The organism is Pseudarthrobacter kochi, from assembly GCF_055412805.1.
In genome coordinates this window covers 173,015-221,884 of record NZ_JBVAYV010000002.1, presented here as the reverse complement: position 1 = coordinate 221,884, position 48,870 = coordinate 173,015, and the positions used below count along the sequence as shown (strand labels likewise).

Sequence of the window (48,870 nt, the reverse complement as noted above, 5' to 3'; positions counted from 1 at the left end):
CATTCCGAACCCGGAAGCTAAGACCCACAGCGCCGATGGTACTGCACCCGGGAGGGTGTGGGAGAGTAGGTCACCGCCGGAACATCATTAAACGGTCGAGGACCCCCAACACAGTTGGGGGTCCTCCCGCATTTAACCCCAAACCACAATGGGAACGTTGGTCCACCCGGCGTCGTTGTGGTTCGGTAGGCTCGATTCGACAGCCCGATAACCGCTTCCGCACAAAGGACTCCTTCATGACCGCACGGACCATTGTCATCACCGGAGCCAGCGACGGCATCGGCGCGTCGGCCGCCCGGTCCCTGAGCAAACAGGGGGAGCGGGTGGTCGTCGTCGGGCGTTCCCCAGAGAAGACCGAGCGGATCGCGACGGAGATCGGCGCGGACTGCTTCGTCAGCGACTTCGCCGAGCTGGCACAGGTGCGCCACCTCGCCGCACAGCTGAAGGAGAAGTACCCGCGGATCGACGTCCTGGTCAACAACGCCGGCGGCATCATGGGCCGGCGCCAGCTCACCGTGGACGGCCACGAGAAGACCTTCCAGATCAACCACCTGGCCCCGTTCCTGCTCACCACCGAGCTACTCGACGTGCTCACGGCCAGCAACGCCACCGTCATCAACACTTCCAGCGCCGCAAACTCGCTCTACGGCAAGCTGGACCTCAACGACCTTGAGGTAGCGAACAAGTACTCCGCCAACCTCGCGTACGGCAACGCCAAGCTGGAAAACATCCTCTTCACCGCGGAGCTGAACAACCGCTACCACGCAGCAGGGATCTCGACCGCAGCCTTCCACCCTGGCGTCGTGGCCACCAACTTCGCCGCCAACACCACCAGCCCGTTCCGCTTCGTGTACCGGAGCTTCCTCAACAGGTTCATGCTGAGCCCTGAACAGGGCGCGGACACTCTCGTGTGGCTCGCCACGGCCACGCCGGGTCAGGACTGGATCTCCGGCGCCTACTACGCGAAGCGCGCGCTGGCTAAGGCCAACAAGCTGGCGTACGACGCGGAAATCGCCAGGGAGCTGTGGGACCGCAGCGAGGCGATGGTGTCACAGGACGTCGACAAGCTGGACTCCCCGGCGTAACGACATCCTGCTCGTAAAGCGTCGCTGTTGGTCCTGCCGGTTCTGAGGGAGCGCCGCATGGGCTACCGTGCGGCGTCGACCTTGTCGATCGCCGTCAGCGCGCTTTCCATGGTCCCGGCCAGTTCACTGGCCGGGGCCGGCTTGGCGAACAGATAGCCCTGCAGGGAGTCGCAGCCGCGCTCCATCAGGTACCGGGCCTGGGCGGGAGTCTCGATGCCCTCGGCTGTGACCTTCAGTCCCAGGTCATGCGCGGCAATGATAATGGTGCCGAAGAACGGCAGGTGTTCCTGGCCTGTCTTGATCATGGCCACAAAGGAGCGGTCGATCTTGACCTTGTCCAGCGGCAGTTCCTTAAGCCGGCCCAGGGACGCGTAGCCCGTGCCGAAATCGTCCATCGCAATCCGCACGCCGGCCGCCCGCAGCTGGCGGAGCTGGCGCAGCACGTCCGAGTCCGACTCAAAGAACACACTCTCGGTCAGTTCCAGCATCAGCTGGCGCGGATCCACGCCGGTGGACGCCAGGATTGCCAGCACGTCCGTGGCGAAGTCGCGGTTCTGGAACTGCAGGCCGGAGACGTTCACCGCGACGCTGTACGCGGCGTCGCCGGCCAGCCAGGGCCGGATTTCGGCGCAGGCCCGGCGCATGACCTCGTCGCCGATCTCGCGGATCAGGCCGCTCTGTTCGGCCACGGGAAGGAATTGGTTGGGCGGGACCAGTCGGCCGTGCCGTTCCCAGCGCGCAAACGCCTCGAACTGCACCACCGCCCCGAGCCCGGGGTTCACCACAGGCTGGTAATGGACCGAGATCTGGCCCAGCTCCACCGCCTGCCGGAGCCCGGCCTGGCCTTCGGCCTTGCTCGCCACGGTGTTCAGCATCTCCGGCCGGAACCGCAGCCAGGCATTCTTGCCCCCGGTCTTCGCCGCCGTCATGGCCGCGTCGGCCTGCCGCAGCAGCTCCGCGCCGTCGAGCGTCCCGGCGGTCCGGGAGGCCAGGCCCATGCTGACGGCGGGCCGGATCGGCGAGCCGCCGGCGCGCACCGGCTCGTACAGGGACTCCCAAATCCGCTTGGCCACCGCGTCGGCGTTGAGGCATTCGGTCAGCAGCACCACGAATTCGTCGCCTCCGATCCGGGCCACCGTGTCGTGCGGCCGGACGCAGTTGCGCAGCCGGCTTGCGACCTCCACCAGGAGCTCGTCCGCGGAGGAACGGCCCAGCATGTCGTTGAGGTTCTTGAAGTCATCCAGGTTCAGCAGCAGCACGTCCACCGGGTCCGGCCGGCGCAGCGCCGCGGCGAGCCGCTCGTTGAAGAGGGTGCCGTTGGGCAGCGACGTCAGCGGATCACGGAGCACCCCGGCCCGCAACTGGTCATCGTGCGCGGCGAAGGCGGCGGGAACGGCCGCGGAGGCAGCAAGCGTCCGACGGCGGTGCGTTGCGGCTTCCTCGGCGGCTCCGGCGCTGCCCTGGCTGGCGGCAGTGCTGGTCCCGGCAGTGCCACTCCCGGCAGCACCACTCCCGGACGGCACATCCGGACGGTGACCGGCGCTGCGGACCGAGAGCGCGACGGACCGCGCGGGCGAGCCGCTACCGGCGTCGGGCGGCAGCAGGGAGCAGGTGATCTCGACCGGGACTTCGGTGCCGTCGGCGCGGCGGCCGGAGCCGGCGAACGGCTGGCCGGAGCGGGGCGCGGACGCGCCGAGGCCGGACAGCACGCCGTGGAAGGGTTCGCGGGAGGCCTCGGCCAGGAGCAGGGATGAATCGGCGCCCAGCAGCTGGGCCCGGGAGTAGCCGAAGAGGTTTTCGGCGGCGGCGTTCAGGAAGGAAATGGACCCGTCCGGAGCGAGCAGCAACAGCGGATCCGGGCTGTGCTCCAGCAGTAGTTGTGCGAGTCCTGGTTCCATGTTTTGCCTGCCCCCCAAGCGACGGATGTGAAGTGGCAGCCAGCGTTGCGGAGAGCAAAGCGGGCTGCGCTCACTGAATCATATGTGGTGCGGGCGCCGTCAGTGATACGCGTCATGCCGTGCCGATTAATGTGTCTTTTCCGGCGGCGGCCGCAGCGTCGCCGGGCGCGTGATGCTACGCGGGCAGCCGGACACCTTCCAGCGCGGCAATGGCGGCGGCCGCGCTGCGGATGCCGCTCTCCCGGCGGGGCCCGGGCTGCGGGCGGGAGAAGAGGAAGCCCTGCAGGGCATCGCAGCCGTGGTCCATCAGGTATCGCGCCTGCTCAGGGGTTTCGATGCCCTCCGCCGTGACCTTCAGGCCCAGGCTGCGGGCCATGTGGATCATGGAGGTCAGGATGGGCAGCTTTTCCGCCCCGGTGCGCAGCATGGAGACGAAGGACTTGTCGATCTTGACGACGTCCACCGGGAGTTCCTGCAGCCGGCCGAGGGAGGAATAGCCGGTGCCGAAATCGTCCAGCGCCACCCGGACCCCGGCCCCGCGCAGGGTCACGAGCTGGGTAATGACCTGGCAGTGGGCGTCGAAGAACACACTCTCCGTTACCTCCAGCACCAGCTGGTGCGGGTCCACACCGCTCCACGCCGCAATATCCAGGACGCGCTCGGCGAAGTCCGGGTGCTGCAGCTGCACGCCGGAGACGTTGACGGCCAGCGACCGGGACGGGTCTTCCGCAAGCCAGGGCTGCAGCTCGGTGCAGCTGCGCCGCAGCACGTCAGCACCGATGTCCCGGATCAGGCCGCTGCGCTCCGCGGTCAGGATGAACTCATCCGGCGGAACCAGCTGGCCTTCCCACTGCCAGCGGGCCAGGGCCTCGAACTGCACGACTTCCAGTTTCTCCGTGGACACGACCGGCTGGTAGTGCACGACGATCTGCCCGAGTTCCACGGCCCGCCGCAGGCCGGCGGTCAGCTGGGTGCGCTCCAGCAGCGCGGCGAGCATCTCCGGGCGGAAATGCACGTAACAGTTCTTGCCCGCCTCCTTGGCCGCGTACATGGCCAGATCGGCCTGCCGCAGCAGCTCGGAGGACGTCATGGTCCCGGAGCCGCGCGAGGCCACGCCCAGGCTCAGGCCCGGCCGCATGAGGGTGCCTTCGATGGAGACCGGGGCATTCAGGGTGGCCACGATCCGCTGGGCCACGGTGTCGGCATCGTTGCAGTCGACCAGCAGGACGACGAACTCGTCCCCGCCAAGGCGTGCCACGGTGCCGTGCGGCCCGACGCACTGCTGCAGCCGGCGGGAGATCTCCACGAGCATTTCATCCCCGGCGTGGTGGCCCAGGACGTCGTTGACTTCCTTGAAGTCGTCCAGGTCCAGCAGCAGCACGTGCACCGGGCCGGGGGTCAGCAGCGCGTCGGCGGCGCGTTCGTTGAAGAGCATCCGGTTGGCCAGCCCTGTCAGGGGATCCTGGAAGGCGAGTTCCTTGAGCTTGTCGGCCTGTTCGGCGAGCTCCTCCATGGCACGGCGGGCCTGGTCCTGGGCGCGCTGCCGCGTGCTGATGTCGCGGAAGTTCCAGATCCGGCCCACGATCACGTCCGCGACCTTCTGCGGACGGGAGTTCAGCTCCACGGTGCGGCCGTCGGTGAACTCCAGCACGTCGTGGCTCTGCCGGGCCCTGTCGGCGTGCAGTTCCGCGACCTTCCGCAGGAAGTATTCCGGATCCAGCAGTTGCTGGGAGATGAACCTGACCAACGCCGTCGGGTCCTCTGCCGCGATCAGCTCCGGCGGCATGCCCCACAATTTGAGGTACTGGTCATTGATACCGGTAATCATGCCTTCGGTGGAGACCACCACGATCCCGTCGGCGGTAGTTTCCAGCGTCGCGTCGAGCAGCGAGACCGCCAGGCGGCGGCCCGAATCGGTGTCCTCCCGGTGGCTGCCGTCCCGGACGGCAACCGCCATCGCCGGGCCGTCGCCGAGCGTTACCAGCGAGCAGGTGATTTCCAGCGGTAGTTCGCTGCCATCCCGACGCCGGCCTGCCGCCGCGAACGGCCGGCGGCCCGCCGCGCTGCCGCGGCCCAGCCGGCCAAACATCCGCAGGAAGCCGCCGCGCTCGTCCTCGGAGAGCAGGATGTTGTGCCCGGCGCCGAGCAGCTGTTCGCGCTGATAGTCAAAGAGCCGCTCCGCTGCAGTGTTCACATACACGATGTTTCCGACCGCGTTCAGCAGCAAGAAGGCATCGGGGCCCTGTTCGAGCAGGCTCTCTTCAATCCCAGTTCCCACGGCGATACCGGCCCCCAAGCGACGGATGGTGTGTTGATGGCTGTCCGGGCCGGGGCCCGGGACAATGCGCTTCCTGCATCATAGGGTCCGTTTCGCCGGTGTCCAGTACCCGGGCACTGGAACGTGCCGCGTCACGGGGCGTTACCCGAGCGTTTCCGCCGCGTCACCGGTGCCCGGCGACCCGATCCCCCCGCAAGGCGGCGAACGCGTTGGCGGACCGGTCGATGGCGGAGGCCAGGGCCGGCTGGGCAACGGCGGCGGAGAACAGGAAGCCCTGCAGCCAATCGCAGTCCAGATTGATCAGGTATTCGGCCTGCGCGGGCGTCTCCACACCCTCGGCCGTGACGGTCAGGCCGAGGCCGTGGGCCATGGCGATCATGCAGCTGAGGATCGGCAGATTCTCCTCGCCGGTGCGGATCATGGAGGTGAAGGACTGATCGATCTTCAGGGTGTCCACGGGCAGCCCCTGGAGCCTGCCCAGCGAGGAGTAGCCGGTACCGAAGTCGTCCAGGGCGACCCGGACGCCCGCCTTGCGCAGGGCTGTGAGCTGCTGGATGACGTGGTAGTCGTCGTCGAAGAAGACGCTTTCGGTGACTTCCAGGACCAGCTGGCGCGGATCCACGCCGGCGGACCGCGCGACGGCCTGCACCAGCTCCGCGAAGTCCCCATGCTGCAGCTGCACCCCGGAGACGTTGACGGCCAGTGCGCGGGAGGAGTCCTCCGCGAGCCAGGGTTTCAACTCGGTGCAGCCCTTCAGCAGCACCTCGGTGCCGATCTCGACGATAAGGCCGCTGCGCTCCGCCGCCGGGATGAACTGCTCGGGCGGGACGGTTTCGCCGTCGCGCACCCAGCGGGCCAGCGCCTCAACCTTGACGACGACGCCGAGCCGGGACGAGACGATCGGCTGGTAGTGCACGGCGATCTGGCCGGCGTCCACGGCCACCCGCAGCCCGGCCTCCAGCTCGGTGCGTTCCACGAGCGACTTCATCATCTCCGGCCGGAACCGCAGGTACCTGTTCTTCCCGGCAGTTTTCGCCGCGTACATCGCGACGTCGGCGCGGCGCAGCAGCTCGGAGGCGTCCACGACGTCCTCGTGGATGGACGCCAGTCCCAGGCTCAGGCTCGGGCGCAGCATGGTCCCCTCGAGCCAGAGCGGCACCCGCAGGGAGTCGACGATCCGCTCGGCCACTGCCTCGGGGTCCAGCGAGCCGACCAGCAGCACCACGAATTCGTCACCGCCCAGGCGTGCTACAACGTCGTTGGGGCGGACACACTCGCGCAGCCGCCGGCCGACCTCGATCAGCATCTGGTCGCCGGCGTGGTGGCCCAGGATGTCGTTGACCTCCTTGAAGTCGTCCAGATCCAGGAGGAGGACGTCGACGGCGGTCCCGTACGGCCCGCGCAACGCTGCCGCGAGGTGGTCGTTGAAGAGCTGGCGGTTGGACAGGCCGGTCAGCGGGTCCTGGAACGCGAGGGCCTTGAGCTGCGCGGCCTGCTCGGCGAGGTCGGCCATGGCTTGGGTGATCTTGTCCTGCGCGGTCCGGGCCGGCGTGACGTCCCGGAAACTCCAGACGCGCCCGACCACCCGGTCCGCGACTTTCTGCGGGCGGGAGTAGCGCTCGAACGTCCGGCCGTCGCGGAAGTCCAGGACATCGTGGCTTTCCGCGGTGGGATCGGCGTAGAGCGCGGTGACCTTCTCCATGAACTGCGCGGGATCCGCCAGCTGGTCCACGACGAAGCCAAGGACGGCGTCGTCGTTTTGGGTGGACAGGAGTTCCCGCGGGATGCCCCACATGGAGACGAACTGGTTGTTGACACTGGCGATCCGGCCGTCCCCGCCGACCACCAGAATGCCGTCGGCCGTGGATTCCAGCGTGGCGCTGAGCAGGGACATGGCTTCCCGGAGTCCCGCATCCGCGACAAGCCGGTGGGACGTGTCCCGGACGGCGACGGCCATGCTGATGGGCGCGTCGGCGTTGTCCTCCGCCAGCAGCGAGCAGGCTACTTCGCCCTGGAATTCGGTGCCGTCCCGGCGGACACCGTAGGCCTCGACCGGGGGGAAGGCGGGGGCGGCGGGGGCTGCCGTGGCGGCGGCGGTGGCCGGGCCGGCGTCAGCGTCCTTGCGGAGGGCGAAGAAGATGCGCTGCAGGCCGCTGCGGAAGCCTTCGGCGAGGAGCATCCGGTGGTCCTGGCCCAGGAGCTCGTCGCGGGAGTAGCCGAACATGCGCTCGGTGGCGGCGTTGACGAAGCGGATGGTTCCGTCCTCGGTGATCACCAGGATGGCGTCGGGGCTGGATTCCAGCACCGCCTCGACGGCTGGGGCAGGGTGCGGCGAAGCCCTCACGCGGCCCACTGCCGTGAAAATATGAGACCACCGGTATGCCATTGATCAAGCCCTCCCCTCAGGAAATCATAGGGGTCCCGCCGCCGGCCCGCGTCCAAGCCGGGGGTGCGGCGTTTTGGGGGCCCCGGTTTCGGATGCCGGGTTTTTGCGGCGATGGCGGGTCAGGCGGGCCGGTATCCCGCGGGGCTCAGGCGGGCCGGGCCGGGGTTCGTTGGGCCGGTGCTGGTGGTCTTGGGACCGGTGGCCGTCGCACGGGCTGCGCGGCCCAGGCCGCGGACCGTCCAGCCCTCCGCCTCCCAGACGGCCGCGTCGAGGACGTTCCGGGCATCCAGCAGCGTCCGTCGCCGGACCAGGGTCCCGGCGTCGGCGGGTGAAAGCGAGGCGTACTCGTCCCACTCGGTGAGCAGCAGCACGAGTTCCGCCCCTTCCAGCGACTGGGACGTGGACGGCTCGAAGCGCAGCTGCGGGTAGCGCAGCCAGGCGTTGTTGATCGCGGCAGGGTCGGTCACCGTGACATGGGCGCCGGCCGCCGCCAGCTGCAGGGCGACGTCCAGGGCAGGGGAGTCCCGGATGTCGTCCGTGTCCGGCTTGAAGGCCGCGCCGAGCACCGTGAGCCGGCGGCCGTCGAGCTGGCCGCCGCACAGTTCCCGGGCCAGCCCGACCGTGCGGGATCGCTGGTCCCGGTTGATGGAATCCACGACGTCCATCCACTGGTCCACGGAATCCACCCCCAGCCCCGCGGCCTGGACCCGGAGGGAGCGGATGTCCTTGGGCAGGCAGCCGCCGCCGAACCCCAGACCGGCATGGAGGTACCGGCTGCCGATCCGCGGATCGAGGCCCATGGCCGCGCCCAGCTGTTTCACGTCGGCGCCCGTGGCGTCGCATAGCTCGGCCATGGCGTTGATGAAACTGAGTTTCGTGGCAAGGTACGCGTTCGACGCCGACTTGATCAGTTCCGCTGTGGCGAAGTTGCAGACCAGCCGCGGAATCCCGGCGGCCAGCAGGGGCGCGTAGACGGCGTCGAGGGCTGCGGTGATCGCGGTGCCGTCCTCCGGGACGCCGTAGACCAGGCGGTCCGGGACCAGGGAGTCCTTGACCGCGGTGCCCTGGCGCAGGAATTCGGGGTTCCAGCCCAGGAGCACGTCCGGCCGGGGGGACAACACGCCGCTGAGCATGTCCACTGTTCCGACCGGGACGGTGGACTTGCCCACGACGGCGGCGCCGTCGGCCAGGTGCGGGAGCAGCGCCTCCGTGGCGGCGACGAGGTAACTGAGGTCGGCGCCGTCGGAGGTCTTCGACTGCGGTGTGCCCACGCAGAGGAAATGCAGCTGCGCGCAGGCGGCGTCGGAGAATTCCGTGGAGAAGCTGAGCCGGCCGGAGGCGATGCCGTCGCGCAGGAGCTCGTCCAGTCCCGGCTCGAAGAACGGCGCCGCACCGCGGCCCAGCTGGTCCACCTTGGCGGCGTCGACGTCGATCCCGACCACGCTGTGGCCCATCGAGGCGAGGGTGGCCGCGTGCACGGCTCCGAGGTAACCGCAGCCGATCACGGAAATTCTCACAGGGCGACTCCTTGGGGATTGGTACTGGCTGTAGGGCTTGTCGGGGGCATGTCGGCGGCGAGGACCGCCTGGTAGTGCTGGACCAGCTCGGCACCCAGGGCGGACCACGTCCGTCCCTGGACCGAAGCGTGGGCGGCTGCCGCGAACGCGCGGCGCTTGGCGTCGTCGCCCATCAGGTCCATGACGTGGGACCGCAGCGCGCCGAGGTCGCCCGGCTCATACAGCCAGCCGGTGCGGGAGTTCTCGACGAGGTCCAGCGGGCCGCCGCGGCCCGTGGCGACCACCGGCACGCCCGAGGCCATCGCCTCCTGGATGGTCTGGCAGAAGGTCTCGAACTCGCCGGGGTGCACAAAGAGATCGAAGGACGCCACCGCGCGGGCCAGCTCCTCGCCGCCGAGGAACCCGGTGAAGGCCGCGTCCGGCAGGGCGTCCTGGAGGGCATGCCGCTGCGGCCCGTCGCCCACAATCACCAGCCGGGTTCCGGGAACATCGGCCAGCACGGCGAGGTCCTGCACCTGCTTTTCGACCGCGAGCCGGCCCACGTAGCCGATGATGCGCTCGCCGGCCGGGGCGACGGCGGCCCGCCACCCGGCGTCGCGCTTCTCCGGGGAGAACCGCTGGGTGTCCACGCCGCGGCGCCACATCTCGACCCGCGGAATGCCGCGGCCGCGGAGCTGGTTCAGCGCGAAGCTGGAGGGGGCGAGGGTCCGGGATGCCAGCAGGTGGATGTTCTCCACCCGGTTCCAGGCCCAGTTCTCCAGGAAGGGCACGCCGTACCGCCCGGCGTAGGCGGGGACCTCGGTCTGGTAGATGGCTATGGTGGGGATCCCCAGCTGGTGGGCGGCCTGTGCCGCGCGCCAGCCGAGCACGAACGGCGACGCCAGGTGGACCACGTCCGGTGCATAGTCGGCAAGGATTCGCTTGACCCGATAGACACCGCCCATCGCCACTCGAACGTTCGCGTAGCCGGCCAGCGGAACCGAGGGCAGCCGGTGGACATGCGCCCCGGAGACCTCGGTGGGGGCCTCCGTGTCCTGCGTGGACGGCGCGATCACGAGCACCTCGTCTCCGCGCTCCTGCAGATGCTCCAGGACCCGCAGGATCGAGTGGGTTACCCCATTCATGAGCGGCAGGAATGACTCGGCGACAATTGCGATCCTCACCCCTCCACAGTGCGGGGGCAGGCTTTCTGCGCGGGGGTGGGCGTATGGCGGGGGAGGGAAGAGTGGGTTAACGGGGTGTGGTTGGGGCGGGGATGCGGGGCGGGACGGGGATGCGTGGCGCCCCTGGGGCACCCCGTCCGCTGGACATGCCCTCCTGCCGGGCCAGGGCCTGGACATAATGCCTATGTGCGCTCTCGTTGCCACGAAGAATGAGCATGTCCACCGGGCAGGTCCGCGGCGCAAGGCTGGTTTGGGCTCGGGCCACCCCGTCCGCTGGACATGCCCTCCTGCCGGGCCAGGGCCTGGACATAATGCCTATGTGCGCTCTCGTTGCCACGAAGAATGAGCATGTCCACCGGGGGCAGGTCCGGCTGCACGCCCGGGAGCCGCGCGATTTACCCGAGATGGCCGCCAAGTCGAGGCCTCGGAGCGTCCCTGGAAGGCGGACAACCCGCCGAGTGTGCCGTACTCCGTGTGGCGCTTCTATCCGCGGGTGTCCTTCCTCAGGACCTCCGGCAGCTCATCAACGTAAACGGTTTGTGGCGGCTCGTAGTAGATGACCAGCACTTCCTCACCCACCGCGAAGACGCTGGCCTTGTCGAACGGGTGGGCGTGGAAGGCGCTTGTTCCGCCACGGAACGGCAGCATCACTTCGCCGATGGTGCCCGGCGCGATGCGTCCGGTCACCCGTCCGATCCTGCCGGTGAGGCTGCGGTCAACGTCCCTGTGCATCATGCATCCGGAGCTTTCGCGGGCCCCTTTGAATCATCCCGGCCGTTCCTAAGAGCGGACCTGAGAGCGGGGAGGTAGTCGCCCACCTGGGCCAGGATTCCGCCGATCATGCGGTTGATGCCCTCGCCGCCGTTGAGGACGGTGAGTTGTCCGACGTGGGCGAACGGTTCCGCTGCTGCCGCGATGATGGCCGGCATGTTTTCCGCCAGCTGCTGCGAAATAACAGCCTCCTGGTTCGTGCCGAGGGCCTCGGCGCGTGCCTTGATGCCGTCCGCCTCGGCCAGCGCCTTGGCCTTGATCGCCGAGGCAGCAGCATCGCCGCGGGCCTTCGTGGCCGCCGCCTCCGCCTCACCGGTAACCCGGGTGGCCCCGGCCGCAGCTGCCGCCGCCGTGGCATTGGCGTTGGCCTGCAGTTCCGTGCGCCTGGCATTGACCTCAGCTTCGAGCTCCGTGCGCCGGGCCAGGGCCTCGGCGGCGCTGATATCGGCGGACTTCTGGCCCTCGGCATCGGTGCGCTTGGCATAGGCCTTGGCATCGGCGGGCTTGCGGACGGTGGTCTGCAATTTCTGTTCCTCCCGGTCCGCCTCAAGCTTGGCCACCTCAGTCTCCTGGACCACCACCTGCTGGCGGGCCGTCGCATCGGCGAGGGGGCCGGCCTGGGCGGCGTGAGCCTTGGCCCGTTCGGCGTTGGCCTGCGCTTCGGATTGCCGGATGGCTGAGATGCTCCGGGCGTCCGCGATCAGTGCCTCCGCTTCGGCTTCCTTTTCGGCCGCCTCACGGTTCCTGGTGGCCTCGGCGATGCGCGCCTCCATCTTGACCAGGGCGATGTGCGGTTTGGCGATGTTCTCGATGTAGCCGGTGGGATCCTGCAGGTCCTTGATCTGGAGCGAATCGACCACCAACCCGAGCTTTTCCATTTCAACACCGCTGGCGCTGCGGACCTGTGATCCGAGCTTGTCGCGCTCGCGGATGATTTCTTCCATGGTCATGCTGCCGATGATGGAACGCAGGTGCCCCTCGAAAACGTTGTAGACCTGGCTTTCCATTTTCGGCTGCTGGCCGAGGAAGCGCCGCGCGGCGTTGGCGATAAACGGAGGGGCGTCCCCGATCTTGTAGATGACGACACCTTCGACGATCACCTGGATGCCCTGCGACGTCACACAGGAGACTTTGAGCTCGGTTTCATTGAGGGTCAGGGACAGGGTCCTGACGGTCTGCAGCCCGGGAAACACAAGCGCGCCCTTGCCGGTGACAATCTTGAAGTCCATTCCCTCCCTGGTCTCCAGGGTTCCCCGCGTCAGCCCCGAGATGATGAGGGCCTCATTGGGCTCAGCCACCTTCCACATCAGTTTTGTGGTCAGCCAAATAACGGCGATGACAATGGCCGCGCCGATGAGAGTGGCAAATAGCGGGAAGAATACTGAAAAATCCGGCATACCAGGTCCTTTCACGATGCTGGAAAAGGTGTTGCGGCACGGCCCCAACCGCTCCGCCGAAAGAACCCGGCCGGACGTGAATGCGGAAGTGCGGGGCCGCCAACCCAGCTGATGTAGACAGTCTTAGGCGCTCCGCGACCTAAAGTCCAGCGATTGGATGATGCGGGGACGAAAGCCCCTGTAGCGGCACTCGCGGCCGTGAAATGGTGGGGAGGGGCCGTGGTGCTGCTCAGGGGAGGGATTCGCGATGCGCGGCGTATCCGGAACGATGATCGGCGTCGCCTGGGACATTTGGCGGGCTGAGCGCGGCGGCCCGGAAGGGATCGCCCGCCGGCAGCGGGCCCGGCTGGCGGACCTCGTGGAGTTTGCCCGGTCAGCTTCGCCCTACTACCGCCGCTTGTACCGGGACGTGCCGGACGACATCACGGATCCGCGTCAGCTTCCCCGGGCGGGCAAACGGGAACTGATGGAGAACTTCGACGACTGGGTGAAGGACCCACACATCACCCTGGCGAGGCTGGAGTCGGAATTGCTCTCTGACCTCTCCCAGCTTGGGAGGTCCTACCGCGGGAAATACCTGGTGGTGACCACGTCCGGCACCACCGGGGAGCCGGCCATCCTGGTTCACGACCGGTTCTCGTGGGTCGTGGTCAACCTGGTGGTGCGGGTTCGCGAGCGTAGGACTCTGGTCCGGGCTGCGGATCCGCCCAGTCCTGGCCATCAGCTCCGGCGAAAACCTGTCCGCCGCTGGTCGCGCCACCATCGAAGCGCAGCTCGGTTGCAGGGTGACCGAACGCTATCTTTCCTCGGAAGTCCCGGCCCTGACCAGCCAGTGCCGGAATGGTAGCTTCCACGTCAACACTGACTGGTACATCCTCGAGCCGGTGGACGCGGACTACCAGCCGGTCCCGGCCGGCGCCACCTCCCACACGGTGCTGGTCACCAACCTGGCCAACCGGGTGCAGCCCATCATCCGCTACGAGCTCGGCGACCGGGTCACGCTGGCAACATCTCCGTGCCGCTGCGGCAGTCCTTTTCCTGCAGTGAAAATCGAAGGCCGTTCCGGAGACGTGCTGGTCTTCGGGGCGCCCGGCGGCGGCACGGTCACCGTCCTGCCGCTGGCACTGGGCACGGTGATCGAGGAGACCGCCGGAGTACGCCGGTTCCAGGCGATCCGGACCGGCCCGGCGGGCTTGTGCCTGCGGCTGGAGGTCGCGCCGGACGCCGACAGGGCACATGTGCGGACAGCAGTCGAGGAGCGACTGGGCAGCTTCTTCGCCGCCCAAGGGACTGGAGCGGTTGCCATCGAACATGCCGATGAGCCTCCCCAGCCCGACCGCAGCGGCAAGTTCCGTCAGGTCTGGTCCGCTTGAGCGCGCACCGCTGCCGGGACGCCGCGGTGATGGAGGCCCAGGTTAAACGGCTATGCCGGTGCGGGCCAACTACGGTCCCAGGAGCTCCCGCGCTTGCCGCTGGGCTTCGAGCTGTTCTACGGTGACGATGGAGCCGCGGAGGAACCCGGCGTCGGCGATCATCCGGCGTAACTCGGCCACGGTCCGCGGAGTGCTCACCCCCTGGTGGGCCATGGCGTGGCAGTTGGCGCAGAGCGGGACGAGGTCCGTAATGGGGTCGAGTTCGTAGCTGCTGCCGAGCAGGGATACCGGGACGAGATGGTGCACCGGGATGAAGTCCGCGCCGATCCCGCCGTACTTCTGTTCGAAGGAGAACCCGCAGGCCGCGCAATTGGTGCCGTGGTGCGCGATGCAGGCCCGCCGCGCGTCGGAGTCCCGTTCGAAGCGGTTCACCTCGACCCGCGTTACCGCGTCCTGCGGGTAGGTGCCGGGAACGGGCTGGGTGGGGTCCGGGCCGGGCTGGGGTCCGAAATCGCGCCACAGGGCCCTGATCGTCGCTTCATCGGCCGGTTCCACGATCAGCTCGGAGACATCATCGGCACCCCACGCGATCCCGGGCAGGGTATCCTCGAGAACCTCGACGGCGATCTGCTCCCCGGGCGGCAGGAGGGCGTCGAACGCCACCTGCACCAGCATCCTGGCCGGGCCCGGGGTGCCGTCGCTGGCAACGGGCGAGTCGGATCCGGGCAGCGAGGCCACGTCCGAGGCCACGACGCCGTGGCCGACCAGTCCCCGGCCATGGTCGCCCTGCAGGAGCAGCCAGGCGTCGGTTCCCGCGGGGACAGCCGTGTGGCGGCCCACGCTCCACGGGTGAAGCGACAGCCCGGTCCCGGCGACGCGCCCGAAAGCGTCCGTGTAGGTCCAGTCATTCCAGTGGTCCGGGTTCCAGCCCAGGATGATGGCGGTCATCTGGCCATTCTCGCAGGAGTGGTACGCGCGAGTGGAAGCCTGCGGTTCGGCCATTGGACGCAAGTGGCCGCTAATCGGGGGTGAATAGCGGCCACTTGTGGTGACTGGCCGCTAATCGGGGGTGAATAGCGGCCACTTGTGGTGAATGGGCGCGGCGGGCGCGGCGATAGGCGACATCAGCGGCCGGCGGATGCCCCTGCGGTCAGTCGGCACAGCCGGCCGTAACGGTCCGCAAGTTCCTCGGGCGTGAGCTCGCCGTCGATCCGGTACCACTGGGCCACGCCGGTGCACATGGTGGTGATGGCCCGGCTGGTCTCGCGCGGGTGCGGGGCATCCAAGATCCCGGCGGCCACGCCGTCGTCAATGATTCCGCTCAGCAGGGCCTGCTGGCGGTCGCGGGCCGCAATGTGCTCGGCCCGTGCCGTTCCTTCGAGGCTGCGGATCTCGCTGAGCGCGATGAAGGCGAGTTCGCCCCGGTGCGCGTGGAACAGCGTGAGGCAGCGGATCAGCCGGTCGAACCGGTCGAGCACTGACTGCGGGCCGTCGGCGAGGGCTGCCGTGCTCCGGCTCCAGAGCTCGCGCATGGCTTCGGCATCGAGGGCCACCAGCAGTGCCTGCTTGGACGGGAAATGGTGGTAGAGGCCCGGGACTGACAAGCCTGCCCGGGTGGCAACCTGGCGGATCGTCGTCCCGTGGTAGCCGTTTTCCATGAAGCATGCCAGGGCTGCTGCCAGGGCCGGACGGAGCGCCGGGGGAGAGAAATCCTGCCACCCTCCGCCTGCGCCCGCCTGCCCCGGAAGACCTGTACCCGTTGCCCCGGCCGACGCCGTTGAATGCGTGAGACCCTGTCCGCCCATATCCCCGTGACCCCTTGCCGTAGTTGTGTATCTACACTATATTCGATGAGACCGAGCGAGCGCTCGGTAAAGTAGTCCAAGTCACAAAAAGCTCACTGTCCTCTGTTCAACGAAGAAGAGACTTATCGCCGTGAACGAAACCGTAGCCCGCCCCTGGACCGCCCTGTATCCCGACGGCGTCCGGCCCCTCATCGAGCAGGCCGCCCGGACCACCGCCGCCCGGACGATTAACGAAGCGTGGGCCCAACGGGTCAGCGGTGCACCGGACGCCACCGCGGTCACCTACTTCGACCAGTCGCTGTCCGCGTCCGACGTCGACGCGCTCACCGACGCACTCGGCGTCGAACTTCAACAGCGCGGCGTCGGGCCGGGGAGTGCCGTCGGCATCTACCTGCAGAACATCCCCCAGTTCGCCCTGTCCATGCTGGCGATCTGGAAGGCCGGCGGGACGGCACTGATGCTGAACCCGATGTACAAGGGAAGAGAGCTCCGCAACATCATCGACGACTCGGGCGCCGTCGGGATTGTGTGCCTCGACAGCGAACTTGACGCCGTGACCGGGACGCTCCGCGGCAGCAGCGTCGACTGGGCGATCACCACCTCGGACCTGGACTTCCAGGGCGAGGACGATCCGCGGGTCTTCGGTTCCCCGGACCCGAGGGTCTCCCCGGACCCGAGGGTCTCCCCGGACCGGCAGCAGTGCACGGACGAGGACCTGCGTTCGATCCTCCAGCGGCGCTCCGGCCAGGTTCCGGTCCCGCCGCCGCTCACCGGGGACAGCGTGGCGCTGCTGACCTACACCTCGGGAACCACCGGCCCCGCGAAGGGTGCCCTGGGAACCCACCGGAACGTGCTGACCGTGGCAACGGGCTACGCGCAATGGCAGGATCTCGCGCCGGGGGACGTCGTGCTCGCCGTCGCGCCGCTCTTCCACATCACGGGTGCGGTGGCCACCGCGGTGACCGCCCTCATCCATCCCGTGAACCTGGTCTTCATCAACCGGGTCCGGCCGGAAATTATCCTCGAGTCCTTCAGCAGGCACGGCGTGACCCATGTGATCGGGTCCATCACGGTCTTCAATGCGCTCCTGGACCTGGCCCACGCGACGGCCGCGGAGTTCGCGACGCTCAAGTACATCTACTCCGGCGGAGCGCCAATCCCGCCGGCCACGGTTGCAACCTTCCAGGCACGCTTCGGCCAGTACATCCACAACGTGTACGGCATGACCGAGACGGCCTCTGCCGTGATCGCCGTGCCGCCGGGCGCGGTGGCACCGGTCGACGCCGGCAGCGGGACGCTCGCCATCGGCGTTCCGCTGCCGAACCTCATGGCCCGCGTCATTGGGCTGGACGGCGAACCGGTTCCGCCCGGATGGCCGGGGGAGCTGGAGCTCAGCGGGCCGCAGGTGACCCCGGGCTACCTGAACAAGCCGGCAGAAACTGCGGCAGCGATTCCCGGCGGCCGGCTGCGCACCGGGGACGTCGCCATCATGGACGCGGGCGGCTGGATCTACCTCGTGGACCGGATGAAGGACCAGATCAACGTTTCCGGCTACAAAGTGTGGCCCCGGGAAGTCGAAGACACCCTCTACGAGCACCCGGCAGTCCTCGAAGCCGCCGTCGTCGGCCAGCCCGACAGCTACAGCGGCGAGGCGGTGGTTGCCTACGTCTCGCTGAAGGCCGGCGCGCACGCCACGGACGCCGAGCTGATTTCCTTCGCCAAAGAGCGGCTGGCCGCCTACAAGTACCCCCGCCGGCTCTACATCCTGAACGATCTACCCAAAACACACACCGGCAAGATCCAGCGGCGGGAACTCCGCGGCCTGAACCTGAAGGACTGAACGTGACCGGACACAACGAGAACCAGCCCACCATCCCCCGCCGGCTCGACGGCAAGACCGCCCTGGTGACCGGCTCCAGCCGCGGCATCGGCCTGGCCATCGCCCGCCGGCTCGCGGCGGAAGGCGCCCGGGTCATCCTGACGGCCAGGACGCAGGAAACCCTGGACGACGCCGTCGCCGCCTTCCCCGCCGGCACCGCGTTCGGCGTCGCCGGCAAAGCGGACGACGCCGGACACCAGCAGGCGGTCTTCGACCTGATTGCCCGCGAAAACGGCGGCCTGGACATCCTGGTCAACAACGCCGGGATCAACCCGGTCTACGGTCCGCTGGCCGAACTCGACCTCGATGCCGCCCGGAAGGTCTTCAACGTCAACGTCATCGGAACCCTCGCCTGGGTGCAGGGGGCGCTGTCCCACCCCGGGCTGGCTTTCCGCGACCGCGGCGGCTGCGTCGTGAACATCTCCTCCGTCACCGGCGACACCCCCTCCGAAGGGATCGGGCTATACGGCATCAGCAAGTCGGCGGTATCCCACCTGACCCGCACCCTCGCCGTCGAGCTCGGTCCCGAAGTCCGGGTCAACGCCGTCGCCCCCGCCGTCGTCAAAACCCAGTTCGCGAAGGCGCTCTACGAGGGTAAGGAAGCGGAGGTCGCCGGGCACTACCCGCTCAAACGGCTCGGTGTGCCCGACGACGTTGCCGCCGCCGTCGCCTTCCTCGCCTCCCCGGACGCCGACTGGATCACCGGCCAGATCCTCACGGTCGACGGCGGTCTGCTGACCGCCGGCGGAACCGCCTAGCACCTGCCCGCGTTTCTACATTTCCGCATTTCAGCGCTTGCCCTGCCGCACTGCCGCTCTTCCGGCCCGAAAGGACCTCCCATGAACCAAACCTCCCTGCCCCCCGCCGTCGACGACCTCCGGCTGCGCACACGCGACTTCATCCGCAGCGTCGTGATCCCCGCCGAGCCGCGGCCAGGCGAACGCCTGGACGACGCGCTCCGCCGCGAACTCGGCGCAGCCGCCAAAGCCGCCGGCGTGTTCGCCCCGCACGTCCCCGTGGCCTTTGGCGGCCAGGGCCTGCCCGTGGACCAGTGGTCCCCGGTCTTCCAGGAAGCCGGCTATTCCCCGATCGGGCCGGCCGTGCTGAACTGCATGGCACCCGATGAGGGCAACATGCACATGCTGAACATCATCGGCACCGAGGAGCAGAAAAGGCGCTACCTCGCCCCGCTCGCCGCCGGCGACACGTTCTCCTGCTTCGGCATGACAGAACCCCACCCGGGCGCGGGGTCGGACCCCGCGGGGCTGCTGACCACCGCGACCCGCGACGGTGATTCCTGGATCATCGCCGGTGATAAGCGCTTCACGAGCGGGGCCGAACACGCCGGATTCGCGATCGTCATGGCGCGGACGCCGGACGCCGGGACGGGCCAGGACAGCGCCACGATGTTACTGGTGGACATGGACGCCACGGGCGTCCGGCTGGGCAACCCGATCCACACCATTGACCGGACCATCGCCGGCGGGCATCCGAACCTGCACTTCGACAACGTCAGGGTCGGGCCTGAGGCGGTGCTCGGCGAAGTCGGCCTCGGCTTCAAGTACGCCCAGGTCCGGCTGGGGCCGGCCCGGCTCACACACTGCATGCGCTGGCTTGGCCTGGCCCGGCGCTCGCTGGACATCGCCTTGGACCGGACCGACACCCGGGAAATCTTCGGATCCCCCATCGCGCAGCTCGGCATCGCCCAGGAGATGATCGCCCAGTCCGTCATCGACATCGAAACCTCCGACGCGATCATCACCAAGACCGCCGGGTTGCTCGTCTCCGACCCCAAAGCCGGCTCCGCGATGTCCTCGATCGCCAAGGTGCACTGCTCCGAGGCCGTGTTCCGGGTGATCGACCGCGCCATCCAGCTTTGCGGGGGCGACGGCGTGTCCGACGGGCTGCCGCTGGCACAGTACGCCGCCGAAGTCCGTCCGTTCCGGATCTACGACGGCGCCAATGAAACCCACAAGTGGGCCATCTCGCGGCGCGCCTCCTCGCAGCGGCGCCGGGCGGTTGCCGGGGGCGAGGCGTTCCTTGGCGCTGCCCGGTTCCCCGACGGAGCCGCATCATGAAGCCCGCGGAGGTCACGGGAGAGGCCCAGCCCGAAGTCGTCGAACGCCCAAACCAGGCAGCCGCGCTGACCCGGCCGCCGCTGCTCATCCTGGACAACGTCCGCGCATTCCTGGACGGGGCGGGCTTGGGCGCCGGTGCGCTCGAGTGGGAGCGGATCGGCGACGGCCAGTCCAACGTGACCTTCCGTATCCGCCGGGACGGGGCCGACGTCGTGCTCCGCCGCGGACCCCGGCCGCCGCTGCCCAAGTCCACCCACGACATGGTGCGGGAAGCCCGGATCCAGCTGGCCCTCGCACCGCTGGGGATGCCCGTGCCGCGCATTCTTGCGGTGTGCGAGGACGACTCCGTCCTCGGCGTTCCGTTCTACGTGATGGAACACCTCAACGGCACGGTCCTCACCGACACCGTTCCTGCGCACCTTGACGCCCCGGAATCGCGCCGGGCTACGAGCGAGGCCGTGGTGGACACCCTCGCCGACCTGCACTCCCTGGACGTCTCCGGCGGCGAAATCGCCCGGATCGGCCGGCCCGAGGGCTACCTTGAACGCCAGGTCGCCCGGTTCGCCTCGCTTTGGGACGTCAACACCACACGGGACCTGCCCGCCGTCGGGCGCCTGGCATCCTGGCTGGAGGAAAACCGCCCGGAGAGCCAGCGTGCCTCGGTGATCCACGGCGACTACCGCACCGGCAACCTGATGTTCGCCCCGGACGGACCGCCCCGCGTGACCGCCGTGCTCGACTGGGAAATGGCCACGCTGGGGGACCCGCTGGCAGATCTCGGCTATCTGACCGCGACCTACGCCGACGCCGACGCCGACGAGCCGTTCACCACGATGGAACTGACGCCGGTCACCCGGCTTCCCGGGTACCTTCGGCGGCAGGAACTGATCGACCGGTACCAGGAGCGGATGTCCCTCGACCTCACGCCCCTGCCCTGGTACCAGGCTCTGGCCCTGTGGAAAGCCGCGATTTTCAGCGAGGCGATCCACACCCGCTGGCTGCGTGGCGAACGTCCGGGGGACACCGGGTTCGGCGCCGCCATGGAACACGGCGTGCCGCAACTGCTCGACGTCGCCGAACGGCTCGCGTCCCGCCTGAAGTAGGCCCTTCTACGTCCGCCCGGCCGGCGCCGGACGCGGCGCCACCGTATGCCCGGTTATTGCCCCATAGCCCTCATTCCTCATACAGCGCAGTAGGGAAGGAACCACCATGGATAACACCATCCGACTTGAGGCTGCCCCGCCCGCCAGGCCGCAGCAGCCTCTGCCCGATCAACGATCAAAACGCCGTTCCATGTTCGCCAGCACCATCGGCAACGTCCTGGAGTGGTACGAGTGGAGCGCCTACGCCGTCTTTGCGCCGTTCATCGCGGCGGCGATGTTCGATTCCAAGGACCCCGTCTCGGCCCTGCTCTCCACCCTCGCGGTCTTCGCCGTCGGCTTCCTGATGCGTCCGCTGGGCGGCATCGTGTTCGGCCGGATCGCGGACAAGCGCGGACGCAAGTTCGTGCTGATCACCACCATGCTGATCATGGCCGGCGGCTCGCTCCTCATCGGGCTGATGCCTACCTACGGCCAGGTGGGAATCTGGGCCTCGGTGCTCCTGCTGCTGGCACGGGTTGCCCAGGGCTTTGCCCACGGCGGCGAGTCCGCCACTGCCAACACCTACATCGCGGAGATCGCACCCCCGGCCAAACGCGGACAGTGGGGGAGTATCGTCTTCGTCGCCATTTTCGGCGGCTCGGTGCTGGCGTATGTCGTGGGCGGCGGCGTGACCAGCGTTCTGGGCGCGGCCGGTGTGGCCCAATGGGGCTGGCGTATCCCCTTCCTGCTCGGGGCCGTGCTGGCCCTGGCTGCGCTCTACCTTCGCCGCGGTATGGAAGAGAGCGAAGTCTTTGAAGCCAAAGCGGCAGCTGCTGAGACTGCGCCTATCCCGCGCAAAACCATCATGCGTGCAGTCCTGCTGATGATCGCCATGACCTCCGGCATCACCGCTGCGCACTACACCTGGACGTCGTACGCCTCGACCTTCGCCATCACGCAGCGGGGGATGGATCCCCAGACCGCGTACTGGGCCTCCGTGGTCGCACAATCGATTGCCCTCATCACCCTGCCGTTCTGGGGGAGACTCTCCGACCGGATTGGCCGCCGGCCGCTGCTGATCGGCTTCTCCGTGGCCATGGTCGCGACGCAATTTCCGCTCATGGGCATGATCACAAGCGACGGCTGGACGCTTGCTGTCGCAGCCACGCTGGCCCTGTGCATCGTCGCCATCCCCGGGGCACTGCTCGCCGCCGTGCTGTCAGAGAACTTCCCCACGAAGATCCGCACCCAGGGCATCGGCTTTGCGTACTCCCTGTCCGTTGCGATCTTTGGCGGAACGGCGCCGTACCTGAACGCCCTGTTCAACAGTTGGAGCCTGGGCTGGCTCTCCAGCGCCTACATCATCGTGCTGTGCCTCGCCACAGCCCTCGCGGTCTTCAAGCTTCCCGAGACCAAGGGCATCGACCTCAAGGACGCGTAGGTGCCGCGGCCGCGGGTCTGCGGGAGCGGCGAGGTGCGGGCGGCGGGCGGTGGATTTGCGGGCAACGATTTGCCGAAAATGCTGCAACGACCCCTAGAAACTGACCAAAGAAAGCTGGTGCAGTCGCTGCGTTTCCGCGGGGCGACTGCACCAGCAGGTAGTACGAATTTTCGGATTGCTATGAAACGTTACTCATTCGCGGCTCCCTTTGTCCCGGTTGTTCACTTACCGGGTTTTTGCGTCATCGGCCAGATGCCTCGACATCAGCCAACCGGCGCCTACCATTGCTACGCCCATGATCACAAAGGCCCAGGCATCCATGGCGTTCAGCGACAGGAAATTGGCCGCCGACCCCACTCCGACGATGAGCCCGTAGACGCTCAGGACGATGTACAGCAGGCCAAAGCCCATGAGGAAGTTCCGGGCACCCATCGGGTTGTTCCGGGACATGGCCAGGCCGGTGGCGCCGATCGCGAGTTGAACGATGTTCAGCAGCATGGATACCTGGAACAGGCCCAGGAACAGGGCCGTGGAACCAGGTCCGAAGAACGCCAACGAGCTGTACTGCGTGGTGACTCCGGGGATGAACCCCAGGATGCCCACCACTAGAAGGACAATACCTACACCCATGCCGACGTTCTGGACATCTGTCCGTCCGAAGTGAACGCCGTGTGCATGTGGAGATGCGGTAGTCATTTTCTGCCTCCAACCAATGATTGCGGACACTCCAATTTTACGGCGGAGTAGGGAAAAAAGCGCCGGCAGGGGGCGCAGTTGAATTGAGGGCGCTCTACCTGGAACGGGGCAGAATCCCTGCCAAAATCGGCACTTTGAGCCTGTCGCACCGGGCAGGAACCCCCGCCCATGGCACCATGGAACACGATGAAACTGCGCGCTGATCAGACCGGGGAACGTGGACTTCCGATGCCGTTGTGGCTGCAGGGGGCCCTCGAATCTGCGCAGGCAGCCATCATCTCAGCCCTGGCGGTGGCCCTGCCGATTGTCGCCGTGTGGGCCACGGCCGGGTTCCAGAATGGCGCCACCGACGCCCTGGCCCGCCTCGCCGGCCAGGCCTGGCTCCTGATCCACGGCGTCCCGCTGCTGCTGGACACCGCGGGCATGGGCTCGGCGGCCCAGCCGCAGTCCGGCGTCTTGTCGCTTACCCCGCTCGGACTGACCCTGATTCCCTTCCTGCTCGCCTGGCGCGCCGGCCGCCGGCTCGCCCGGGCGTCCTACACCGACCAGCTCTGGCAGGCGCTGCTCGGTTCCTGGCTGATGTACGCCGGCTTCGGCCTGGCCACCGGCTTCATCTGCCGCACCCCCGACGTCGGCGTGGGCCTCTGGTCCGCCGCCCTCATCCCCCTGATTCCGTTCGGGCTCGGCATGGTGATTGGCGCGCGCCGTGAAGCCGGCTCCTGGAGCCGCCTGATCGGCGTCGACGCCGTCGCTTGGCTTTCCCGCACCAGCCAGCATTCGCGCTGGGCAGGCTCCTACCTCGGGTCCGCGGTCAAATCCGGATTCGTGGCGCTGATGGCCAGCCTGGCGATGTCCTGCGCCCTCCTCGCCGCCACCCTGTTCATCCACTGGAACCTCGTGATCGCGGTCTATGAAGCGCTCGACGCCGGACCCCTGGGAGGTGCCGTGCTCACCATCGCGCAGCTCGGTTTCCTGCCCAACCTGGCAGTGTTCGCGCTCGCCTGGACTTCCGGCGCGGGCGTCGGGCTCGGCGTCGGCTCCCAGACCGGGGCGCTCGGCACTGCGGTCGGGCCGCTGCCGTCGATCCCGGTGTTCGCGGCCCTGCCGGCCGGGTCGCTGGACTACGGCATGGCCGCGCTGGTGGTGCCGGTCCTCGCCGGAACACTGGCGGGCTGGTGGTTCCTGCGCGAAGGCGAGAACCACTTTGACGAATGGCTCTCCATCAAGGTCCACGCCCGCTGGTTCACTGCCACTGTCTCCACACTGTCGCTCGGCGTGATGGTCGGCAGCGTCGCCGGCCTGCTCGCGGCAGGCCTGGCCTGGCTGGCCGGGGGATCCGCCGGTATCGGACGGCTCACCGAGATTGGCCCCGACCCGCTCCGCACGGCACTGTTCGTGGCCGCGGAGGTGGCGATCGGCGTCGTGATCGGTTACGCCGCGGGACCATGGCTGGAACGCCAGCAGAAGCTGCGCGAAGCGGACCTGGAGTCGGCCTCCCTGTGACGCGGCCCCGTGCCTAGCGGAACTGCGGCAGTGACTTTTCCAGCTGGGTCTGGCATATGGAGGCGGCCTGCTGGGTGAGGGCCTGGCGGCTGCACTGCTGGTAGTCCCGGACCTGGGTGAAGAACAGCGCCGAGGTCAGGAGCAGCAACACCTGGATGGCCAGGACCACCATCCCCGAAATCGTCCCGAACAGCACCAGCTTGGACTCCTTGAGCCTGGCGTACCGGACCAGCACCATGATGCCCAGCACAATGGCGATCACCGTCAGGAGTGCGCTCAGCCAGAGGTAGTTGATGTCCAGCTGGTAGACGAAGAACGATCCCAGCACCGCCACGATGAAGCTGCGGAACAGATTGTGGGTTTTCGCCTGCGAGGCTTTGGCCGCGTCGCTGAGCGGGTGCTGGCTGCCCGGGCTGCCGGCGGAGTCGTTCGGGGGATTCATGTTTTCCAGCCTACGCGAGCGGCCCCATAAGCTAGGACAATGCGCATCGTAGTCCTCGTCTCCGGCACCGGCTCCAACCTTCAGGCCGTCATCGACGCCGTTCAGGAGGGCAGGCTCGACGTCGAGATCGCCGCCGTCGGCGCGGACCGGCCCGGAACCTACGGGGTGGAGCGCTCGGCCGCCGCCGGAATCCCGACCTTCGTGGTGGACTTCAAGGCCTACCCCGACCGGGCCGCCTGGAACGCCGCGCTCACCGGGGCCGTAGCCGCGTATTCTCCGGACGTCGTCGTGTCGTCAGGGTTCATGCGGATTGTCAGCGCGGACTTCATCGACGCGTTCGGCGGCAAGTACCTCAATACCCACCCGGCCCTGCTGCCGTCGTTCCCCGGCGCCCACGGGGTGCGCGACGCCCTGGCTTATGGCGTGAAAGTCACCGGCTGCACCGTCCACTGGGCCGACGCCGGGGTGGACACCGGGCCCATCATCGCGCAGGAGGCCGTGGCGATTGCCGAGGGCGAATCCGAGGATTCCCTGCACGAGCGGATCAAGGTCGTGGAGCGCCGCCTGCTGGTCTCGACCCTGGCTGCCTTGGCTGCTGCACATACGCCCTGACCGCCTCGATGCGCTATCACTTGTGGTGCTGCTCCGAGGCCCAGAAGCACCACAAGTGATAGCGCAACCGGCGGGAAGTTGGCGAGGCGGGCTATGCCAGGTGGCGCTGCTTGGTTTCGGGGGCGAAGAACGCCATCCACAGCACACTTAGCAGCACCAGAGCGCCGGCCAGGGCGAACGAGGTCGCGAGTCCCAGCTCCGGCCAGAGGAAGGCCGCGAAGACCAGCGGGCCGAACCCCGCGCCGAGCCGGGAGAACGTCGACGCCCAGCCGAAGCCCGAACCGCGCAGCTCCGTGGGGTACAGCTCGGAGACATAGGCGTAGAGCACCGGGATAGCCACCTGCACGACAAAGCCGAAGACGAGCAGCCAGAACACGGCCGCCGTCGGGATGTCCACCACAATCGCCACGATCACCAGGGTCAGCGCGGACAGCGGGCCGGTGATCGCCAGGATCCACTTCCGGCCCACGCGCTCCACCAACAGCGCGGCCACCACCACACCCAGGAGCCCGACGGCGGCCATGGAGGCGGTGGTGAGGAAGGCCTTGTACTCCTCGAAGCCGGCGCCGATCAGGATCCGCGGCATCCAGGTCAGCGACAGGTAGTAGACCAGCAGGATGGAGAAGAACAGGGACCAGGCCGCCGTCGTGATTTTCCAGTCGTACTGCCAGAGCGCGCGCAGCTGGGTCCAGGCGCTGCCGGCGGAGAGCCGCGGAGCGTCCTGCGGCTCGGGCAGGCTGTAGACGCGGGGCTGGGCGCCGGTGGCCGCGACGAGGTCGTCGATCACCTTGGCGGCCTCGTCCCGGCGGCCCTTGCGGATCAGGAACAGCGGGGATTCCGGGACGCTGCGGCGGATCCAGAACACCAGCAGCGCCGGAAGCACCATCACCAGCATGGTCAGCCGCCAGTCCGCGAACGCCGCAACGAGCCCGGCGGAGACGAAACCGCACAGCGCCGCCCCGATCGGCCACCAGCCGTCCATCGCGGTGAGGACCCTGCCGCGCTGCTTGCGGGGGGTGAACTCGCCCACGAGGGCGTAGTCGACCGGGATGCAGCCGCCCAGGCCAAAGCCGGCCATAAAGCGGAACGCGACAAACCAGAGGAAATCGGGGGAGAACGCGCCGAGCACGGTGAAGAGCGAGAAGATCAGCAACGTGGCCGTGAAGGCCTTCTTCCGGCCGATGGTGTCCGCGATGGTGCCCCAGACGAAGGCGCCCAGGGCCATGCCGATCAGGTTCGAGGCGCCGATCCAGGCGGCCTCGCCCGGTGTGAGGGACCAGTGCTTGGACAACAGCGGAATCAGGATGCCGTTGAGCGTGACGTCCCAGGCGTCGAACATAAAGCCCAGGCCGCCGATCAGGAAGATCCGGCCCTGCACCTTCCAGCGCCACGGCAGTTCCTGGACCACCTGTTCGCCGCTGGGCACAGTGGTGTACGTATTCATCTCTCAGCCTCCTGGGAAAACTCTACGTGGCCATCCGCCGGTGCGCTGCGCTTCATACTCCGGCGCGCGGGCATCCCGGCGGGACGGCAGAGGGCGCCGACGCGATAAACTGGCCCCATCCCCACCACCGGCGGCCCCGCCGCGATATAAGACGGAGACTTTTGTGAGCTTCACGCCGCTTGACCGTGTATCCATCGACCGTGTTCCCATCCGCCGGGCCCTGATTTCGGTCTACGACAAGACCGGTCTGGAGGAGCTCGCGAGGGGCCTGCACGACGCCGGCGTCAAGATCGTCTCCACCGGTTCCACCGCCAAGAAGATCGCCGCCGCCGGCATCCCGGTGCAGGAAGTCGAGGAAGTCACCGGTTCCCCGGAAATGCTGGACGGCCGCGTCAAGACCCTCCACCCGCGCGTCCACGGCGGCATCCTCGCCGACCGCCGCGTTCCGGCCCACATGGACACGCTCGCGTCGATGGACATCGAACCGTTCGACCTCGTCGTCGTGAACCTCTACCCCTTCGTGGACACCGTGAAGTCGGGCGCTGCGCAGGACGACGTCGTCGAGCAGATCGACATCGGCGGCCCCGCGATGGTCCGCTCGGCCGCGAAGAACCACGCCGCCGTCGCCATTGTGGTTGACCCGTCGTCCTATCACGACGTCGTTGCTGCCGCCGCCTCGGGCGGGTTTGACCTGAAGACCCGGCGCCGGCTCGCCGCCAAGGCCTTCGCGCACACCGCCACCTACGACACCGCCGTGGCGACCTGGACCGCCAGCCAGTTCCTCGACGAGGACGGCGACGGCGTCATCGACTGGCCCGCGTACGCCGGACTGGCCCTGGAGCGCTCCGAGGTGCTGCGCTACGGGGAAAACCCGCACCAGCAGGCCGCCCTCTACGTGGACAGGGCCGCCCCGGCCGGCATCGCGCAGGCGGACCAGCTGCACGGCAAGGCCATGAGCTACAACAACTTCGTCGACGCCGACGCCGCCCTGCGCGCCGCGTTCGACTTCGCCGAGCCCGCCGTCGCGATCATCAAGCACGCCAACCCCTGCGGTGTGGCCGTGGGGTCCGCTTCCGCGGCGGACCCGATCGCGGAAGCGCACGCCAAGGCCCACGCCTGCGATCCCGTGTCCGCGTTCGGCGGCGTGATCGCGGCCAACCGGACGGTCACCGCCGGCATGGCCAGGACCGTCGCGGGGATCTTCACCGAGGTCGTCATTGCGCCGGGCTTCGAGGACGAAGCTGTGGAAATCCTCTCCAAGAAGAAGAACATCCGCCTCCTCGCCCTGCCCGAGGGCTACGGCCGCTACCCGACCGAGTTCCGCCAGGTCTCCGGCGGCATGCTGGTCCAGGCCACGGACAAGGTCGACGCCGAGGGTGACAACCCCGCCAACTGGACCCTCGCCGCGGGTGTTGCCGCCGACGCCGGGACCCTGGCGGACCTCGCTTTCGCCTGGACCGCCTGCCGCGCCGCCAAGTCCAACGCCATCCTGCTGGCAGACCACGGTGCCGCCGTGGGCATCGGCATGGGCCAGGTCAACCGGCTCGATTCCTGCAAGCTCGCCGTCGAGCGCGCCAACTCGCTGGGTGTCGCTGTGGAGTCCGACGTTGAGGGTGCGGGAGGCGCCTCCAATGCCGTTCAGGTAGAATCAGGCGCGAGCGGCGCACCGGAGCGTGCCCGCGGCGCCGTCGCGGCGTCGGACGCGTTCTTCCCGTTCGCCGACGGACTGCAGATCCTGATCGACGCCGGCGTCCGCGCCGTCGTCCAGCCCGGCGGCTCGGTCCGGGACGAGGAAGTCATCGCCGCGGCCAACGCCGCCGGCATCACCATGTACTTCACCGGCGCCCGGCACTTCTTCCACTAAGCCGGACGACCAGGCAGGGGGAGCCGATGGCCAGGCTGACAGTGTTGCGCGTCCACCGCGTCCGCGTGCCGCTGGTGGGGCACTTCACCACCGCGGTGCGCAGCGCGACGGAACTCGAAACCGTGCTCGTGGAAGCCGTCGACTCCGACGGCCGCAGCGGCTGGGGCGAGGCGCCGATCAGCCGGGTCACCCGGCTCTCCACCGAGCAGGCGGTGGCCAGCATCCAGGGTCCGCTGGCTGCCCTGGTGCTGGGCACCGTGGAACTCGACGGCATCCTTTCAGAGCTGGAAGACAGCAGTGAACCGGCGGCGGCCCGGATGGCGGTGGACTGTGCCCTGCATGATCTGGCCGCCCAGCAGCTCGGGCTGACGCTCGGCGCGTACCTTGGCGGCGCCGCGTCTGAGCCCGGGTCCGGGGCCGCTCCGGCAGCAACTGTCGAGACGGACATGACACTCTCCGTCGCGCCGCCGGAGGAACTCGCGGCGAAGGCGGCGGCGCACGCGGCCGCCGGCTTCCGCTGCCTGAAGGTGAAACTGGATGCCCGGATGGACGTCCTCGCCTCGATGCGCGCGGTCCGGGCGGCGGCGGGGCCGGACGTTGTGCTGCGGATTGACGCGAACCAGGCGTTCGACGCCGGGACGGCCATCCGGATCATCCGAGAGCTCGAGGACGCCGGGCTGGAGATCGAACTCGCTGAACAGCCCGTACCGGCCGGTGACTGGGCGGCACTGGCGCAGGTCAGCGCCGCCGTCGACACCCCGGTCATGGCCGATGAAAGCCTCTGGACCCTCGCGGACCTGGACCGGCTGCTCGCGCACCGGGCCGCGCCCCTGGTCAACATCAAACTGGCCAAATCCGGCGGGCTGCGCCACGGCCGCGGGCTGCTGGAACGCGCCCGGGCCGAGGGCCTCGGTGTGGTGATCGGCTGCATGCTGGAGAGCTCGGTGGGGATCGCCGCGGCCGCCTCGCTCGCCTCGCTGCTCCCGCCCGCCACGGGCCGGTCCGCAGCACAGGACCTCGACGGCGGGCTCTGGCTGGCCGCGTCCCCCGTGGCCGGCGGCGCCGGCTACAGCGGCCGGACCATCCGGCTTGCCCCGGCGCCCGGGCTCGGGATCACCGGGCTCCGCTGAGGGCCGTCACCCTCACACCGTCACCTTCAGCCCGTGCAGTTCCCAGGCCAGCCGCGAGATCGACCGGATGGCCGGCAGGGCGTCCTGTTCGTCGTACGCGCGGGTGCAGACCGCCAGCACATAACCCGCACCGAGCGGGCCGCCGCGCGGGGCGACAAACGCGACGTCGTGCTGGATCCCGGTGACCCAGCCCGACTTGCTGCCCCAGACGACGTCGGCCCCTGCGGCGTCCAGTTCCGCGCCGAGATCACCGAACTCCTGCGCCACGAGCCACTCCGTCATGAGCGCGGTGAGCACCGGCCCGGCGGCGGCCCCGGTCACGATCGCCCGGACGACGGCGGTCAGGTCCCGGGCCGTAACCTGATGGCTCAGCCCGGCCCGCAGCGCCGGAATGTCACCGATCAGCCGCTCCATCCGGGACGAGCCGGCGCCGCAGGCGGACAGGGCCGCGTTGACCGCCGGCAGCCCGACAAGCTGCACGGCCAGATTGGTGGCCTCGTTCGAGGAGACGGTGACCATGCGGCGCAGCACGGCGCGCAGGGGCATGGCGGTTCCGGGGGCGGGCATGCCGGCGTCGCGCTCCCCGGGCTCGAAGCTGAAGGTCTCCCCGCCGCCGGCGCCGGAGGGGAAGGTGTGCGCCGCGATGACCGGCTGCTCCAGGTCCAGGGCGCCGCGCTCCACCGCATGGATGGCCGCCACCAGCACGCCGAGCTTGATGGTGCTCGCGGAATAGAAGGGCAGGTCCGCGTCCCGGTGGGCCAGGACGGTGCCGTCCATCGCGGTGAGGCAGTAGGCGATCGTGGGGACACCGTCGCTGTAGTCGGAATGAACAGGCACGGGGTGCTCCTAGCTGAGGGCGGCGTAGACCGCGCGGGACACGGCCAGGCGGACGGACTGGAAGTCGGAGAGCTCGCGGCGGGGGTGGACCCGGTTGCCCAGCAGGACGACGCTGATTCCGGCGCCGCGGTCGACCAGCAGCGAGGTCCCGGTGAAACCGTTGTGGCCGCGGGCAGCGGGGGAACCCATCCACGCCGCCTGCCCGATCCGCAGCCCAAGCCCGTGCCCGAATTCGGCGCCGGACGTCGGCAGGGACGCGCCCAGCACCGCCGGGAGCTGGTCCGTCCACAGGGCGTCCGCCGTCGCGTGGGAGAGAATGCCGGGCAGACCGGCCCGCAGTGCCTCGCCGAAGTCCAGCAGCGCCGGGGCGGTGCCGAACATTCCGGCGTTGCCGCTGGCCCCGCCGAGGGACCAGGCCGCCTCGTCGTGCACGGTGCCGCGGACCATGCCCCGGCCGTGTTCGGGCTGGTATTCGGTCGCGGCGGTGCGGCCGGGGTCCGGGACGAAGGTCAGGGCGGTGTCCGGGGCCAGCCTGGAGAGGACATGCTCCGTGACCAGCTCCGGCCAGGACCGTCCCGTGGTGTGCTCGGCGACGGCCATGATGGTGTTGAACCCGGCGCAGGAGTACTCAAAGCGTGTCCCCGGCGGGTGCACAGGCTCCAGGGCGAGGAGGTTCGCGATCAGCCCCGGCCGGTCGAAGCGCGCTCCGGCGGCCAGCGGTCCGCGCCAGCCCTCCCAGATCCCGGGCAGCCCCGAGGTGTGGGTGAGGAGCTGGCGGAGCGTCACTCCGGATCCGCCCACCGGGACCGGCACCGCCTCGTCGAGGTGCAGGACGCCGCCGTCGACCAACGCCAGGGCCGTGACCGCTGTGAAGACCTTGGTGACCGAGGCGAGGTCGTAGAACGTCCCGGCGTCGGCCGCGGTGCGCTGTCCCTCCGGGAGTTCGACGCCGTCAGCGCCGAAGCGCACGGCGTCACCGGCCGTAACGACCGGCAGCCGTTCGTCGCGGACCGCGACGGCGCAGACCGCCGACGGCGTGATGCCGCCCTCCACAGCGGCGTCGAGGAGGCGCTGGAGTTCCGCGTGCAGCCGGCCGTGCCGGGCCATCAGCCGAGCACCAGGCTGGGCCGGCCGGACGCGGGCGCGTGCAGCGTGGCGGGGACCCCGAGCGGAATGCTGTGCGCCGCCGGTCCGTGGCCGAAACCGAGTTCCCAGACGAGCGGGATCCCCAGCGGAGCGAGCAGCTCGGCACAGAGGTCCTTGACCTCGGCCAGATCCCCGCAGTCCTGCCAGGACCCCAGGGCGAGACCGGCCAGCCCGTCGAACCAGCCGGCCCGCAGCAGCGAGTGGAGCATCCCGTCAATTTTGTAGGGCGCCTCCGTGACATCCTCCAGCAGGCCGATCCGGCCGGCGTTGTTCAGCGGCGGCCTGCCCCGGGCGCCGAGGGTCATCGCGAGCAGGCTCAGGTTCCCGCCGGTCAGGAGTCCGCGGGCGGTGCCCGGGACGAGGGTCCCGGCCGTATCCGCCGTGTAGCGGCGGCCGGCATAGGGCTCGAACACGGCCTGCTTCAGGCTCGCGGTCGCGGCGGGGTCATCGAGCAGCGCGCCGGTGGCGAGCATCGGCGTGAACCAGGAGGGCATGTCCAGCCGTTCGGCCCAGAACTCGTGGATCCCGGTGACGTCCGAGGACCCGAACAGCGGCTTCGGGGCAGCGGCGCGGAGCTTGTCGACGTCGAGCAGGTCAAGCAGGCGTACCGCGCCGTAGCCGCCGCGGATCACGAAGACGGCGGACAAGGTCGGATCACACCAGGCGTCCTGCAGATCGGCGGCGCGCTGGGCATCTCCGCCGGCGAGGTAGGCCGCGCGGGGGTGCGTCGCCTGGAGGTTCTGCCCGGGGACCGGCACCAGCCCCCACGATTCCAGCAGCGCCACGGAACGTTTCAGCATCGCCGGCAGCGGCGGCCCCGAGCTCGCCACGAGCCCCACACGGTCGCCGGGCCTGAGCGGTGCCAGGGCCGGGACGGCTGCAGGGACGTCTGCCGGGGCGGGGGACATGCCCAGTGGTGCCGTCATGACCCGGCGCCGATCGCGACGCTGGCGTCGTCCTCCACAACGTTGTTGGTGGGCACCACGCTGAGCAGCTTCCGGGTGTACTCGTGCTGCGGGTTCAGCAGCACATCTTCGACCCGGCCTTCCTCGACGATCCGGCCTTCGAACATCACCACAACCCGGTCGGCGATATTCCAGGCCAGGCCGAGGTCGTGTGTGATGACCAGGGCGCCGAGGCCCAGTTCGCAGCGCAGCCGCAGGAGCAGGGCAAGGATTTCGGCGCGCACGGAGGCGTCCAGGCTGGCCACGGGCTCATCGGCCACGAGGAATTCCGGGTCCAGGGCCAGGGCGCCGGCAATGACGACGCGCTGGCGCTGCCCGCCGGAGAGCTCCTGGGGGATGGCGGCGAGGTAGCGCTCCGGCGGGTTAAGTTCCGCTTTCCGCAGGGCCGCGGTGACGATCTCCCGCTCGTTGCCGGGCAGCTTGTGCAGCCGGGGACCTTCGGCGACGGCCTCGTAGACCGAGTGCTTCGGGTTCAGTGCCGCGGAGGGGTCCTGCAGCACGAACTGGACGCTGCGCCGGTAGTCCTTGAGGGCCTTCCGGTTGTGGGAGAGGGCCCTGCCCTCGAACAGCACCTCGCCCGACGTCGGCCGCTGCAGGGCCAGCATGGTGCGGGCCAGGGTGGTCTTGCCGGAGCCGGACTGCCCCACGAGCGCCACGATTTCGCCGCGGCCGCACGTGAGGTTCACCGAGTCCACAGCCTTGACGTTGCCGCCGCGGCCGGCGAAGGTCACAGACAGGTTCCGGGCCTCGAACACAACGTCCGCCGGGTCCGGGGCTGTGAACGTGCCGGCCTTTTCCTGGGCCGTCGCGCCGGGCGCGTCCGGTGCGGTGTAGCCGGGCAGCCGGAGCCGGGACGCCGGGTCGCCGATCAGCGGGAACGCGGCGGCGAGGGCCTGGGTGTGCGGGTGCTGCGGGGTGCGCATGACGTCCGCGGAGGGTCCGTCCTCCACGATTTTGCCCTGCTGCATCACGACGATCCGCTCGCACGTGGCGGCGAGGACGGAGAGGTCATGGCTGATCATGATGAGGGACAGCCCGCGGGAGGCCACCAGGGCGGTGAGCACGTTGAGGACCTGGGCCTGCACGATGACGTCCAGGGCGGTGGTGGGTTCGTCGGCGATGATGAGTTCGGGGTCGCAGGCCAGGGCCATGGCGATCATGACGCGCTGTTTCTGTCCGCCGGAGAGTTCATGCGGGTAGGAGGCGCCCTTGGCCGCGGAGAGGTCCACGAGTTCCAGCAGTTCGGCAACCCGGGCGTCCCGCGCGGCGTCGTCCTTGTAGGGGAGCGTTTTGGCGTGGATGCGGAGGGCTTCCGCGATCTGTTCCCGGACCTTGCGGACCGGATTAAGTGAGTGCATGGCTCCCTGGAACACGATGGAGGCCTCGGTCCAGCGGACCGTGCGGAGCCGGCCCCAGCTCAGGTCCGGGACGTTCTCCCCGCCGAGCAGGATGCTGCCTTCAACCTTGGCGTTGGCGGGCAGCAGCCGGAGCACGGACATGGCCAGGGTGGATTTGCCGCAGCCGGATTCGCCGGCCAGGCCCAGGGTTGAGCCGGGCTCGACGACGAGGTTGACGCCGTCGACCGCTGTCAGGGTGCGGGGGCCGTCCTCGCCCTGGGTGGCGTAGGTGACGCGGAGGTCCTTGAATTCAAGTCGCGGCATTAGCGGCCTCTCAGGGTGGGATTGATGACTGACTCGAAGGCGCGGCCCACCAGGGTGAAGCACAGCACAACGAGGACGATGGCGATGCCGGGGGTCAGCACGAACCACCAGTAGCCGCCGGTCGCGGCGCCGGTGTCCAGGGCGGCCTTCAGCATGGAGCCCCAGGAGATCTGCCCCGGGTCTCCCATGCCGAGGAAGGACAAAGTGGATTCGGCGATGATGGCCGAGCCGACGGTGAGGGTGGTGTTGGCCAGGACCAGCGGCATCACGGCAGGCAGCACGTGCTTGCCGATGATGTGCGCGTCGGAGCCGCCGAGCGCCCAGCTGCGTTCGATGTAGGCGCGGGACTCCACGCTGAGCGTCTGGGAGCGGACCAGGCGGGCGGTGCCGGCCCAGGAGGTGATGCCGATGGCGATCACGATCGTGGCGACGCCGGGACCGATCACCGAGGACAGCACAATCGCCAGGACCAGGCTGGGGACCACCAGGAAGAAATCGATGACGCGCATCAGCACGCCCTGGGTGGCGCCGGTGAAGTGCCCGGCCGCCATGCCCACCACGGTGCCGATCAGCATGGACACGGCGGTGGCTGCGAAGCCCACCAGCAGCGAGATCCGGGCGCCCCAGACCAGCATCGCCAGGATGGACCGGCCGGCCGGGTCGGTGCCCAGCGGGTTCGCCCAGGTGGGCGGCTCGTTCTGGGCCGAGGTGATCCGGGTGACGTTCAGTGTTTCCTCCGGCGCCAGCACGGGGGCCAGGAAGGCCAGCAGAATCACGACGCCGAGCAGGACCAGCCCGATCAGCCCGGCGCGGTTGGCGGCGAACTCCGCCCAGACCTCGCGGAGGCGCTGGACCCGGCGGGCGGTGGCCACACTGCGCCGGCTGGTCGTGAGGGTGCTCATGAGGCACGCAGCCGGGGGTCGAGGAGGCGGTAGACGATGTCGGCGAAGAAATTCATGATGATCACAATCGAGGAGAAGACAACAAAGGTTCCCTGCAGCAGGGGGAAGTCCGGGGCGGACAGGGCCTGGAACGTCAGGTAGCCCAGGCCCGGCCAGGAGAAGACCGTCTCCACCGTCACCGCCCCGCCGACCAGCCCCCCGAGGGTCAGGAAGATCAGCGTCACCGTGGGCAGCAGGGCGTTGGGGACGGCGTGCTTGCGCCGCACCTCGTCCTCCCGCAGGCCCTTGGCCCGCGCGGTGACGAGGTAGTCGGCGCTCATTTCCTCCAGCAGGGAGGCCCGCATCACCATGAGGTACTGGGCATAGACGACGGCGACCATGGTCAGGACCGGCAGGACCATGTGGCGGGCCACGTCCCAGGCGTACTCGAGGCCGGTGGCCTGGACGCCCGCGGTGACCATGCCGCCGGTCGGGAACCAGTGCAGCCCGCCGGCGAAAACCAGCAGCATCAGCAGGCCCAGCCAGAACGTGGGGACGGACCAGAAGACCAGGGCCAGGCCGGTCTGCGTCTTGTCGAAGCGGCTGCCGCGCCGCCACGCGGCCCGCTGCCCGAGCCAGAGGCCCAGGACAACGGACAGCGCGGCGGCGGTGCCGGTGAGCAGCAGGGTGGGGCCGATCCGGTCCAGGATCAGCTCCATCACCGGCCGGTTGTAGGTGTAGGAATCGCCCAGTTTGCCCTGGAACAGGTCCGTCAGGTACCGCCAGAACTGCGCCGGGAGCGGCTGGTCCAGACCGTACTGCCGGCGCAGGATGTCCATCTGCTCCGGCGTAACCTGCCGGCCGTCCGCCAGCGAGCGGACCGGGTCGCCCGGCAGGATGCGGAAGGCGAAGAAGCCAAGGAGGACCACCATAACCAGGGACACCGCCGCGCCGCCGGCTTTCGCGCCGATGTAGCGCAGCCAGGAGCCCCCGCGGCGGGGTTCGTCGGTATCCTTTGCCGGGGCCCCGCCGGGAGGGGCAGCCGGTGCGGGCACTGCCCCTCCGAGGACGGGTTCACTGAGCGTTGATTCCATTGTTACTCGCGGTCTCCTGCAGTCGCGCTGCGGCGGCGGTAGAGCACAAATCCGCCGGCGGCCAGGGCCAGGACCACGACGGCGGGCACGATCACCATGGCCGGGTTGAAGCCGGCGGAGGCCTGGTCTGTGCCGGTGCCGGTGTTCATGCCGACGGGCGTGGCGCTGTAGTAGCCCCACGGACCGTTCTGGCCCGTGATGACGCCGCCCTTCTCCGGCTGCGTGACGAACGGCTGGAACTTGTCCGACCGGTACGCCTCCAGCGTGTTGGCGTAGTACATGACGTTGTTGACGGCGGCGTTGTAGATCATTTCCTGGCCCTGCTTGACGAGGGCGCTGCGCTTGGCCTGGTCGAGTTCCTCGTGCTGGCTCTTGAAGAGCGCGTCGAACTCGGGGGAGCAGTAGTTGTTCTCCGACGTGGCGCCGGTGCCGTCAGCGTTCGGGCGGGAGGCGCAGGTGTTGATGGAGAGCTGGAAGTCCGGGTCCGGTCCCATGCCCCAGCCGGTGAAGTAGAGGTCGTAGTTGCCGACCGTGGAGTCGTCGTTGACCTGGGCGGAGGACTTCATCACGGTGGTGACGTCGATGCCGATTTCCTTCAGCCAGGGCTTGACGTAGTCGGCCATCTGCTGGTGCGTGGGATCGGTGTTGCGGCCCATCAGGCGCAGCTTGAGCGGGTTTCCGGACTTGTCCAGGCGGATGCCGTCGGCGCCCTTGGTGTAACCGGCCTTGTCGAGGAGCTCGTTGGCTCCCTGCGGGTTGTACTTCAGCGGCAGGTTCTTGGTGTCCCAGTTGTACTGGGGGTAGGCGAGCGGAACCTCGCCGGTGGCCTCCTGGCCGAGGCCCTGGAGGACTTTGTCGAGGAGGGTCTTGTTGTCGACCGCCATCACGATCGCGCGGCGCAGTTCGACGTCGTGCAGGGCGGGGCTTCCGTCGCCGATGGGGGTGTTGTCGGGGGTCTGCGTGCCGGGGTTGATGCCGATGGCCTGGTAGCGGCGGCCGGTGCCGGCGTTGGTGGTGATGCCGGGCTGGTTCTGCAGGGCCTTGTACTGGGCCGGCGTCAGGCCGCTGATCAGGTCCACTTCGCCGGTCTTGAGGGCCTGCACGGCGGCATCGCTGTTCTTGTAGGGGGCGTAGGTGATGCCGTCGATCTTGGCCTTGCCCTGCCAGTAGTAGGGGTTGGACTTCATTGTGACGCCGGCTGCCTTGTCGTAGCTGGTGACGGTGAAGGGGCCCGAGCCCACCGAATCCTTGTCGTTGGTGAACGTGGCCGGGTTCTCGACCTTGGACCAGACGTGTTCGGGCATGATCGGGAGCTGGGTTCCCGGGTTGGGGGCCTGCGGGGCCTTGAGCGTGATGACGAGGGTTTCGTCGTCCTTGGCTTCCACCGCGGCGACGGAGGACAGGAGCGAGCCGTTGGCCTGCTTGAGCTGGTCGTTCGTCTGGATGGCTTTGAAGGTCCAGGCGCCGTCCTTGGCCGTGATCGGCTGGCCGTCGGACCACTTGCGGTCCTTGGGCAGGTGGAAGGTCCAGACCTTGCCGTCGGTGGAGGTCTCCCACTTGTCCGCCATGCTGGGGATGTCCTCGTTGTTCTTCGGCCCGTAGGCCACCAGGGACTGGTACTGCAGGGCGAGGATGCCGGTGCTGCTGGAGAGGATCGCCTTGAAGGGGTTGAGCGAGTCGATGTCGCCGGTCAGGGCGAGCTTGAGGGTGGTGCTGCTCGCCTTGGAGGTGGTGGCCGTTGCCGGTGCGGCCATGACGGCCGGGGCGAGGGCGACGACGGCGGCAGCCAGGGCCGCCGGAAGGCGCATCCCGGACAGCGATGTGCCTCCCGGTTTCCTGCTTCCCGGCGGTGGTGTCGGTGCTGTCGCAGTCCGTGTCGGTGTCATCGCGTTCCCCTAGTGGTTCAGTGATCAGTGTGGTGCTGTGATCAGTGCGTCTGGTGGCGGCTGGCGCCGTATCCCCTGGCTGGGCCGGGGGACGGCTTCAAGGTATCCGGGAGTTGTGTCGCGGATGTAACCAGCATGTAAATGAATTACCGGATTGAATAACGTGATGCAATTCACTTACGCTCACCCTATAGCCGAGGTGTTCAGAAAACCATCCAGGGAGACCCAACCGTGACCATAAATGCTCAGAGCACTGCGACGCCCCCTCTCGGACCGGCGGCTTTTCCGCCCATCGACGCGGCCGCGCTGTGCGCCCGGCTGATCCGCTTCGACACCACCAACCACGGCGAGGGCAGGAGCGCCGGGGAACGGGAGTGCGCGGAATACATTGCCTCGCTGCTGGAGGCCGCCGGCTACACCCCCCTCCTGCTGGGACCCTCGCCGGAACGTGCCTCGGTGGTGGTGCGGATCGAGGGCGCGGACCGGTCGCTGCCGGGCCTGCTGGTCCACGCCCACCTCGACGTTGTGCCGGCCGAACCGGAGCAGTGGAGCCGCGATCCGTTCTCCGGCGAGATCGACGGCGGCTACATCCACGGCAGGGGTGCCTCCGACATGAAAGACATGGTGGCCATGACCCTCGCGACCCTGCTTGAGTGGTCGGCAGCCGGAACCCGGCCGCTGCGGGACATCGTCGTGGCGTTCGTGGCAGACGAGGAGGACAAAGGCGACCATGGCGCGCTCTGGCTGGTGGCCGAGCACCCCGAACTGTTCGACGGCGTCGGGGCCGCCATCGGCGAGTCCGGGGGCCACGCCACGCTCCTCACCGCCGTCGACGGCGCCCCGGTCCGGCTGTACCCGGTGGCGGTGGCGGAGCGCGGCACCCTGCACATCCGGGTCCGCGCCGAAGGGACCTCCGGCCACGGCTCCCGCCCGGTGCCCGCCAACGCCGTCAAAACCCTGATCTCCGGGCTCGAGCGGGTGGGAAACCACCGCTGGCCGCTGACCCTCACGCCGGCCGTGCGCGCCTACATCGAGCAGACCTCTGCGGCGCTGGGGCACAACGCGGACCTGGAGACCGAGGCAGGCGTGGGACTGGCCATTGACGCCATGGGTGCGGCGGGTACCGTGGCGGGGGTGACCATACGCTGCTCCTCCACCCCCACCGTGCTGCGCGCCGGCTACAAGGTCAACGTCATCCCGGGCGTTGCCGAAGCCGACATCGACATCCGCTGCCTGCCGGGGACCCAGAAATCCACCATGGAGACCATCGATGCGCTGCTGGGGCCGGGGATCACGCGGGAATTCCTCTCGCACCAGCCGCCGACCCAATCGGACGCGGGCTCGCACTGGTTCGAATCGATGCGCCGTGCCCTGCTGCGGCACGACCCGGCCGCCGTCGTGGTGCCGTACTGCATGGGCGGCGGGACGGATGCCAAGGCCTTCGCGCCGCTGGGGATTTCCTGCTTCGGCTTCGCGCCCCTGGGCGCCGACCCCGGGGGCCGGACCGTGGACGGCGTGCACGGTGTGGACGAGCGGGTCCCGGTGGCGAGCGTCCGCAGCGGGCAGCTCATCCTGCAGGACTTCCTGGAAAACGTATGAGTCCCCGGCCGGCCGCCGCCGTGGACGGGCAGCCCGACAGGGATTCCCGCGACCGGGCTGGGGATTCCCTGGCGGCGCGCCTTGATGCGTTGGCAGCGGACCGCGCCGCTGCCGGGACGGCGCCGGCGCTCGCCGTCGGCGTTTTCACCGGAGGGAAGCTGCGGGCCACCGTCCTGCGCGGCAGCATCGATGGGGCCGGCCGTCCGCCGCGGACCGACACCGCCTTCCGGATCGCGTCCTGCACAAAATCGTTCACCGCTGCCGCCGTCCTGATCCTGCGGGACCGCGGGCTCCTGGACCTCGACAGCGAGGTCTCGGCCCACCTGCCTTACCTCCGGCTGATCGGCCCGGGGGAGGACATGCCCAACGGTCCGCTGACCCTGCGGATGCTCCTGACCATGTCCGGCGGCCTGCCCACCGACGATCCCTGGGCCGACCGGCAGGAAGCCATGCCGGGCACGGACTTCGAGGAGCTGCTCGGGGCCGGGGTGCGCCTGGTCCGCACACCCGGCACGGCCTACGAATACTCGAACCTCGGCTACGCCATGCTCGGAGCGGTCATCACGGCGGCAGCCGGACGCGACTACACCGAGGTTGTCCGGCAGGAGCTGCTGGAGCCGCTGGGGCTGTGGAGCACCGGCTTCGACGCGGGCGTCCGGGCGGCCGGGGGAGTGGCCCAGGGCTATTGCCGGCGCGCCGAGGCGTGGGAACCGCAGCCGTTCAGCGGACCCGGCGCCTTCTCGGCCATCGGCGGGCTCTTCAGCACACTCACGGACCTCGGCCGCTGGGCCGACTGGCTCGCCGACGGCTTCACCGACGGGCCGGAGCCCGCCGGGGAACCACTGAGCCGGGCAAGCCGCCGGGAAATGCAGCAACTGCACCGGTATTCCGGCCCGGAGAACCTCGTCCCGGAGGGGACCGGCGGGACCGGCGCTGTGACCGGCGCGGTGGCCGGCGTCGGGGGGTATGGCTTTGGGCTCCGGATCTTGGAGGACCCGCACCGGGGACTGGTCATCGGCCACTCCGGCGGCTATCCGGGCTTCAGCTCGCACATGACGTGGCACCCCGCGAGCGGGACCGCCGTCGTCGGCTTCGAGAATGCCAGCTATGCGAAGGTCGGTGGGCTGGTCCGCGAAGTGCTCGCCGGGGTGCTGCAAGGTCAGACCGGCACCCCTTCCGGCGAACCCGCGACGCCGGCCGCAGAGGAGCCCGCACGGGCCGGGGTGACTCCGTGGCCGGAAACGCTGGCGGCGCGCGCCGTCGTCGAACGCCTGGTGGAAGCGTGGGATGACGGACTGGCGCGCTCGGTCTTCGCCGGAAATGTCGAGCTGGATGAAGCGATCGCGGACAGGCGACACCGGCTCCAGCTGGCGCTCGCAACTGTGGGGTCGCTGCAGCACGGCGCGTCGGAGCCCGGCCTCAGCGTGACGGCGGCGAGGCTGGATTGGGTGATTCCCGGATTCCGCGGCGGCCTCCACTGCGAGTTGTCGATGACCCCCGAGGCGGTCCCCAGGGTGCAGAGCCTGACTTTCTCGGCCGTCACGTCCACGCCGGTCGATGCCGTGGCGCCCGTCAGGACATAGAATCCGAGAACCCTGGGCGGCCTGCGCCTCAGGGACCGCAGCGCAGGGCCCGGGCCCAGGGGAGCCGTACGTGAGTATCCAGTCCAACATTCATTCCCTCCTGCCCTCGCTGGCGCCCGCCGCCCGGCGCGTTGCCGAGGTGATCGTCGCCGACCCGGGTGTCGTGCTGGGACTGACCATCTCCGAGCTCGCCACCATGTGCAACACCTCGGAACCGTCCGTGGTGCGGTTCTGCCGCGCCATCGGGTTCAGCGGCTACGTCCAGCTCCGGCTGGCCCTGGCCACGGAAGTCGGCCGGGAGCACCGCACGGGGGCGGTGGGGAAGAAATTCGGCGAGGACATCCGGCCGGAGGACTCCCTCGCGGACGCCGTCGCCAAAGTCCGGTACACCGAGACCATGGGCATCCAGGAGACCCTGGACGGCCTTGACCTCGACGTCCTCGGCGCCGTCGCGGAGAAGATCAACGCCGCGCCGCACACGCTGATCTACGGGGTGGGCGCCGGAGCCATCGTCGCGGATGACCTCCGCTACAAACTCTTCCGGATCCGGCGGCAGGCGACGTCGTTCCGCGACCAGCATGACGCGCTGATGGGGGCATCCCTCATGGGTCCGGAGGACGTCGCGATTGCCTTTTCGCACAGCGGCCGGACCCGGGAGACCCTGGAATTCCTCCGCCGGGCCAAGGCCTCGGGAGCTACGACGGTGGCGGTCAGCAATGCCGCAGCCTCGCCGATCGTCCAGGAAGCAGACCTCAGCCTGTTCACCGTGGTGCGGGAGACGGCATTCCGTTCCGGCGCGATGGTCTCCCGGATTGCCCAGCTCTCCGTGGTGGACTGTCTCTTCGTCAGTGTGGCGCGGCTGAGCTACGGGGCCACGCTCGAGGCGCTGGAAACCACCCGAGAGGCCGTGCTGGGACGGCCGGGGCCGCGCCACTAGCCGGCGTCTTTACGCGGACAGGCCTGGCTGGCCCGGCGCTTGGCCCGGCGCTTGGCCCGGCGCTTAGCCCGGGCGCCTAAACGGTGGGGCGCTTAAACGGTCCGGCGTTCGGCCGGTCCGGCCGCGCACAGGATCCGGGCCACTGCCTGCGCCGTTGCCCGGGACGAGCCAAAGCAGTTGAGCGTGGGCAGCGGCGGGTCCGGTGGCGCCGCGACGCCGGTGTTGATGCAGACGGCGCCGGGGATGGCCCGGGCGGCCTCCGCCGCGGCGGGCCCGGGGCTCCCGGCGGCCAGGCCCCCGACAAGGACCACAACAGACTCCCCCCGGGCCGGCGGGACCTGGTGTGTGTGCCGACGTCCGGCGCCGGGGAGGCCCGACGCCGGCAGCGGCACCACCGTGACGTAGTCCGCCAGGGCCGCGGCAAAGAGGTCCGCGGTGCGTCCGGCGGCCTGGTTCTTGCCCCGTCTTGCATCGACCAGCAGCACCCGGTTGGTCCCCGTCGGCAGCGCCACGGGCTGCACTTGGTCTGTCCCGGCGTCGGCGTCGGCGCCTGTTCCGGCGGGATGGCTGAAGCTGCAGGCTCCGGCGGCGGCCGCCACCCAATCCGGAACCGGCAGTGGGGGCCGTGCCGCTGCCGCAACCGAGGCGTCCCCGGCCCAGCGGGCGAAGTCCGCCACCCGGCGCCCGGCGTCCCGAAGCAGGCCCACGGGGAGGGTGCCGTCGGCCACGGCTGCCAGCAGGGCATCCCGCACCTCGAGGTAGGCGGCCTTGTCGGGACGGATGCCGCCGTCGCCGTCGCCGTCGTCGTCGCCGCCGTCGTTGCGGGTGGCGGTGCCGACGCCATCCCCGGACGTCGCCGGGTTGCCGAGGCAGAGCAGGTCAGCTCCGGCCAGAACGGCCAGGACGGCACCGCGGCCGGACCCGGTGGTGGCGCGGATGGCCGCCATGTCCAACGCGTCCGTGATCTGCAGGCCCCCAAATCCCAGGCCGCGCAGCAGCGAACCGGCCGCAGGGTTCAGGGTTGCCGGGGCCGGTCCGAGCCCGGGGACCACGATGTGGGCGGTCATGACGGCTTTGACCCCGGCGGCGACGGCATCGCGGAATGGCGGCAGGTGCCCGGCTTTGATCTCGTCAAGTGTCTGCCGCAGGGTTGGCAGTTCCAGGTGGGAATCTGCGCTGGTGTCACCATGGCCGGGGAAGTGCTTGGCGCAAGCCCCGACTCCCGCGGACTGGATCCCGGTGACCATGGCCGCCGTGTGCCTGCCTGCAAGCCCGGGCCGGTCGCCGAAGGACCGCACACCAATCACCGGGTTCAGGGGATTGGTGTTCACATCGGCCACGGGTGCCAGGACCAGGTTGATTCCCGCGCTCCGGCACAGCTCCCCGATGGCGCGGCCGGCGGCCTCGGTGACACCGGCGTCGTCGATCCTGCCGAGCACGGCGGCGCCGGGAATCGACGAGCCGAGGCGAAACTCCAGCCGGGTGACGTTCCCGCCTTCCTCATCGCTGCCGATGACGGCGAGCGGGTTGGCCTCCCTGACGGAGGCCGAGAGCCGGGCCAGCTGGGCCGGGTCCGCGGGATCGATGTTCTGGCTGAAGTAGACCACGCCCGCAACGCCCTGGCGCAGGGCGGCCGCGAGCCACTGCGGCACGGTCTGGCCGGAGAATCCCGGCCAGACCGTGCCGTTGACCAGCCGGAGGAGCTCCGCGTGGCGGACGCCGGGCGTACCTTCCTGGCTGATTCCCGCAGTATCGCCGGCGGAGGTGCCCGGCTTGCCCGAGGTCTCGAACGTCTTGGTCTCGTCCCGGTTTGTCATGCGCCCCACCCTACCCAGAGCCCCGGACCCGGAACCCCGCGGGACATGCCCATTGTTCGCGCCAAGGAGTGGGCAGAATGGGATTGTGTCCAGCCCTGGGTCGGCGCGGAGGGCATGTCCCGTGGTGCCGGGGACATGTTGCGTGGTGCCCGGGGAGGGCCAGCCTGTGTGCGGCCAGCCCGCGCGTGGGACATGCCCATTGTTCGCGCCAAGGAGTGGGCAGAATGGGATTGTGTCCAGCCCTGGGTCGGCGCGGAGGGCATGTCCCGTGGTGGCACCGGGGTTAAACGGCAACGCGGGGCCACCGTGGTCCATCCCCGCTGCTGGAGATGGGCCGCATGTGACCCCGCGCTGGTGTGGTGTGGCTGGCTGTCCTAGGCAGCTGCCGCCGTGCTGTAGGCCTGCTGGATGACGGAGCCCCAGTGCGGACCGTACATCGTAGTGGAATTGCTGCCATAGCCGTAGCTGTTGACCGAGTTCTGGTAGCCGGTGGAGCTGGAACCGATGAACCACGGGCCGCCCGAGGATCCGCCGGTCATGTTGCAGGGGATGCCCTGGGAGTTGAACTGCGGGTTGTACGGGTCGTTTGTGGCCGTTCCGCTGCAGCTCTTCAGGGACTCGCCGTTGAAGGGTGCCGCCGCCGGGTAGCCGAAGGACTTGTAGCTCAGGCCGCGGGCAGCGTTGAACTGCACGCCCGAGGCGCCCACGACATCCGCCAGCTTCTGGCCGTTGAGGGTGTTCATGACCGCGAAACCGGTGTCGTACGTCATGTCGCCGCCGGAGCTCCACTGGGTCGGGGCGTAGAGGGCCTTGGCCGTCCACATGCCGTAGGGGGCGGAGCCGTTGAGGTAGGCGGGGACGAACGTGAACTTGGTGGCGAAAGCGCCGGGGCCCTCGTTGACGCAGTGCCCGGCCGTGGAGACGGTGCTCTTGTTCGTGGAGGAGACCGAGTTGCCGGAGCACACGTAGTTGGTGCCGCCGAGGGTGAAGAAGACCTTGCCGATGTGCTTGACCGGGGTTTCGCTCGCATTGGCCCCCGGCTGGAGCGGCTGGACTTCCTTCGCCTGCCGGCTCGGGGCCAGGGCCTCGACGGTGCCTGGTGCTCCCGCTTCCGCCGGGCGGTTCAGGGCGGCCTTGGAGTTGGCGCCGCGCTGCACTGCCTTGCCGGCCAGCACGTCACCGGGGATGGCGTTGCGCATCCGCTCCTCCGTCCAGTACTCCGCTCCGCCGGTCTCGACGACGGCGTGGCTGCTGACGCCCGAAGTCTCCGTCGGTGCCTTGCCTGAAGCCGGGGCGGCGCTCGCTGCGCCCGCAGCGCCCAGCGCCAACAGCGCCGCTGCCGAGAGGGTGAGAAGGCTGGTGGCCAGAGTCTTGGGTGTTCTCATGGGTGTCCTAACCGGTGGAAAGCGGGGCGGCCGCCGATGATGGCCGCTGTGATGGGAACGAAACTACGGGACTTTGACGAACCTGTAAAGCTTCTTGTCAATTTCTGTAATAGCATGTTGCGGTCGTCATGGAATGTGGGGCGTCCGACACTGGTAGGCGGCAACCCGGCTCCCTCGGGTAAGTTAGGGATGTTGAAATGGCACTAAATTCCGGAAATACCCAGACCTTCAGGGAGACGCCCGAGCAATGGCAAAGATTATCTATACCCACACCGACGAAGCGCCGATGCTGGCAACCTATTCGTTCTTGCCGATTGTCGAAGCCTTCGCTTCGACGGCCGGTGTGGCAGTGGAGACCCGCGACATTTCGCTGGCCGGCCGCATCATCGCCGCGTTCGGCGACTACCTCACCGAAGAGCAGCGCGTCGGTGACGCAATGGCCGAACTTGGCGCCCTCGTCAAGAAGCCCGAAGCCAACATCATCAAGCTGCCCAACATCAGCGCCTCGACGCCGCAGTTGAAGGCAGCCATCGCGGAACTCCAGAGCCAGGGCTACGCCCTCCCGGACTACCCGGACAACCCGTCCTCGGACGAGGAGACGGACATCCGCTCCCGCTACGACAAGATCAAGGGCTCCGCCGTCAACCCGGTGCTGCGTGAAGGAAACTCGGACCGCCGCGCACCGCTTTCGGTCAAGGCCTACGCCCGCCAGAACCCGCACAGCATGGGCGCCTGGACCTCCGAGTCCAAGACCAACGTCGCCACGATGGACGCCGATGACTTCCGCGCCAACGAGAAGTCCGTGGTCATCAAGGCCGACGGGAACATCAAGATCCAGCTGGTCAAGGAAGACGGCACAGTCAAAGTCCTCAAGCGGGCCTTCCCCGTCCTCGCCGGCGAGGTCATTGACGGCACCGTAATGCGCGCCGCCGCCCTGGACACCTTCCTCGCGGCACAGGTTGCCCGTGCCAAGGAAGAGGGCGTGCTGTTCTCCGCCCACCTCAAGGCGACCATGATGAAGGTCTCGGACCCGATCATGTTCGGGCACGTCGTCAAGGCATACTTCGCCGAGCTCTTCGACACCTACGGCGCCCAGATCGCCGCCGCCGGCCTGAGCCCGAACAACGGCCTGGCCTCCATTCTCAACGGCCTCGAGGACCTCCCCGAGGAGATCCGCGGCGACGTCGAGGCGGCCATCACCAAGGGCCTGAACGACGGCCCCGAACTGGCCATGGTCGATTCCGACAAGGGCGTCACCAACCTCCACGTCCCCTCCGACGTGATCGTGGACGCCTCCATGCCGGCCATGATCCGCAGCTCCGGCCACATGTGGGGCCGCGACGGGCAGGAAGCCGACACGCTCGCCGTCCTCCCGGACAGCAGCTACGCCGGCATCTACCAGGTGGTCCTGGACGACTGCCGCGCCCACGGCGCCTTCGACCCGACCACGATGGGCACCGTCCCGAACGTTGGCCTGATGGCCCAGGCCGCCGAGGAATACGGAAGCCACGACAAGACCTTCGAGATCCAGTCGGCCGGCACCGTCCAGGTAGTCGACGACGCCGGCACCGTGCTGATCGAGCACCAGGTTGCCCCGGGCGACATCTGGCGTGCCTGCCAGACCAAGGACGTGCCGATCCGCGACTGGGTCAAGCTGGCCGTCACCCGTGCCCGCGCCTCCGCCATGCCGGCCATCTTCTGGCTGGACAAGGGCCGCGCGCACGACGCCCAGATGATCGCCAAGGTTGAGGAATACCTCAAGGAATACGACACCGAGGGCCTCCAGATCGACATCATGACCCCTGAGGACGCAACGGCTTTCACCCTGGAGCGTATCCGCAAGGGCGAGGACACCATCTCGGTGACCGGCAATGTGCTGCGCGACTACCTCACGGACCTGTTCCCGATCCTGGAACTCGGCACCAGCGCCAAGATGCTCTCCGTGGTTCCGCTGATCAACGGCGGCGGCCTCTTCGAAACCGGTGCCGGTGGCTCCGCCCCGAAGCACGTCCAGCAGCTGCTCAAGGAAAACCACCTGCGCTGGGACAGCCTGGGCGAGTTCCTGGCTCTCGCCGTCAGCTTCGAGCACCTGGCCACCTCCACGGGCAACGCCCGCGCGCAGATCCTGGCCGACACCCTGGACCGCGCCACCGGCACCTTCCTGCTGGAGAACAAGTCCCCGAAGCGCAAGGCGGGCGAGCTCGACAACCGCGGCAGCCACTTCTACCTGGCCAAGTTCTGGGCCCAGGAACTGTCCCGCCAGAGTGACGACGCCGAGCTGGCCGCGGCGTTCGCCGCCGTTTCCGGAGCGCTGGATTCCGGTGAGGAGACCATCGTCGGCGAGCTCCTGGCCGTACAGGGTTCCCCGGTGGATCTCGGTGGCTATTACCACCCGGACGAGGCCAAGCTCACCGCAGCCATGCGGCCCTCGGCGAAGTTCAGCGAAGTGCTGTCCATGCTCGGCTAACAGCCGTTCAGCGCCACACAAACGCCCCGCCTCCCATTAGGGAAGCGGGGCGTTTTGCTGTTGTGGCTAGCCGTTGCCCTTGCCCTTGCCTTTGGCCTTGCCGCTGTCGGCCGGCACGGGCACGACGGCGGGCGGCGAAGCCGACGCGGCGGCCGCGGCTGCCTGTGCGGCCGCTTCCTGTTCGGCAGCAACCCGGGCAGCTTCAGCGGCAGCAGCACGGGCCGCTTCGGCAGCGGCCTGCTGGGCAGTGAGGTCCGCACGGACGGTATCGACGGACTTCCTGATGCTCTGGTGCCGCTTGAAGGACACCTCACCCCGGGCGGCCGCCTCGTCCAGGTTCACCACGAGCTCGTCGAGGCGTTTCAGCGACGCTGCCGGATCACTGGAGGCGGCGGCCTCGGTGACGGCAAGGACCTGGGATTGAAGCTGCCGGGCGGCATCGCGGTCCAGCTCCGGGGCCGCGGAGCAGCCGGCGAGCGAGCCGGTGGCCAGCACCGAACCGAGGAGCAGCCCGGCGAGGAGCCGACGGGAGCGGCCGGGCCTGGCTTCCGGAACCGGCGGGGTGGTCAGGTTCATGGTTCCACACTCTTCTGCAGCTCTTGGAGGTGCTGGCCCAGGTCCCCGGTCACGGCCGGGTAGGGAACGACGTCGGTCGGTTCGGGTGCTGCGAGGGCGACGGCGGCCGCGACTCCACCGGTGACCGCCGCCAGGAGCGCGAGGGAGAGCAGGATCTGGGAGCGGCGCCGGGCCCGCCGGAAGCGCGAGGCG

At 69.0% G+C, this 48,870-nt stretch carries 39 protein-coding genes and 1 rRNA gene (1 of these 40 running past the window's edge); 17 read left to right on the top strand and 23 right to left on the bottom strand.

Going from position 1 to position 48,870, the window contains the following annotated elements:
- Both rrf and ACZY0Y_RS02155 read left to right on the top strand, forming a co-directional pair.
- Positions 1-82, top strand: a 5S ribosomal RNA gene (rrf, locus tag ACZY0Y_RS02160); the annotation flags it as partial.
- 154 nt (positions 83-236) lie between these two features.
- Positions 237-1,085 carry an SDR family NAD(P)-dependent oxidoreductase gene (locus ACZY0Y_RS02155; RefSeq protein WP_463882873.1) on the top strand — a complete coding sequence of 283 codons (849 nt, stop codon included), beginning with the start codon at positions 237-239 and terminating at the stop codon, positions 1,083-1,085.
- A 62-nt stretch (positions 1,086-1,147) separates the two neighbouring features.
- Here ACZY0Y_RS02155 and ACZY0Y_RS02150 read toward each other — a convergent pair whose 3' ends face one another.
- The 7 genes from ACZY0Y_RS02150 to ACZY0Y_RS02120 all read right to left on the bottom strand — a co-directional run bounded on the left by ACZY0Y_RS02150 (position 1,148) and on the right by ACZY0Y_RS02120 (position 12,495).
- A complete protein-coding gene (locus tag ACZY0Y_RS02150; RefSeq protein ID WP_463956621.1) occupies positions 1,148-2,983 on the bottom strand; it encodes a putative bifunctional diguanylate cyclase/phosphodiesterase in 1,836 nt (611 codons plus the stop codon).
- A gap of 175 nt (positions 2,984-3,158) precedes the next feature.
- The gene (locus ACZY0Y_RS02145; RefSeq protein ID WP_463882869.1) at positions 3,159-5,261 is read right to left on the bottom strand and encodes a putative bifunctional diguanylate cyclase/phosphodiesterase; all 2,103 of its coding nucleotides are present in this window, start codon (positions 5,259-5,261) and stop codon (positions 3,159-3,161) included.
- Positions 5,262-5,424: 163 nt separating this feature from the next.
- Positions 5,425-7,647: an EAL domain-containing protein gene (locus ACZY0Y_RS02140; RefSeq protein ID WP_463956619.1), complete on the bottom strand. Its 2,223-nt coding sequence runs from the start codon at positions 7,645-7,647 to the stop codon at positions 5,425-5,427.
- 119 nt (positions 7,648-7,766) lie between these two features.
- Complete coding sequence (locus ACZY0Y_RS02135) at positions 7,767-9,164, bottom strand: UDP-glucose dehydrogenase family protein (protein ID WP_463882865.1); 1,398 nt, start codon at positions 9,162-9,164, stop codon at positions 7,767-7,769.
- Positions 9,161-10,327 carry a glycosyltransferase family 4 protein gene (locus ACZY0Y_RS02130; RefSeq protein WP_463956618.1) on the bottom strand — a complete coding sequence of 389 codons (1,167 nt, stop codon included), beginning with the start codon at positions 10,325-10,327 and terminating at the stop codon, positions 9,161-9,163. The genes ACZY0Y_RS02135 and ACZY0Y_RS02130 overlap by 4 nt, the downstream gene beginning before the upstream one ends.
- A 483-nt stretch (positions 10,328-10,810) precedes the next feature.
- Positions 10,811-11,062: an NfeD C-terminal domain-containing protein gene (locus tag ACZY0Y_RS02125; protein WP_498049656.1), complete on the bottom strand. Its 252-nt coding sequence runs from the start codon at positions 11,060-11,062 to the stop codon at positions 10,811-10,813.
- Positions 11,059-12,495: a flotillin family protein gene (locus ACZY0Y_RS02120; RefSeq protein ID WP_463956617.1), complete on the bottom strand. Its 1,437-nt coding sequence runs from the start codon at positions 12,493-12,495 to the stop codon at positions 11,059-11,061. Before ACZY0Y_RS02120 ends, ACZY0Y_RS02125 begins: the two co-directional genes overlap by 4 nt.
- A 247-nt stretch (positions 12,496-12,742) precedes the next feature.
- Here ACZY0Y_RS02120 and ACZY0Y_RS02115 point away from each other — a divergent pair, with 247 nt between their 5' ends.
- Positions 12,743-13,342, top strand: coding sequence for a phenylacetate--CoA ligase family protein (locus ACZY0Y_RS02115; RefSeq protein WP_463956616.1), 600 nt, complete (start codon positions 12,743-12,745; stop codon positions 13,340-13,342).
- Complete coding sequence (locus ACZY0Y_RS02110) at positions 13,281-13,868, top strand: hypothetical protein (RefSeq protein WP_463956615.1); 588 nt, start codon at positions 13,281-13,283, stop codon at positions 13,866-13,868. The genes ACZY0Y_RS02115 and ACZY0Y_RS02110 overlap by 62 nt, the downstream gene beginning before the upstream one ends.
- A gap of 69 nt (positions 13,869-13,937) precedes the next feature.
- On the opposite strand, the gene ACZY0Y_RS02105 is transcribed toward ACZY0Y_RS02110, so the two are convergent.
- The gene (locus ACZY0Y_RS02105) at positions 13,938-14,816 is read right to left on the bottom strand and encodes an HNH endonuclease (protein ID WP_463882858.1); all 879 of its coding nucleotides are present in this window, start codon (positions 14,814-14,816) and stop codon (positions 13,938-13,940) included.
- A 176-nt stretch (positions 14,817-14,992) separates the two neighbouring features.
- Positions 14,993-15,538, bottom strand: coding sequence for a TetR/AcrR family transcriptional regulator (locus tag ACZY0Y_RS02100; protein ID WP_463882886.1), 546 nt, complete (start codon positions 15,536-15,538; stop codon positions 14,993-14,995).
- Positions 15,539-15,803: 265 nt separating this feature from the next.
- Here ACZY0Y_RS02100 and ACZY0Y_RS02095 point away from each other — a divergent pair, with 265 nt between their 5' ends.
- From ACZY0Y_RS02095 to ACZY0Y_RS02075, 5 genes are all read left to right on the top strand, one after another.
- Positions 15,804-17,513, top strand: a complete 1,710-nt coding sequence (locus ACZY0Y_RS02095; RefSeq protein WP_463956614.1) for a class I adenylate-forming enzyme family protein — start codon at positions 15,804-15,806, stop codon at positions 17,511-17,513.
- A gap of 2 nt (positions 17,514-17,515) precedes the next feature.
- Positions 17,516-18,310, top strand: coding sequence for an SDR family oxidoreductase (locus ACZY0Y_RS02090; RefSeq protein ID WP_463956613.1), 795 nt, complete (start codon positions 17,516-17,518; stop codon positions 18,308-18,310).
- Between the two features lie 81 nt (positions 18,311-18,391).
- A complete protein-coding gene (locus ACZY0Y_RS02085; protein ID WP_463956611.1) occupies positions 18,392-19,630 on the top strand; it encodes an acyl-CoA dehydrogenase family protein in 1,239 nt (412 codons plus the stop codon).
- Positions 19,627-20,733 (top strand): phosphotransferase family protein, encoded by a 1,107-nt coding sequence (locus ACZY0Y_RS02080; RefSeq protein ID WP_463882852.1) that lies wholly within the window; start codon positions 19,627-19,629, stop codon positions 20,731-20,733. Before ACZY0Y_RS02085 ends, ACZY0Y_RS02080 begins: the two co-directional genes overlap by 4 nt.
- 106 nt (positions 20,734-20,839) lie before the next feature.
- Complete coding sequence (locus tag ACZY0Y_RS02075; protein WP_463956610.1) at positions 20,840-22,153, top strand: MFS transporter; 1,314 nt, start codon at positions 20,840-20,842, stop codon at positions 22,151-22,153.
- A gap of 225 nt (positions 22,154-22,378) precedes the next feature.
- Here the strand turns inward: ACZY0Y_RS02075 and ACZY0Y_RS02070 are convergent, their stop codons facing one another.
- Complete coding sequence (locus ACZY0Y_RS02070) at positions 22,379-22,783, bottom strand: DUF4383 domain-containing protein (protein ID WP_463956609.1); 405 nt, start codon at positions 22,781-22,783, stop codon at positions 22,379-22,381.
- Positions 22,784-23,035: 252 nt separating this feature from the next.
- On the opposite strand from ACZY0Y_RS02070, the gene ACZY0Y_RS02065 reads away from it, so the two are divergent.
- Positions 23,036-24,352 carry a cell division protein PerM gene (locus ACZY0Y_RS02065; protein WP_463956631.1) on the top strand — a complete coding sequence of 439 codons (1,317 nt, stop codon included), beginning with the start codon at positions 23,036-23,038 and terminating at the stop codon, positions 24,350-24,352.
- A gap of 13 nt (positions 24,353-24,365) precedes the next feature.
- Here ACZY0Y_RS02065 and ACZY0Y_RS02060 read toward each other — a convergent pair whose 3' ends face one another.
- The gene (locus ACZY0Y_RS02060) at positions 24,366-24,794 is read right to left on the bottom strand and encodes a hypothetical protein (protein ID WP_463882848.1); all 429 of its coding nucleotides are present in this window, start codon (positions 24,792-24,794) and stop codon (positions 24,366-24,368) included.
- A gap of 39 nt (positions 24,795-24,833) precedes the next feature.
- Here ACZY0Y_RS02060 and purN point away from each other — a divergent pair, with 39 nt between their 5' ends.
- Positions 24,834-25,406 (top strand): phosphoribosylglycinamide formyltransferase, encoded by a 573-nt coding sequence (gene purN / locus ACZY0Y_RS02055; protein WP_463882846.1) that lies wholly within the window; start codon positions 24,834-24,836, stop codon positions 25,404-25,406.
- Positions 25,407-25,497: 91 nt separating this feature from the next.
- On the opposite strand, the gene ACZY0Y_RS02050 is transcribed toward purN, so the two are convergent.
- The gene (locus tag ACZY0Y_RS02050) at positions 25,498-26,850 is read right to left on the bottom strand and encodes an MFS transporter (RefSeq protein WP_463956607.1); all 1,353 of its coding nucleotides are present in this window, start codon (positions 26,848-26,850) and stop codon (positions 25,498-25,500) included.
- Positions 26,851-27,013: 163 nt separating this feature from the next.
- Between ACZY0Y_RS02050 and purH the strand changes: the two genes are divergently transcribed.
- Both purH and ACZY0Y_RS02040 read left to right on the top strand, forming a co-directional pair.
- The gene (purH, locus tag ACZY0Y_RS02045) at positions 27,014-28,714 is read left to right on the top strand and encodes a bifunctional phosphoribosylaminoimidazolecarboxamide formyltransferase/IMP cyclohydrolase (RefSeq protein ID WP_463956606.1); all 1,701 of its coding nucleotides are present in this window, start codon (positions 27,014-27,016) and stop codon (positions 28,712-28,714) included.
- A gap of 26 nt (positions 28,715-28,740) precedes the next feature.
- A complete protein-coding gene (locus ACZY0Y_RS02040) occupies positions 28,741-29,844 on the top strand; it encodes a dipeptide epimerase (RefSeq protein WP_463956605.1) in 1,104 nt (367 codons plus the stop codon).
- 12 nt (positions 29,845-29,856) lie between these two features.
- Here ACZY0Y_RS02040 and ACZY0Y_RS02035 read toward each other — a convergent pair whose 3' ends face one another.
- From ACZY0Y_RS02035 to ACZY0Y_RS02005, 7 genes are read right to left on the bottom strand one after another with little or no spacing between them, the layout of a single operon-like run.
- Positions 29,857-30,681, bottom strand: coding sequence for a serine hydrolase (locus tag ACZY0Y_RS02035; protein ID WP_463956604.1), 825 nt, complete (start codon positions 30,679-30,681; stop codon positions 29,857-29,859).
- A gap of 9 nt (positions 30,682-30,690) precedes the next feature.
- On the bottom strand, positions 30,691-31,788 hold the full coding sequence (locus tag ACZY0Y_RS02030) for a serine hydrolase domain-containing protein (protein ID WP_463956603.1): 1,098 nt from the start codon (positions 31,786-31,788) through the stop codon (positions 30,691-30,693).
- A complete protein-coding gene (locus ACZY0Y_RS02025; protein ID WP_463956602.1) occupies positions 31,788-32,753 on the bottom strand; it encodes a S66 peptidase family protein in 966 nt (321 codons plus the stop codon). The genes ACZY0Y_RS02030 and ACZY0Y_RS02025 overlap by 1 nt, the downstream gene beginning before the upstream one ends.
- Complete coding sequence (locus ACZY0Y_RS02020) at positions 32,750-34,453, bottom strand: dipeptide ABC transporter ATP-binding protein (RefSeq protein WP_463956600.1); 1,704 nt, start codon at positions 34,451-34,453, stop codon at positions 32,750-32,752. Before ACZY0Y_RS02020 ends, ACZY0Y_RS02025 begins: the two co-directional genes overlap by 4 nt.
- Positions 34,453-35,355: an ABC transporter permease gene (locus tag ACZY0Y_RS02015; protein ID WP_463882833.1), complete on the bottom strand. Its 903-nt coding sequence runs from the start codon at positions 35,353-35,355 to the stop codon at positions 34,453-34,455. Before ACZY0Y_RS02015 ends, ACZY0Y_RS02020 begins: the two co-directional genes overlap by 1 nt.
- On the bottom strand, positions 35,352-36,428 hold the full coding sequence (locus tag ACZY0Y_RS02010; protein ID WP_463956599.1) for an ABC transporter permease: 1,077 nt from the start codon (positions 36,426-36,428) through the stop codon (positions 35,352-35,354). The genes ACZY0Y_RS02015 and ACZY0Y_RS02010 overlap by 4 nt, the downstream gene beginning before the upstream one ends.
- A gap of 2 nt (positions 36,429-36,430) precedes the next feature.
- Positions 36,431-38,314, bottom strand: coding sequence for an ABC transporter substrate-binding protein (locus ACZY0Y_RS02005; protein WP_463956598.1), 1,884 nt, complete (start codon positions 38,312-38,314; stop codon positions 36,431-36,433).
- Between the two features lie 231 nt (positions 38,315-38,545).
- Here ACZY0Y_RS02005 and ACZY0Y_RS02000 point away from each other — a divergent pair, with 231 nt between their 5' ends.
- The 3 genes from ACZY0Y_RS02000 (at position 38,546) to ACZY0Y_RS01990 (ending at position 42,433) form a co-directional block, all read left to right on the top strand.
- The gene (locus ACZY0Y_RS02000) at positions 38,546-39,913 is read left to right on the top strand and encodes a M20/M25/M40 family metallo-hydrolase (RefSeq protein WP_463956597.1); all 1,368 of its coding nucleotides are present in this window, start codon (positions 38,546-38,548) and stop codon (positions 39,911-39,913) included.
- The gene (locus ACZY0Y_RS01995) at positions 39,910-41,496 is read left to right on the top strand and encodes a serine hydrolase domain-containing protein (protein WP_463956596.1); all 1,587 of its coding nucleotides are present in this window, start codon (positions 39,910-39,912) and stop codon (positions 41,494-41,496) included. Before ACZY0Y_RS02000 ends, ACZY0Y_RS01995 begins: the two co-directional genes overlap by 4 nt.
- Positions 41,497-41,566: 70 nt before the next feature.
- Positions 41,567-42,433, top strand: a complete 867-nt coding sequence (locus ACZY0Y_RS01990) for a MurR/RpiR family transcriptional regulator (RefSeq protein ID WP_463956595.1) — start codon at positions 41,567-41,569, stop codon at positions 42,431-42,433.
- 92 nt (positions 42,434-42,525) lie between these two features.
- Here the strand turns inward: ACZY0Y_RS01990 and ACZY0Y_RS01985 are convergent, their stop codons facing one another.
- On the bottom strand, positions 42,526-44,250 hold the full coding sequence (locus ACZY0Y_RS01985; RefSeq protein WP_463956593.1) for a glycoside hydrolase family 3 N-terminal domain-containing protein: 1,725 nt from the start codon (positions 44,248-44,250) through the stop codon (positions 42,526-42,528).
- 374 nt (positions 44,251-44,624) lie between these two features.
- Positions 44,625-45,635, bottom strand: a complete 1,011-nt coding sequence (locus ACZY0Y_RS01980; RefSeq protein ID WP_463956592.1) for a trypsin-like serine peptidase — start codon at positions 45,633-45,635, stop codon at positions 44,625-44,627.
- Positions 45,636-45,882: 247 nt separating this feature from the next.
- Here ACZY0Y_RS01980 and ACZY0Y_RS01975 point away from each other — a divergent pair, with 247 nt between their 5' ends.
- Positions 45,883-48,102, top strand: coding sequence for an NADP-dependent isocitrate dehydrogenase (locus ACZY0Y_RS01975; protein WP_463882813.1), 2,220 nt, complete (start codon positions 45,883-45,885; stop codon positions 48,100-48,102).
- 66 nt (positions 48,103-48,168) lie between these two features.
- Here the strand turns inward: ACZY0Y_RS01975 and ACZY0Y_RS01970 are convergent, their stop codons facing one another.
- Complete coding sequence (locus tag ACZY0Y_RS01970; RefSeq protein ID WP_463956591.1) at positions 48,169-48,678, bottom strand: mucin-associated surface protein; 510 nt, start codon at positions 48,676-48,678, stop codon at positions 48,169-48,171.
- On the bottom strand, positions 48,675-48,870 hold the final stretch of the coding sequence (locus tag ACZY0Y_RS01965) for a serine/threonine-protein kinase (RefSeq protein ID WP_463882808.1). The gene runs 1,028 nt beyond the window's last position; only the last 196 of its 1,224 coding nucleotides appear in the window; its start codon lies off the right edge, out of view — the gene reads right to left on this strand; it ends in the stop codon at positions 48,675-48,677. The genes ACZY0Y_RS01970 and ACZY0Y_RS01965 overlap by 4 nt, the downstream gene beginning before the upstream one ends.

What these genes read in the sequence shown, in the direction of transcription:
- ACZY0Y_RS02105 (WP_463882858.1), bottom strand. Translation starts at nt 14,816, where the DNA reads ATGACCGCCATCATCCTGGGCTGGAACCCGGACCACTGGAATGACTGG.
- ACZY0Y_RS01995 (WP_463956596.1), top strand. Translation starts at nt 39,910, where the DNA reads ATGAGTCCCCGGCCGGCCGCCGCCGTGGACGGGCAGCCCGACAGGGAT.
- ACZY0Y_RS02005 (WP_463956598.1), bottom strand. Translation starts at nt 38,314, where the DNA reads ATGACACCGACACGGACTGCGACAGCACCGACACCACCGCCGGGAAGC.
- ACZY0Y_RS02115 (WP_463956616.1), top strand. Translation starts at nt 12,743, where the DNA reads ATGCGCGGCGTATCCGGAACGATGATCGGCGTCGCCTGGGACATTTGG.
- ACZY0Y_RS02030 (WP_463956603.1), bottom strand. Translation starts at nt 31,788, where the DNA reads ATGGCCCGGCACGGCCGGCTGCACGCGGAACTCCAGCGCCTCCTCGAC.
- ACZY0Y_RS02070 (WP_463956609.1), bottom strand. Translation starts at nt 22,783, where the DNA reads ATGGGTGTAGGTATTGTCCTTCTAGTGGTGGGCATCCTGGGGTTCATC.
- ACZY0Y_RS02120 (WP_463956617.1), bottom strand. Translation starts at nt 12,495, where the DNA reads ATGCCGGATTTTTCAGTATTCTTCCCGCTATTTGCCACTCTCATCGGC.
- ACZY0Y_RS02150 (WP_463956621.1), bottom strand. Translation starts at nt 2,983, where the DNA reads ATGGAACCAGGACTCGCACAACTACTGCTGGAGCACAGCCCGGATCCG.
- ACZY0Y_RS02015 (WP_463882833.1), bottom strand. Translation starts at nt 35,355, where the DNA reads ATGAGCACCCTCACGACCAGCCGGCGCAGTGTGGCCACCGCCCGCCGG.
- ACZY0Y_RS01985 (WP_463956593.1), bottom strand. Translation starts at nt 44,250, where the DNA reads ATGACAAACCGGGACGAGACCAAGACGTTCGAGACCTCGGGCAAGCCG.
- ACZY0Y_RS01970 (WP_463956591.1), bottom strand. Translation starts at nt 48,678, where the DNA reads ATGAACCTGACCACCCCGCCGGTTCCGGAAGCCAGGCCCGGCCGCTCC.
- ACZY0Y_RS02020 (WP_463956600.1), bottom strand. Translation starts at nt 34,453, where the DNA reads ATGCCGCGACTTGAATTCAAGGACCTCCGCGTCACCTACGCCACCCAG.
- ACZY0Y_RS02060 (WP_463882848.1), bottom strand. Translation starts at nt 24,794, where the DNA reads ATGAATCCCCCGAACGACTCCGCCGGCAGCCCGGGCAGCCAGCACCCG.
- ACZY0Y_RS02155 (WP_463882873.1), top strand. Translation starts at nt 237, where the DNA reads ATGACCGCACGGACCATTGTCATCACCGGAGCCAGCGACGGCATCGGC.
- ACZY0Y_RS02085 (WP_463956611.1), top strand. Translation starts at nt 18,392, where the DNA reads ATGAACCAAACCTCCCTGCCCCCCGCCGTCGACGACCTCCGGCTGCGC.
- ACZY0Y_RS02050 (WP_463956607.1), bottom strand. Translation starts at nt 26,850, where the DNA reads ATGAATACGTACACCACTGTGCCCAGCGGCGAACAGGTGGTCCAGGAA.
- purN (WP_463882846.1), top strand. Translation starts at nt 24,834, where the DNA reads ATGCGCATCGTAGTCCTCGTCTCCGGCACCGGCTCCAACCTTCAGGCC.
- ACZY0Y_RS01975 (WP_463882813.1), top strand. Translation starts at nt 45,883, where the DNA reads ATGGCAAAGATTATCTATACCCACACCGACGAAGCGCCGATGCTGGCA.
- ACZY0Y_RS02075 (WP_463956610.1), top strand. Translation starts at nt 20,840, where the DNA reads ATGGATAACACCATCCGACTTGAGGCTGCCCCGCCCGCCAGGCCGCAG.
- ACZY0Y_RS02010 (WP_463956599.1), bottom strand. Translation starts at nt 36,428, where the DNA reads ATGGAATCAACGCTCAGTGAACCCGTCCTCGGAGGGGCAGTGCCCGCA.
- ACZY0Y_RS02125 (WP_498049656.1), bottom strand. Translation starts at nt 11,062, where the DNA reads ATGATGCACAGGGACGTTGACCGCAGCCTCACCGGCAGGATCGGACGG.
- ACZY0Y_RS02025 (WP_463956602.1), bottom strand. Translation starts at nt 32,753, where the DNA reads ATGACGGCACCACTGGGCATGTCCCCCGCCCCGGCAGACGTCCCTGCA.
- ACZY0Y_RS01980 (WP_463956592.1), bottom strand. Translation starts at nt 45,635, where the DNA reads ATGAGAACACCCAAGACTCTGGCCACCAGCCTTCTCACCCTCTCGGCA.
- ACZY0Y_RS02065 (WP_463956631.1), top strand. Translation starts at nt 23,036, where the DNA reads ATGAAACTGCGCGCTGATCAGACCGGGGAACGTGGACTTCCGATGCCG.
- ACZY0Y_RS02040 (WP_463956605.1), top strand. Translation starts at nt 28,741, where the DNA reads ATGGCCAGGCTGACAGTGTTGCGCGTCCACCGCGTCCGCGTGCCGCTG.
- ACZY0Y_RS02140 (WP_463956619.1), bottom strand. Translation starts at nt 7,647, where the DNA reads ATGGCATACCGGTGGTCTCATATTTTCACGGCAGTGGGCCGCGTGAGG.
- ACZY0Y_RS02080 (WP_463882852.1), top strand. Translation starts at nt 19,627, where the DNA reads ATGAAGCCCGCGGAGGTCACGGGAGAGGCCCAGCCCGAAGTCGTCGAA.